The organism is Emticicia fluvialis (genome assembly GCF_024793945.1).
In the GTDB taxonomy this organism is placed as follows: Bacteria; Bacteroidota; Bacteroidia; order Cytophagales; family Spirosomataceae; genus Emticicia; species Emticicia fluvialis.
In genome coordinates this window covers 1-50,989 of the sequence record NZ_JANUSD010000024.1, presented here as the reverse complement: position 1 = coordinate 50,989, position 50,989 = coordinate 1, and the positions used below count along the sequence as shown (strand labels likewise).

Annotated in this window: 40 protein-coding genes; 11 read left to right on the top strand and 29 right to left on the bottom strand. The window is 41.5% G+C overall.

The genetic code is table 11. The features are described 5' to 3' along the window. Positions 1-46: 46 nt before the first annotated feature. From NZ848_RS20770 to NZ848_RS20760, 3 genes are all read right to left on the bottom strand, one after another. Positions 47-706, bottom strand: a complete 660-nt coding sequence (locus NZ848_RS20770) for an oxidoreductase (protein WP_259017113.1) — start codon at positions 704-706, stop codon at positions 47-49. Positions 707-786: 80 nt separating this feature from the next. Further along, positions 787-2,067: a type IX secretion system plug protein gene (locus tag NZ848_RS20765; protein WP_259017112.1), complete on the bottom strand. Its 1,281-nt coding sequence runs from the start codon at positions 2,065-2,067 to the stop codon at positions 787-789. A 231-nt stretch (positions 2,068-2,298) separates the two neighbouring features. Then, a complete protein-coding gene (locus NZ848_RS20760; RefSeq protein WP_259017111.1) occupies positions 2,299-2,964 on the bottom strand; it encodes an ABC transporter ATP-binding protein in 666 nt (221 codons plus the stop codon). 181 nt (positions 2,965-3,145) lie between these two features. Between NZ848_RS20760 and sucC the strand changes: the two genes are divergently transcribed. Further along, positions 3,146-4,366 (top strand): ADP-forming succinate--CoA ligase subunit beta, encoded by a 1,221-nt coding sequence (sucC, locus tag NZ848_RS20755; protein WP_253534859.1) that lies wholly within the window; start codon positions 3,146-3,148, stop codon positions 4,364-4,366. 222 nt (positions 4,367-4,588) lie between these two features. Here sucC and NZ848_RS20750 read toward each other — a convergent pair whose 3' ends face one another. From NZ848_RS20750 to NZ848_RS20700, 11 genes are all read right to left on the bottom strand, one after another. Continuing rightward, the gene (locus NZ848_RS20750; protein WP_259017110.1) at positions 4,589-4,939 is read right to left on the bottom strand and encodes a heavy-metal-associated domain-containing protein; all 351 of its coding nucleotides are present in this window, start codon (positions 4,937-4,939) and stop codon (positions 4,589-4,591) included. A gap of 32 nt (positions 4,940-4,971) precedes the next feature. Continuing rightward, positions 4,972-6,009 (bottom strand): YncE family protein, encoded by a 1,038-nt coding sequence (locus tag NZ848_RS20745; RefSeq protein WP_259017109.1) that lies wholly within the window; start codon positions 6,007-6,009, stop codon positions 4,972-4,974. Positions 6,010-6,072: 63 nt separating this feature from the next. Beyond that, positions 6,073-8,328: a TonB-dependent receptor gene (locus tag NZ848_RS20740; RefSeq protein WP_259017108.1), complete on the bottom strand. Its 2,256-nt coding sequence runs from the start codon at positions 8,326-8,328 to the stop codon at positions 6,073-6,075. Between the two features lie 45 nt (positions 8,329-8,373). Further along, the gene (locus NZ848_RS20735) at positions 8,374-9,126 is read right to left on the bottom strand and encodes a heavy-metal-associated domain-containing protein (protein ID WP_259017107.1); all 753 of its coding nucleotides are present in this window, start codon (positions 9,124-9,126) and stop codon (positions 8,374-8,376) included. A gap of 60 nt (positions 9,127-9,186) precedes the next feature. Continuing rightward, positions 9,187-9,774 carry a helix-turn-helix domain-containing protein gene (locus tag NZ848_RS20730; protein ID WP_259017106.1) on the bottom strand — a complete coding sequence of 196 codons (588 nt, stop codon included), beginning with the start codon at positions 9,772-9,774 and terminating at the stop codon, positions 9,187-9,189. Between the two features lie 108 nt (positions 9,775-9,882). Further along, entirely contained in the window at positions 9,883-10,326 is a 444-nt protein-coding gene (locus tag NZ848_RS20725) for an HYC_CC_PP family protein (protein WP_259017105.1), read from the bottom strand. 68 nt (positions 10,327-10,394) lie between these two features. Then, positions 10,395-10,739 carry a tRNA-binding protein gene (locus NZ848_RS20720; protein ID WP_259017104.1) on the bottom strand — a complete coding sequence of 115 codons (345 nt, stop codon included), beginning with the start codon at positions 10,737-10,739 and terminating at the stop codon, positions 10,395-10,397. A 1-nt stretch (position 10,740) separates the two neighbouring features. Beyond that, positions 10,741-11,343, bottom strand: coding sequence for a M949_RS01915 family surface polysaccharide biosynthesis protein (locus NZ848_RS20715; RefSeq protein WP_259017103.1), 603 nt, complete (start codon positions 11,341-11,343; stop codon positions 10,741-10,743). A 13-nt stretch (positions 11,344-11,356) separates the two neighbouring features. Then, complete coding sequence (locus NZ848_RS20710; protein ID WP_253534876.1) at positions 11,357-12,202, bottom strand: HAD-IIA family hydrolase; 846 nt, start codon at positions 12,200-12,202, stop codon at positions 11,357-11,359. Between the two features lie 14 nt (positions 12,203-12,216). Then, complete coding sequence (locus tag NZ848_RS20705; RefSeq protein WP_259017102.1) at positions 12,217-13,260, bottom strand: hypothetical protein; 1,044 nt, start codon at positions 13,258-13,260, stop codon at positions 12,217-12,219. Beyond that, the gene (locus tag NZ848_RS20700) at positions 13,257-13,628 is read right to left on the bottom strand and encodes an MmcQ/YjbR family DNA-binding protein (protein ID WP_259017101.1); all 372 of its coding nucleotides are present in this window, start codon (positions 13,626-13,628) and stop codon (positions 13,257-13,259) included. The genes NZ848_RS20705 and NZ848_RS20700 overlap by 4 nt, the downstream gene beginning before the upstream one ends. A gap of 136 nt (positions 13,629-13,764) precedes the next feature. Between NZ848_RS20700 and NZ848_RS20695 the strand changes: the two genes are divergently transcribed. Together NZ848_RS20695 and NZ848_RS20690 are read left to right on the top strand one after the other, a co-directional pair. Beyond that, the gene (locus NZ848_RS20695; RefSeq protein ID WP_259017100.1) at positions 13,765-16,506 is read left to right on the top strand and encodes a DUF1553 domain-containing protein; all 2,742 of its coding nucleotides are present in this window, start codon (positions 13,765-13,767) and stop codon (positions 16,504-16,506) included. Continuing rightward, complete coding sequence (locus tag NZ848_RS20690; protein ID WP_259017099.1) at positions 16,503-17,987, top strand: DUF1501 domain-containing protein; 1,485 nt, start codon at positions 16,503-16,505, stop codon at positions 17,985-17,987. Before NZ848_RS20695 ends, NZ848_RS20690 begins: the two co-directional genes overlap by 4 nt. Positions 17,988-18,090: 103 nt before the next feature. Here the strand turns inward: NZ848_RS20690 and fumC are convergent, their stop codons facing one another. Both fumC and apaG read right to left on the bottom strand, forming a co-directional pair. Then, positions 18,091-19,491, bottom strand: coding sequence for a class II fumarate hydratase (fumC, locus tag NZ848_RS20685; protein ID WP_253534887.1), 1,401 nt, complete (start codon positions 19,489-19,491; stop codon positions 18,091-18,093). Between the two features lie 199 nt (positions 19,492-19,690). Next, positions 19,691-20,083: a Co2+/Mg2+ efflux protein ApaG gene (gene apaG, locus NZ848_RS20680; RefSeq protein ID WP_253534888.1), complete on the bottom strand. Its 393-nt coding sequence runs from the start codon at positions 20,081-20,083 to the stop codon at positions 19,691-19,693. A 193-nt stretch (positions 20,084-20,276) separates the two neighbouring features. Here apaG and ung point away from each other — a divergent pair, with 193 nt between their 5' ends. Both ung and guaA read left to right on the top strand, forming a co-directional pair. Next, positions 20,277-20,942 carry a uracil-DNA glycosylase gene (gene ung / locus NZ848_RS20675; RefSeq protein ID WP_259017098.1) on the top strand — a complete coding sequence of 222 codons (666 nt, stop codon included), beginning with the start codon at positions 20,277-20,279 and terminating at the stop codon, positions 20,940-20,942. 219 nt (positions 20,943-21,161) lie between these two features. Further along, a complete protein-coding gene (gene guaA, locus NZ848_RS20670) occupies positions 21,162-22,691 on the top strand; it encodes a glutamine-hydrolyzing GMP synthase (RefSeq protein WP_259017097.1) in 1,530 nt (509 codons plus the stop codon). A gap of 210 nt (positions 22,692-22,901) precedes the next feature. Here guaA and NZ848_RS20665 read toward each other — a convergent pair whose 3' ends face one another. The 3 genes from NZ848_RS20665 to NZ848_RS20655 all read right to left on the bottom strand — a co-directional run bounded on the left by NZ848_RS20665 (position 22,902) and on the right by NZ848_RS20655 (position 26,077). Continuing rightward, positions 22,902-24,134 (bottom strand): glycosyltransferase family 4 protein, encoded by a 1,233-nt coding sequence (locus NZ848_RS20665; protein ID WP_253534896.1) that lies wholly within the window; start codon positions 24,132-24,134, stop codon positions 22,902-22,904. A gap of 105 nt (positions 24,135-24,239) precedes the next feature. After that, positions 24,240-24,806: a WcaF family extracellular polysaccharide biosynthesis acetyltransferase gene (locus tag NZ848_RS20660; protein WP_259017096.1), complete on the bottom strand. Its 567-nt coding sequence runs from the start codon at positions 24,804-24,806 to the stop codon at positions 24,240-24,242. 14 nt (positions 24,807-24,820) lie between these two features. Next, positions 24,821-26,077 (bottom strand): prephenate dehydrogenase, encoded by a 1,257-nt coding sequence (locus NZ848_RS20655; RefSeq protein ID WP_253534900.1) that lies wholly within the window; start codon positions 26,075-26,077, stop codon positions 24,821-24,823. Positions 26,078-26,287: 210 nt separating this feature from the next. Between NZ848_RS20655 and NZ848_RS20650 the strand changes: the two genes are divergently transcribed. After that, positions 26,288-26,614 carry a DMT family protein gene (locus tag NZ848_RS20650; RefSeq protein WP_259017095.1) on the top strand — a complete coding sequence of 109 codons (327 nt, stop codon included), beginning with the start codon at positions 26,288-26,290 and terminating at the stop codon, positions 26,612-26,614. A gap of 70 nt (positions 26,615-26,684) precedes the next feature. On the opposite strand, the gene NZ848_RS20645 is transcribed toward NZ848_RS20650, so the two are convergent. The 3 genes from NZ848_RS20645 to NZ848_RS20635 form a co-directional block, all read right to left on the bottom strand. Further along, positions 26,685-27,995, bottom strand: a complete 1,311-nt coding sequence (locus tag NZ848_RS20645; RefSeq protein ID WP_259017094.1) for a hypothetical protein — start codon at positions 27,993-27,995, stop codon at positions 26,685-26,687. Positions 27,996-28,120: 125 nt separating this feature from the next. Further along, positions 28,121-29,425, bottom strand: a complete 1,305-nt coding sequence (locus tag NZ848_RS20640; RefSeq protein ID WP_259017093.1) for an amidohydrolase family protein — start codon at positions 29,423-29,425, stop codon at positions 28,121-28,123. Positions 29,426-29,466: 41 nt separating this feature from the next. Beyond that, on the bottom strand, positions 29,467-32,538 hold the full coding sequence (locus NZ848_RS20635; protein WP_259017092.1) for an amidohydrolase family protein: 3,072 nt from the start codon (positions 32,536-32,538) through the stop codon (positions 29,467-29,469). A gap of 120 nt (positions 32,539-32,658) precedes the next feature. Here NZ848_RS20635 and NZ848_RS20630 point away from each other — a divergent pair, with 120 nt between their 5' ends. Further along, complete coding sequence (locus tag NZ848_RS20630; protein WP_259017091.1) at positions 32,659-33,711, top strand: aminodeoxychorismate synthase component I; 1,053 nt, start codon at positions 32,659-32,661, stop codon at positions 33,709-33,711. Beyond that, positions 33,647-34,273 (top strand): aminotransferase class IV, encoded by a 627-nt coding sequence (locus NZ848_RS20625; RefSeq protein ID WP_259017090.1) that lies wholly within the window; start codon positions 33,647-33,649, stop codon positions 34,271-34,273. Before NZ848_RS20630 ends, NZ848_RS20625 begins: the two co-directional genes overlap by 65 nt. A 43-nt stretch (positions 34,274-34,316) precedes the next feature. On the opposite strand, the gene NZ848_RS20620 is transcribed toward NZ848_RS20625, so the two are convergent. The 7 genes from NZ848_RS20620 to NZ848_RS20590 form a co-directional block, all read right to left on the bottom strand. Next, positions 34,317-36,440, bottom strand: coding sequence for an outer membrane protein assembly factor BamB family protein (locus tag NZ848_RS20620; protein WP_259017089.1), 2,124 nt, complete (start codon positions 36,438-36,440; stop codon positions 34,317-34,319). Positions 36,441-36,477: 37 nt separating this feature from the next. Then, positions 36,478-39,774, bottom strand: coding sequence for a hypothetical protein (locus NZ848_RS20615; RefSeq protein ID WP_259017088.1), 3,297 nt, complete (start codon positions 39,772-39,774; stop codon positions 36,478-36,480). 78 nt (positions 39,775-39,852) lie between these two features. Continuing rightward, complete coding sequence (locus NZ848_RS20610; RefSeq protein WP_259017087.1) at positions 39,853-41,022, bottom strand: Gfo/Idh/MocA family protein; 1,170 nt, start codon at positions 41,020-41,022, stop codon at positions 39,853-39,855. Positions 41,023-41,189: 167 nt separating this feature from the next. Beyond that, a complete protein-coding gene (locus tag NZ848_RS20605) occupies positions 41,190-43,304 on the bottom strand; it encodes a heavy metal translocating P-type ATPase (RefSeq protein WP_259017086.1) in 2,115 nt (704 codons plus the stop codon). 35 nt (positions 43,305-43,339) lie between these two features. Beyond that, positions 43,340-45,502: a TonB-dependent receptor gene (locus tag NZ848_RS20600; protein ID WP_259017085.1), complete on the bottom strand. Its 2,163-nt coding sequence runs from the start codon at positions 45,500-45,502 to the stop codon at positions 43,340-43,342. An 88-nt stretch (positions 45,503-45,590) separates the two neighbouring features. Then, entirely contained in the window at positions 45,591-45,914 is a 324-nt protein-coding gene (locus tag NZ848_RS20595; RefSeq protein WP_259017084.1) for a DUF6660 family protein, read from the bottom strand. 168 nt (positions 45,915-46,082) lie between these two features. Then, positions 46,083-47,939, bottom strand: coding sequence for a CocE/NonD family hydrolase (locus NZ848_RS20590; RefSeq protein WP_259017083.1), 1,857 nt, complete (start codon positions 47,937-47,939; stop codon positions 46,083-46,085). 441 nt (positions 47,940-48,380) lie between these two features. Here NZ848_RS20590 and hisG point away from each other — a divergent pair, with 441 nt between their 5' ends. The 3 genes from hisG to hisD are packed head-to-tail and all read left to right on the top strand — an operon-like array spanning position 48,381 to position 50,847. Beyond that, positions 48,381-49,250 (top strand): ATP phosphoribosyltransferase, encoded by an 870-nt coding sequence (gene hisG / locus NZ848_RS20585; RefSeq protein ID WP_253534930.1) that lies wholly within the window; start codon positions 48,381-48,383, stop codon positions 49,248-49,250. Positions 49,251-49,272: 22 nt separating this feature from the next. Beyond that, positions 49,273-49,578, top strand: a complete 306-nt coding sequence (locus NZ848_RS20580) for a phosphoribosylpyrophosphate synthetase (protein WP_259017082.1) — start codon at positions 49,273-49,275, stop codon at positions 49,576-49,578. Further along, positions 49,579-50,847, top strand: a complete 1,269-nt coding sequence (gene hisD / locus NZ848_RS20575) for a histidinol dehydrogenase (RefSeq protein WP_259017081.1) — start codon at positions 49,579-49,581, stop codon at positions 50,845-50,847. The last annotated feature ends 142 nt before the right edge of the window (positions 50,848-50,989 follow it).

Below are 50,989 nucleotides of genomic sequence, written 5' to 3'. Positions count from 1 at the left end.
GTTTTATGGCAAGAATTATTGATTTGGTTGGAGCAACATCAAGATGTTATAAGGTGATTGGAGTAATTGAGGCAAAAGATTGCATTTCGGCTGATGTTACAATTTTTTTGCCTTTATGGCCTCTTTGCGCAATGGTAATCATGGCATTGGCAACGGTTTCACCTTTAATGGCCTTATATTTGGCCGGAATCAGGAAGTCAAGGCCTTTCATAATAACAGAAGCCATGCCCTCACCGGCTCTTGATTCTTTTCGCTCTCCTAAAAGTAAAGAAGGCTGAAAAACCACAAGGGTAGGGAAATGCAAATCGGTAAGAGACCTTTCAATTTCGCCTTTTACACGGTTATAGTAAAACATTGAGTTGGCGTTGGCACCCATTGCGGTTACAATAAAGTATTGTCTGGCGCCATTTTTAAGTGCAGCTTTTGCAATTTCAAAAGGGTAAACAAAGTCTACCTTATAAAAGGCTTCTTTTGAGCCCGCCTGCTTCATAGTTGTTCCCAGGCAGCAGAAAATATCATCGGCCACTACTAAAGACGTATCTAAATGGTCAAAGTCAACTATTATCTGCTCTAATTTGGGGTGCTGAAAACTCAAAGGTTTTCTGACCAGCGCTTTTACTTTCGAATAGGCCGGGTGATTAATCAACTTTTGGGTGAGATGACCACCAATTAAACCCGTTGAACCAATTATTAAAGCGGTTTTCATAAATTTAAGAAACTGATATACTTCTTTAACAGCAAAAATCTGTGTTTGTTCGCAGCCACAAAAAATTTAATCAGGTTTTATTATCTGCGCTTGTTAAAGTCTATGAGTTTATAGCCCACAATTCTTTCAGAGCGGGCAGTAACAGGTTTATGATAGACAAAAATCTCATAGGTATTCTCGGTTTCTGCAAAGTTTCCTTCAAATGCGGTTTCGTCCGGCTTGCCGTCTTTTACTACAACAAAATCATAGTTATAAACGCCCTGCTTTAACTGGATAGTAGCCGTATAGCCTCCGAAATTATTGTCATAGGCCATTTCATTTAGTTTATCCAGCCGCCAGTCATTGAAACTGCCGTTTACATATATTTTTTCATTGGCGGCTAGTTCCTGGCTTTTCAGGCCAAATGTCATAAAAATATAATCAGCATCGGTTTCGGCACGGTTACCTTCTCGATTGTCAATTATATACATACCGTTGAAATCGTTCTGTTCAATATAAACTGCTTCGCTTCTGTCTCTCTGCGGTGCAACCCACATATCATCTTCTTTCCCCCTTTGTATTTTTTCTATGAACAAACCCCTGTTATAAGTGCTTCGCGAGTCAAAGAAACGAAACTCGTTTCCGGCGGCAAAAGTGTTTTCATCATCAAAAAAGCGGTAATCCAACGCACTGCTTGAATTATTAACACTGAAAGGTTTCAGATTTCTGATGGTTTTATCCCATCGGTAATTCTGACGGATAATCACCTTAAATTCATCGCGAGGCGACATAACATTATATCCTGCATAATTTAACTGAAAATCAATTTGCTGGTGCGTTTTAAATTTTGATGGATTCTGAGCCTGTCTGATGGTGCCTCCGGCGCCTACGGCATTTTCATAAACCATAAAACGGCGGGTCAGAATTATATCATCCCGTTTTCTGTCTCGCCAAACCACCACCAGATAATTGCCCGACAACAACATGCCTGGCAGTGCAATTTTATAATGGTAAAAAGGTACTTTGGTATTCTGAGATACCTGGTAGTCGTTGATAATGAGGTCGTTATATTCTGGCATATATTCTATTTCAGAAAGCGCCGATTGTTTCCAGTCTATACCGCAATGTAGAATTTTAACATGATATTGCTGGTATCCTGCGTTCAACTCGTCAAATTCAAGCCAAAGATTATGATTGTCTTTTAAAGCTATCACAGGCGGATTGAGACTTTTGGCAGGGTCGTCTGCATTTCCAACCAGTGGATATAACTGCACCGACCTGATGTTGGGTTCATAGGTATAGTCTTCAAATCGCAATTGCTTATTTTGAGCTGCCAGCCATTGAGTCGGGAAAAGAAGCAATACAACAAACAGGTTTTTCATAAACGGAGTGGAAATATTCTTGAATTTTACGGGATTGACATACCATTTTAAGTGATTAAATGATAACACCGTTATAATATTGTGCATGAAAGACAAATAAATGATTTTATTCTAAAAAAGACTTATTTACTGTTAAGTGAGAATTAATATTTATGTAGCACAGCGTAATCAGGTTAATCAAACAAGTCAGCCGCGGTGGCACACTGTTCAATTACAAATCAATAAAGTATATCAAAGCATCTGCCCGTCTTGCATAACCAGTTTACGGTCTGACATCTCAGCCAGGTTTTCATTGTGCGTAATGATTACAAATGTCTGATTGAGCTTTTTACGGAGTTCAAAAAATAAATGGTGTAATTCTTCGGCATTTTTAGAGTCCAGATTACCACTCGGTTCATCAGCAAAAACTACTGACGGCGAATTTATGAGCGCTCTTGCCACAGCCACTCTTTGTTGTTCACCCCCGGACAGTTCAGATGGAAAGTGCTTGATACGCTCACCTAGTCCGAGCAGTGTAAGCAATTCTGTTCCTTTTTTTTCTATATCAGTATTTGTGCCGGCTTTACCTCTGCTTTGTTGTATCCAGGCAGGTATGCACACGTTTTCAAGCGCGGTAAACTCGGGCATCAGGTTATGAAACTGGAAAATGAAACTTATTTTTTCGTTTCTGAAACGAGCCATCTCTTTGTCTTTCAGTGACTGATAATTGATGCCGTCCAGGATTACTTCTCCCGAATCAGCTTTATCAAGGGTGCCAAGTATATGCAACAGCGTAGTTTTACCCGCACCGGACGCACCGACGATAGAAACAATTTCGCCCTGATTGATAGAAAGGTCAATGCCTCTTAATACTTGTAGATTGCCGTAACTTTTTTTTATGTTTTTTGCTTGAAGCATAGTTGATGCGCCGGAGTGATTTCTGTGGATACAGTACCCGTTTTTTCTTGATTACCTGGCTCATGTTACGATTTCTTTAAATCGTAAAAAATGATTAGGCAAAGTAAACGATATTTGATTGATAATTAATAATTGTTCACTAATTTAGCGAAAATTTTATAACCTCTAAAATCTACTTTACATGAACGTTCATGAGTATCAAGGTAAAGAAATACTAAGCCGTTATGGTGTAAGAATCCAACGTGGGATAGTTGCCGAAACTCCGGAGCAGGCTGTAGAAGCTTACAAGCAGATAGCTGAAATGACAAATTCTAAGTTTGCGGTAGTAAAATCACAAATACATGCGGGTGGACGTGGGAAAGGTAATATCGTCGGTACCGAACAGCGTGGTGTACAGTTAGCAAAGTCTGCCGAAGATGTGGAGCGTATTTCTACCAACCTTCTGGGGAATGTCCTGGTTACACTACAGACAGGTGCCGAAGGTAAAACAGTTAACAAAGTTTTAGTTGCTGAAGATGCATATTATCCGGGCGACAGTGAGCCTAAAGAATACTATATGGGTATTTTGTTAGACCGGGCCAAAGGTTGTAATGTTATTATGGCCTCAACTGAAGGTGGTATGGACATTGAAGAAGTAGCTGAACATACGCCTGAGAAAATTTTTAAAGAGTGGATTGACCCTCGTGTTGGTTTGCAGGCTTTTCAGGCCCGTAAAATAGCCGACAAACTGGGTTTGACAGGTGAAGCCAACAAAGAGATGGTTAAATTTGTAGGTTCACTTTACAAAGCCTATGTGGAGTCTGACTCGGCCATGTTTGAAATCAACCCTGTTTTGAAAACATCTGATAACAAAATATTGGCTGTTGATGCAAAAGTAAATCTGGACGATAACGCTTTGTATCGTCATAAAGATTTAGCTGAAATGCGTGATAAAGCAGAAGAAGACCCATTAGAAGTTGAAGCTGCCGACAACGACCTTAACTACGTAAAACTAGATGGTAACGTGGGTTGTATGGTAAATGGTGCCGGTCTGGCTATGGCCACTATGGACATCATCAAATTATCTGGTGGTGAGCCTGCTAACTTCCTTGACGTAGGTGGTGGAGCCAATGCCAAAACGGTTGAGGCCGGTTTCAGAATCATTCTGAAAGACCCGAACGTGAAGGCGATTCTGATTAATATTTTTGGTGGTATTGTTCGTTGCGACCGTGTAGCTACTGGTGTTGTTGAGGCCTACAAAGCTATCGGCAAAATTCCAGTACCTATTATTGTTCGTTTGCAAGGAACCAACGCTGCTGAAGGCGCTGCCATTATCAATGAGTCAGGGCTGGAAGTTTACTCAGCTATCTTGTTAAAAGAAGCTGCAGAATTAGTTGAGAAAGTACTGAAAGAAAATGCTTAATTGAAGTTTTCTGGATACATATAACGAAAAGGAGGTGATATCACCTCCTTTTTTATTGGCATTTGATATGTTACTCTTCCTATGAGAAATCCGTGAATAAAGTTGTGTACCACCCCGGTCACCGGATAACAAAACAAAGGGACGTTTTGTTTAATGAATCCGACTAAAGTCGGGATAAATAGCTTGGTAACTCGCTGCACAAAGCCCAATGCCCTCTGCCACTTAATCTTTATGCGCAGCCGCTGTTTTTTGACAGCAAGATGGCAGTGCATCATGCGACTTCTGGTCTGCAACTACTTCATCTGCATCATAACCAATTTTAGAAATAGCTCCTTTAATTTTCTCAGGGCTGGTTTTCTTGGGGTTATAAGTAACAGTTACTACTTTATTATCCAGATTAAGGTTCGAGCCTACAATTCCTTTGGTAAGGCCCAGGTCCCGTTCAATGCGTTTTTTGCACATACTGCATATAGCAGAAGTTTTAATTTTTACTTCAGCGGTTTTAGGTGGGTCTAACTTGGCAAAACCGTTAAAAACAACGCCAAAGAAGACAATGAACAATAAATTTTTCATGTTGGTAAATTAATCGTTTGGTTATAAAACTATTATTCTCTTAAAACAATTCCGTTTGGGTTCAACCCGACAGGTATATCCATTATTTTTTCGTGTGTGGCAGTATTAATGACAGACACCGTATTGCCGCGCTGATTGGCCACATAGGCAATCTTTTCATCTTTAGAAAACTTAACAGCATGGGCATCATCACCCGTAACAATAGTTGATTTTAGCACCCACTTGTTATTCTTTCTTTCAAAATAGGCTATTTTGTTCTGGCCTGCCTGGCAAACCCATAATTCGTTTAATCCTTTATGATAAGCCACCTGCCCGGGTTTAAAATCTAAATCTATTGATTCGGTGGCATTCATGGTGGCGGGGTCTACTACATTAATAGTCAGCAGGTTTTTGTTTTCAACATAAATATATCCGTCATCTGCCAGCCAAACATTCGTTGGAAACTGGTCTACCTTAATGTATTTCTCTACTTTTTTCAGCTTTACATTCACTGCCAGAATAAAACTACTTTCGCCTAGCGCCACAAACGCGTAACGGCCATCTTTCGAAAAAACCACTTCTGTTGGGTCGGCTCCCAGAAAAATCTCGTCTTTAAGTACACCAGTGGCTGCGTCAAACACGTGCATTTCTCCGGCATGATTGGTAGAGGCCGTCCATATCTCTGTATTATCGTGCGTAAAAACAGCATTGAAATTTACGCGGTCAAGCTGCATTTTTAACAGACTTTTTCCATTATTGGCATCAATAATAGCTATGCCACCTTTTAAATTGGTTGCATTGTGCAACTGATCATGGCTTAATGTAAAATCAAATTCCGGTAGGGCAACTGACAGCTTTTTGCCGTCGGGCGATAACTCAATATGGTGCGGAAAACGCCCCAGGTCTGTTAGCTGAATTAATTTCTTTACTTTACGTTGGTTCAGGTCAATTATTGAAATGGTATTACTACCTCCGTTTACCACATACGCAGCAGGAAAATCAATACTTTCGGTAGGTACTTCTTCTTTATCTTTACACGAAACCAGAAATACTGAAAACGAGAATAAAAATACCTTATAAATTTTGTTCATAAGTCTATTGTTCTTTTCATTTAAACGTTCAATTGCCTGTCGAACGTATACAAACCCATTTACTTAAATCCGGCCCCCTAATTTATATCTGGTGCCAAAATAGATCATTCTTCCAACTACCGGCCCCCAGGCGCTTCCGGCATCAAATCTTGAACCAAATGGGGTATCCGGGGTTACAATTGGGTCTTTTTGTGTAAAGTTATTCAGGTTTTCACCACCCAAATAGATGTCCCATCTACGAAACGACCTGCTTACCTGAGCATTGATGTTAATAAACGCAGGGGCATATTGAATAGGCATGGTTTCATAACTGGTATGCTGATAGTTTGGCGAAAGGTTCGGTACACGCCTTGTACCGTTGTATTGCAGGGTAAAGTCCCATTTCCATTTATCATAGGGTAGGGCATAACCTACATTGAACAAAACTCTATCGCGCGGTATAAACATTTTTCTCACCGTAACTGCCTGGTTATTAGGCTTACCCAGGGTTTGATAAACATCGGTGTACCTATACGCTATTTTAAATTCAAGTCTACTAATGGGAACCAGATTTAATTCAATCTGTGCCGAGTTGGCATAGTTCTGTTTGCTGTTTATGCTGCCATCTGAGTTGTAAAAATACAAAAATTGCGGATGTTCAGTATCAGCAATCAGCTGGTTTACAAAATTGGTATGATACAAATCAAGAATGAAGCTTGATTTTCCGAAATGTCGGGTATAGCTCAATCCGTAATTCCAGCTGATTTCAGGTTTAATTTTATCTATGAACTTTACCGTTCTTGAACTTACCAGATTGCCGAAGTATTCTGCCAGAGGGTTAGGTGTACGGAATCCTTTACCGGCCGACAGCCTGATGGCATTGTCAGGATTAACATTATACAAAACATGCAGGCGAGGTGTGAAAATTGTGCCATACAAATTGTGGAAATCGGCCCTTGCCCCAGCCACTGCCGTAATTTTGTCGAGATATTTATAGGTGTACTCAAAAAATGCCCCCGGTGCTACTTCCGTACGGGCCAGCAGGGTATCAGCAAATGTTTCATGGTAATTGTCGTAAATGATACTAACGCCCGTTTTGTAGGTGTGGTTGGTATTGCCTATGATGTCCTGATAAATCAGATTCCCATACATTGAATTCTGCCTGCCGTTGTAAGGCCTGAAACCAAACTCAGACCTTGAGTCATGAATAACGCCATTCAGAATTAACCCCAGACCCCGGTAAGGCTTATTCTGGTATAATTTGGCTGTTTTTGAAAATAATTCAACCCGGTTGGTGGTATTGGTAAATTTGTAAATGGTGTTGTCAAGCGCCAATGGGTTTTTGGTTATCTGCCCACCCAGACGGTCTTCGTGTAGAAACTTTACACCAAATTGCGCCATCATTTTATCTGACTCGTATTTCCATCGGTTTATAAAGTTCAGCTGCGTATATTTGGGCAAATCATAAAAGTTGTCGTGGTTGTTATCAATGCTCGTCTGTAAAGTAGAGCCATGCGTTAACAAGCCTACAGACCATTTTGGTTTGCCTGTTTTGGGTTTCAGAATTTTAGCAAGATTCAGGTTTACCTCGCCGCGTCCGAGGCTGTTTACATAGGTATTCAGATATACTTTCTCTGCTAAATCCGGTTTTTGAAGCTCAACATTTATCTGGCCCGTCATAGACTCATAGCCGCTTACTACAGACCCTGCGCCTTTGCCTACATCAATAGACTGCACCCATGTGCCGGGTATATAATTCAGGCCAAAAGTAGTTGCCAATCCCCTTATAGCAGGTATGTTTTCTGCGTTGGTTTGCACGTAAGTACCGGCTAGTCCTAATAACTGAATCTGCTTTGAACCTGTAACGGCATCGGTATAGCTTACCGAAACCGATGCATTGGTTTCAAAACTCTCAGACAGATTGCAGCAGGCTGCTTTTGCCAGGGCTTTAGAAGTAATGATTTCAGTCTGTATCGGCGACATTCTGTCTATGGCAGTTGAACCGCTTTTTACTACTACTTCCTGTAGCTGATTCTCAGATTTCAGATAAACTTTCAGCTCGGTTTCATTGGTTATGGTAAGGGTATCTGACTTGTAGCCAACAAAACTGATAATCAACCTGCCAGACTTGGTGCGCGGAATTGTGAATTTTCCTTCAATATCGGTTTGGGTAGCCACTTTGGTACCCAGCCAGTACACCGTGGCGCCAATGATGGCTTCTTCTTTGGCATTTGAATTGTCCAGCACTGTGCCGGTAACATTCTGGCTAAAGGCAGTACCTAAAGACCCGGCCATTAAAAAGAACACACGAATTAATCTATTAATTTTAAAGCTGTTCATGTGGTTTAAGTTTTACAAAGCGCGGTGCTTTATAAATGATTAAATTTAATATGCCAACAACATGGCCACTGCCATACCTACCATCAGCAAGTCTTCAATTATTGTAACCGTACTCATAGGTAGGTTAAAAACAGCTCCCAGGCAGGCGCATCGAATTTTTTTCTTATTTAATACGCTCAAAATAACTCCTATTGAACTAAAACCCATAACTATAATGGTTGCAATATTGGTTAGTTGAGGTTGATAATTTATCAGATAAGCCAAACCTAAAGCTAACTCAATAAAAGGATACACATATCCATAAGCCGGAGCTTTCATGGCCAGTAAATCATACATGGCATAGCTTTCTGCAAATCCTTTCAGGTCTAAAAACTTAAAGAAAGAGAAAACAACAAAAAAGCCGGCCATAAAATGATTCATGAAATGCATCGGGCTGAAATGCGCTGGCTCAAAAATGTTGGCATGAAAAGCCGTGATAGCAGATATGCCAGTAATGAATCCGAAAATTAGCAACAATGGTTTGTAAGTGGCCAGCCAGCTTCCTGGATTGGCTTCTTCAAAAGCCTTTGCCTGTGATACTGCGAAGGCAACTTTGTCATTAATGTTGTATTTGGGATACGGTTTCAATGCGTCCTGAAATAGGGCTAATGGAATATTTTTTTCCATTTCAATAATAGCCGTATTATTGGTTTTGTCTGGCTTAACTGATTTTACCCCATCAACTTTGCCTAATACATGTTGTATTTTATATTCACATGCCTCGCAGGTCATGCCTGTAACTTCATAAGTTTGTGTCATTGGTTTATATTTTAATGATACAAAAGTAGTGGATAGCCTGCACTACCGCATTACAGAATTTTATGCCAGACTTACATGTTTTTTGACAGCATCAATAGGTATAAGCGTATTCTCTTTCCTGGACTTAAAAACACTGGGGCTCACACCCACCACCTGCTTAAACTGATTGGAAAGGTGCGCTACGCTGCTGTAATCTAGCTGCCAGGCAATTTCAGACAGGCTTACATCTCCGTTCATAAGCAAGGCTTTGGTGCGCTCAATCTTTTGGGCAATAATGTATTTTTCTATTGTAGTTTTTTCAGTAGAAGAGAAAAGACTGCTCAGATAGGAGTACTCATACCCGGTTTTCTTCACCAGAAAATCTGAAAAATTTTGAGAGACGTTTTTTTCGCCTTTATGATGGTGGATTTCATTAATTATGAAATGCTTGATACGTTCCACAATTGTGGTTTTGTGGTCTTCTATCAGTTCAAAACCTTCTTTTTGCAAGGTTTGCCGAATAAGCATGTACTGAAAAAACTCGTCGGTGTGGTTTATAGTTACCATGCCCAGTTCAACTTTTAAAACACTTAAGCCTATTGCCTCAAGCTCTTCACGCACAACACGCACACAGCGGTTGCAAACCATATTTTTAATGAGTAATTGCATAAGTATGATAAAATTAATAATTAATTATTGGATATTATCCTAAAACAAGGATAAACGTAAAAGCCACAAATCGTGAAAGACTTGCGGAAAATTAATTACTTAATTGTATCAGATTATAAAAGATTGATGGGCAATAACTATATCACGCCCGACGAGCGGATTGGGGGAGGAACTCTGAGCCAGAGATGATTCCTGGCTTTCAAAGATAGTTTCGATAATGGTTTTGAAAAGCTCAGTAAATGTAGCTTTTAGCCAATCGATACTACTTTGTGTAAACTTGGCTACAAGTTGAGAAACAGACGAAGAATACTCAACATTTTCGTATTTTTCTTCTTCAGTACAACAGGCTGATTTTTTAACAATTGCACCTTTGTTGGCAGGCAAGGCAGTTTTGGCATTCTTGGCAGCACAACAAAATTCTCCATTTTTATGAAGTGAAACAGACTTACCCTTTACTATACAGCTATGTTCAACAAAGCCAAACCCTGTGCTGCTTAGCAACACAACCACGGCCATGATAACACTGAAAAGTCTGGATAATGCTTGTTTCATTCGTATAATTAGAATTATATACAAATGTACGTATAATAACTGATACTTCCAAGACAATTTAATAATATTTATGCCAGCCTGCTACCATTCGGTACTTGCCTTTCCGCTTCGGCCAATACGACCGAGACGTCGCCCAGAATAAAGCCCGTAGTGAGAACCTCCGACATAAAATCGGCAATTTGCCTGGGCGGGAAATTGGTAACACAAAGCACCTGTTTGCCTATAAGCTCTTCTTTTGTATAAAAAGTAGTTATCTGAGCAGACGAGCGTTTGATGCCCGTTTCAGGCCCCAGATCAATCAATAATTTATAGGCCGGTTTCCGGGCTTTCGGAAAATCATCAACTTGAATGATGGTACCGGCACGTAGTTCAACTTTTTCAAAATCTTCCCAACTGATGTGTCCTTTTGGCATTTTATTCATATTCAGTTTTAAATCTGTTCCATAAATTATCAGCGTGCTGCCTTATTACCTGTGGCAATGCCAGAAAAGCAGCATCCTGCTGTTTTTCATCAGTATTTTTAAAGCCTTTAATTAGCGATTTACCTCTGATGGCAGCCTTTTTACCATTTTGCAGCACAATGAGTTTTAATCCTGACGGACTTAAATCGCCCTTGCAGCCGGTTTTATACATAAACATAATTTCTGCATAGCCGTTTTTATCCAGGTCGGTTACTTCAAATGCTTCATCAATTAAGGCAAGCTGGTTATCAACCGGGCAGTCTTTTTCAAAATCTACTACCTCTTTCAATAACTTAAGCGTTTTGGTTGTGCCTTTAACATAATGCTCAATCCACAAAGTTCTGGAGTTATAATCATCTTTGGCTGCTTCTTCCATGGCAGCTATTACGTAGTTAAGGCCGTTTTTATCTTTAAATTCAATTTTTTTTAAAAGCAAAGTGCCAGAGGTCTTGAACTGCTTCAGGGTTTCGTCTGAAATCGGCCTGGTCTCTATTCTTTGTGCAAAGCCATTCTGGTAAACAAACACTAATAAGGCAAACAGGTATAAACGGCTCATTTCTTTTCTGATTTTACTCTACTATTGCCGCTTCACATATATAAGTAGGAATAATTCCGGTGCTCTGAATATTCACTTCTACATCTTCAGCCTGCGTGTTGCCACTTAATACCAGCACGGTATCAAGGCCAAACTTATTACCTCCCAGAATATCAGTATGCAGGGTGTCGCCTACCATCAGAATATCTTTTTTTTCTATGTTTTTACTTTTGATGTGTTCATAGGCAAAAATAAACATCTGGGAGTCCGGCTTTCCGAAACCTACAAACTGCTTGCCAACAATGGCTTCAATCATTCTTGACAGGCCGCCCATAGCTATGGCAATTTCCTTTTTTGATACCGGATAAGTGCCATCTGTATTGGCCACAATTACCGGAATGTTTTTCCGGCGCAGCAGGTTGATGGTCTTGTTCAGGTCATCTTTCCAATCAAAGCCCTCATCGTCAAGAAATGCCAGCGCCTGAATATCATTCAGGTTGTTTAGGTCCAGTTCACTAATGGGAACGGCCTCTAAGCCCAGGGTTTCTATGTAATAAGCCGAATCATCAGTGCCTAAAAAAACAACTTTACCACCTTTTACCTTTTGTTTCAGGTAGTCCATAGCCAACATACCCGACGATATAATATTATTAATAAATACGTCTTTAATGCCTAATGAATGATAAGAGTCTGCCAGTTGCTGGGGTTTTCTTGAGGCGTCGTTTGTTAAAATATAAAACTCTTTCTGCGTTTCTTTCAGATACCTGAACGTATTTTCAACGCCGGGTATTAATCCTTTATAATTTTTTAAAACTCCGTAGGCATCAAAAAATACTACTTTATAATTATCTATTACTGTCTTGAAATCGTGTATCTGCATAAAAGTTTCGGGGTTTAAATATTGAGTGCTTTCAGAATCTTACCGGCATCAAATTCTTTATCTATAGATGGTAAATAAATCTCGTAGGCTTCTCGCTGCAATTTAGTGGCATAAGTACGGTGAAAGAAATATCGGCCATATTTTATTACATAATTAAGAATAAAGAAACGATAGGCTTCTTTCATAAAAAGCACGGCGTTTTCGGTAAGCGGATACACCTTATGGTATTCTTTAAGGAATAAAATAAAGCGGTCTTCCATTAAAGGCCCTATTAAATAGCTGAAAGCCGTTCGGTCGCCTACGTCTGATGTTACCCTGCTGAAGAAGTAAAAATCCATTACCCGGTAACTGATTCTGAACCAGTCGTAGTCCCATCTTGAATATAATTCAAGATTTTTGGTAACAGAAAAGTTACCGATGTTCCAGTCCATAAAAACAGGCATGGTTTCCACAACACCTGCTACCAGGTTCTGGCGGTTTTCCAGAAATATCTCACATTGCTCACGAAGATACCCAATGTGCATGCGGTGTTCAAATTGGCCTACCTCGGTATCAAGTATGTTCAGCAGGTCTTGTATATCAGAGCGAAGCGTTTTTGATGCCTGCGGTAAAACTGTACTTACTCTGGCACAAGCCTTATGAAATTTGGCAATCTCGCTTCCCAGTTTTTTTATATGACCTTCATCCAGTCGGCGAGGCAAACGATGAAGACTCCGGATAGGATTATAAAACACCACCCAGGCATCGGTTATGCCATCCTGATAACGATAGGTGTACACTTCATTGTCTTTCACCAGCGACTTCGCCAATACGTTCTCAAACGGATACAGCAGGTTATTCTGCAAGGTGTGAATAATCTGGTGGTCTTCTTTAAAATGCTCATAAGTGCCAAAATAAGAAAGTTTGGCAATGATGATGTCGTCGTTATCAAACCTTACCCTGAAAACATGGTTGGTTGAAACCTTGGCGCTGATGTCTTCAATGGTATCTATGGTCTTTGAATCATCAAAGTTTTGCCAGGCAAGTTTAATAATGGCCGGATAATCAATTAATCTCATGGCATGGTGGGTTTAGTTTTTATTTTTTTCCTGGTTACTTCATTATAGGCGGTTTCAAGTGCATCCAGCATCAATTCTTGCTCCAGTTTTTCAATTTCAAAGAGTGTCCAACCCTGTTTACCCCATTTATTCGGTACAGGATAGATGCCTCCTGACTGGTGTGCGCTGAATACCGACTGGTCAATTTCAGACAGTTTCAGGCAGGCGCGTTTATCTGTTGCCGAATACGTAGCAAAGATTTTCTTTTTTATTCTGAACGATGTTTTTTCAAAATGTGGCTGTTCTTCTGAACCTGTAAAAGAAAGCGCCATCTCTCTGAGAGTTACTTCATCAACCATAATCTTAACTGAAATTAGTACCAAACTCAAATATAATCAAGACTATTTAATTTGGAACTCATTTATAATGGTAGTTTTTGGCTCCACTACAGTATATTCATAAAAAAACTTGTATCCATACTATTTTTTAAGGATATTAGAGAGGTTTTTTATGCCCCAATTAATAATGAATTTTCAGAAATTAACCTGGATAAGTCTTGCCGGGGCTGCAATTATTGCAGCTGCCTCAGTTTTTTATTCCACCCGCGGGCATATCAGTTATAATGAAGATATCCGTCCGGTTTTTAACAAGAAATGTATAGTTTGTCATGGCGGCGTAAAAAAAAGCGGGGGTTTTAGTCTGCTTTTCAGAGACGAGGCACTTGCAAAGGCCAAGTCGGGCAGGTTTGGTATTATTCCGTTTGATGCCGAAAACTCAGAACTTGTAAAAAGACTTAAAACGCATGACAAAGAAGCGCGCATGCCTTTAGATGCCGAGCCACTCAGCGATGAAGAAATAAGTAAAATAGAAAGGTGGATAAATGAAGGCGCAAAATGGGAAGAACACTGGGCTTATATAAAACCGGATAAATCTATTGCGCCACCAGATATTAACGACCCATGGATTGTAAATGGAATAGATAACTTTATTATAAACAAGCTGAAAACGGAGGGTTTAACGCATTCGCCGGAGGCAGATAAAACGGCATTATTGCGCAGATTAAGCCTTGATTTAATTGGTTTACCGCCCACCATGCAAGAAACCCAGGCCTTTATTAATGATATAAGTGCCAATGCCTACGAAAAGCAGGTAAACCGACTGTTGATGTCGCCCCAGTTTGGTGAGCGATGGGCAACCATGTGGCTGGACCTGGCTCGTTATGCAGATTCAAAAGGTTATGAGAAAGATTTAGACCGGAGCATCTGGCAGTACCGCGACTGGGTAATCAGGGCATTTAATGCTGATATGCCTTTCAATCAGTTTACGATTCATCAGCTGGCCGGTGATTTATTGCCGCAGTCAGCTGACATCAGCGCCGGGGAAATTGAAAACCGGCTGATAGCCACGGCTTTTCATAGAAACACGATGGCTAATGATGAAGGTGGCACCAACGATGAGGAGTTCAGAAATATGGCTCTGCTCGACAGGGTTTCAACTACATGGGAAGTCTGGCAAGGTACTACCATGGCCTGCGTGCAATGCCATAGCCACCCTTATGACCCTTTCAGGCAGAAAGATTTTTATCAGTCGTTTGCTTTTTTTAACAATACACAAGACCGCGACCTTTATAACGACAAACCCCTGCTGAAAACCTACCACCCTGCCAAAGAGAAAGAACTGAAAAAACTGCTTACATGGCTGAAAAGCATTGAGCATAACCCGGAACCCATCTCATCGAAAATTCCACTTGATAGGCAAAAACAGGAATATTTACGCCGGATGGGTTTATATAGAATTGAAGCCGAAGATTTTGACAGCGCCAGCAGACACATTGAGCTATGGAATAACCAGAAAACCATTATGCAAACCACCGAAGGCGCTTATACGGTTTATGAAGATGTAGATCTGACTGGCATTACCCAGGTTACCTACCGATACCAGAGCGGTGCTGAAAACGCTTTTATTGAAATGCGGCTCGGGAGCTCGGAAGGAGAACTGATAAGCAAAGTTGAAACCAGATGCAGTGAAGAAACCGTTAATGACGGGTGGTCGCGCTGGAAAGATTACACCACTACTAGCGGTAAAATAAAGCCAACCAAAGGTGTACATGATGTGTATCTGGTTTACAGAAAGGGCAGGAGTTTCTGGACAGACCTGATACATCTGGACTGGATGGACTTACAACATAGCGCCCCTTTGAAGAATAAATTTGGCAAGGCATTCAGCGATTCTCTTGACAAACTGGTGATGATTGAAAGCATTGCTACCCCTGTTATAATGGAAATGGCTCCGAACAGAAGACGTAAAACCCATGTTTTCGTCAGAGGAAACTGGATGGTGCATGGCGACCAGGTTAAGCCTGATGTACCTGGCTCATTGCCTGATTTGGGGAGGCTTAAAGCAGACCGTCTGGGCTTTGCACAATGGCTGGTAAGCAATGAAAATCCGCTTACGGCGAGAGTGATGGCAAACAGATTCTGGGAGCAACTGTTTGGTAACGGAATTGTGGAATCGCTGGAGGATTTCGGCACTATGGGTGCCAGACCTTCGCATCCTGAACTACTCGACTGGCTGGCTGTGCGTTTCAGAGATGATTATAAATGGAGCGTAAAGAAATTACTGAAACTAATGGTGATGTCGGCAACTTACAGGCAAACAGAAATGGTGAATAAAGATTTGCTTGAAAAAGACCCCCGCAATCTGTTACTGGCTCGCGGGCCACGGGTAAGGTTGTCGTCAGAGCAAATAAGAGACCAGGCGCTGTTTGTAAGTAACTTACTAAACAAGCAAATGTATGGCCCAAGTGTAAAACCACCCAACCCGACTGACGAAAGCTGGCGCCGAGAACCCAAAGACAACCTTTTCAGAAGAGCAGTTTATACCTATTGGCGGCGCACTAATCCATATCCGTCTATGATTACGTTTGACAGCCCTCAACGCAATGTCTGCACCTCGCGCCGGATTCGTACCAATACGCCATTACAGGCCTTAACCACTTTAAACGATACCGTTTTTTATGCGGCAGCACAAAATATTGCCCTGAAAATGCAGGCAGTTAAAAGCCCCAGGGTAGAGGAAAAGCTGAAACAGGGATATCAGTATCTGTTTCAGAAAGCCCCCGGCGATACTAAAACCCGTTTGTTGTATCAATTGTATCAGGACGCGCTCCTTGAATTGAGAAAGAAAAAAGACCGTGAAGCAGAATTGGGAGCCTTAACCCTGACAGCCAACGCCATGATGAACCTAGATGAATTTTTAACCAAATGAAAAGAATATCGCTTACAGAAGAGGCTTTTTTAGAAGAAGCCAAGTTAAATACCCGGCGCCATTTTCTGAAACAATGTACTTCAGGCCTTGGCGGTTTAGCTGTTTCTTCGTTGCTGGGCGGTTGTTTTGGTGGTTCTTCAGATAAGCCACAACTCAACGAAAACCCGCTGGCTGTCAGACCATCGCATTTCAGCCCCAAAGCCAAACGCATTATCTTTATGCACATGGAGGGGGCGCCGTCGCAGCTTGAATTGTTCGATTACAAGCCAGAACTGGCAAGGCTTGACGGACAGCTTTGTCCGCCTTCTCTGCTTGAAGGGAAGCGATTTGCTTTTATTAAAGGGGTACCCAAAATGCTGGGGCCGCAGTCAACCTTTCAGCAATATGGGCAATCGGGTGCCTGGTTTTCAGACTACTTCAACTATTTGCCAAAGCTGGCTGATGATCTCACCTTTCTGAAAGCTATGCATACCGACGAATTTAACCATGCACCTGCGCAGTTGTTTATGCATACGGGTGCTTCAAGAGTCGGCCGGCCGAGTATGGGGTCTTGGATAACCTATGGGCTTGGTTCTGAAAACCAGAATCTTCCGGGTTATGTGGTGTTGGTGTCTGGCTCTGAGCCAAGCGCTGGTAAATATCTGTGGGGCAACGGCTTTTTGCCATCTGTCTATCAGGGTGTACAATGCCGGTCGAAAGGTGATCCGGTTTTATACATTAACAACCCGGGTAATATTGATAGCACACTCAGAAAAAAATCTATTGAAACCATCAATAAAATTAATGAACTGACATACCAGGAAGTAGGCGATCCTGAGATTCTGACACGTATATCTCAATATGAGTTAGCATTCAGAATGCAGGCCGAAGTACCGGGAACAATGGATATCACTGGCGAACCGGCATATATACATGAAATGTACGGCACTGAACCCGGCAAGGCCAGCTTTGCCAATAACTGCCTGCTGGCCAGAAAACTATTGGAGAAAGGCGTAAGGGTAGTGCAGCTGTTTGACCGCCGTTGGGATAACCACGGAACGGATGCCGGCAGTGGGGTAGATATTGGTTTAAGAAGAAACGTAGAATATGTTGACAAACCAATATCAGCCTTGATACTTGACTTGAAACAAAGAGGTTTGCTGGAAGATACCCTCATTGTGTGGGGGGGCGAATTTGGCAGAACGCCCATGATGGAAAACAGGGCAGGGGATAACAATACGCCATTTAAAGGCCGCGACCACCACGTGGATGCCTTTACTATGTTTATGGCTGGGGCAGGTTTGAAAAAAGGGTATTCGCACGGAGAAACCGACGAGATAGGATATTACGGTATTAAAGGCCGCACCCATATACATGACTTGCAGGCAACTATTTTGCATCTGATGGGCTTTGACCACGAAAAGCTGGTGTTTCCGTTTCAGGGCAGAAATTTCAGATTAACCGATGTAGCAGGCAAAGTGGTGAACGAGGTACTGGCTTAATAATACTTTGTGTAATACATGTTTGACTCAGCGGTATGCCATGGTAAAATTAAACCCTGCTTCCAAACTGGTTGAAAGCAGGGTTTTTATTAAGGTTGGAGTACTATTTTAAACTACCCACCATATCTTCAGGTTTTACCCATTCGTCAAATTCTTCAGCTGTCAGGTATCCAAGTCTGATAGCCGTTTCTTTCAAAGTGCTTCCTGTTTTATGTGCAGTCTGCGCAATTTCAGCTGCCTTATAATAACCAATTTTGGTGTTAAGGGCAGTAACCAACATCAACGAATTATCAACATGCTTTTTGATATTTTCTTTCAATGGCTCAATACCCACGGCACATTTATCATTGAAAGAAACGCAACCATCGCCAAGCAAACGTGCCGAATGCAGGAAGTTGTATATCATTACCGGTTTAAAAACGTTCAGTTCAAAATGACCCATTGAACCACCCACGTTAATGGCCACGTCGTTACCCATTACCTGCGCGGCAATCATGGTTAATGCTTCGCATTGCGTTGGATTTACTTTGCCCGGCATTATTGATGAACCTGGTTCGTTGTCTGGTATGAAAATTTCACCAATACCTGAACGCGGGCCAGACGATAACATTCTGATGTCATTAGCAATTTTCATCAGGCTAACTGCTACTGTTTTCAAGGCACCGTGTGCTTCCACAATGGCATCATGCGCTGCCAGGGCCTCAAATTTATTTTCTGCTGTTACAAACGGAATACCCGTAAGGCCGGCAATATGTTTTGCTACCAGTTCTGAGTACCCTTGCGGTGTATTAATACCTGTGCCTACGGCAGTACCACCCAATGCCAGCTCAGAAAGGTGCGCCAATGTGTTTTTGATGGCTTTCAAGCCATGATTCAACTGAGATACATAACCAGAAAACTCTTGTCCGAGTGTCAAAGGCGTGGCATCCATAAAGTGAGTGCGGCCAATTTTAACTACATTTTTAAATGCTTCCGATTTCTCAGCCAGTGTATCACGTAGTTTTTCTATACCCGGAATGGTCGTTTCAACCAGCATTTTATATGCTGCAATGTGCATGGCAGTCGGGAATGTATCGTTTGATGACTGCGATTTGTTTACATCATCATTCGGATGAAGGAATTTGGTTTTATCGCCCAATTCACCACCTTGCAGAACGTGTCCGCGGTAAGCAATTACTTCGTTGCAGTTCATGTTAGATTGCGTGCCAGAACCCGTTTGCCATACTACCAGCGGAAACTGGTCGTCCAGTTTACCATCCAGTATTTCCTGACAAACCGTACCTATCAAATCTGCTTTTTCTTTAGGTAGTACACCTAAATCAAAGTTGGTCAAGGCTGCTCCGTGTTTCAGGTAAGCAAAAGCTTTGATGATTTCTTTCGGCATTTTATTGATATCCTGCGCAATTTTAAAGTTTTCAATAGAGCGTTGCGTTTGTGCACCCCAATATACGTCAGCAGGCACCTGCACCTCGCCCATTGTATCTTTTTCTATTCTGTACTGCATAATTATTTATGAATTAGATATAATAAGTTAAATAGGAATTTTGGTGCAAAAGTAAGTCAGAAAAAAACAGGTAAATAGTTTTTTTCTGTTTTTTTCAATGAAAAATTCATTAAAAAAGCACAGCCTGAGCTGTGCTTTCATATATACTGTTTGATCAGATTTAATCAATGCAAAAGTTTAAAATCAGGTAAGCTTAACCTTAGTTTAGTCTGTAAGGCGTTATCAGATTAAACTCCGGAATCTGGACACTGAATTTGTTGCCGTCAACAAGACGCTCCATAATAAAAGTGCCCACCATCTTACCTATGGATGATTTCAGGCTACAGCCCGAAATGTATTCATGACTTTCGCCCGGTTCCAGAATGGGGGTTTGACCCACCACACCTTCGCCTTCTACTTCTTTTACCGGTGCAACAGAGTCATATATCAGCCACTTTCTTCTTTGTAATTGTATGGTGTTGTTACTGTGATTTTCAATTCTTATTCTGTAACTGAATACAAAATGCGATTGAAATGGGCTTGAATAGTCCGGTTGAAATTCCGTTTTTACACTAACTTCTATGCCCTCTGTAGTTGCCGTAATCGTGTTCATAGTTTCTGACATCTACATCATTTTTGCAAAAATGATGTTTAAAAGTTTTAGCAATTTGAGAATCTAATATGTAAATTAACAAATAAATATTTTTTGAGTGTGTTTTTTTAGAAAAAAGTTGCTAAACGGTAGCATTATCTATTGGCATAACAATTTTTTTTATCTTTGTTCCGCACCTAAAAAAACAAAAAATATGGATGTAAGGATTGCCGAGAGTTGGAAAATCCGGCTGCAGGATGAGTTTGAAAAAGATTATTTTAAAAGTCTCAGTGATTTTGTACGCAACGAATATAAAACAGCGGTTTGTTATCCGCCCGGCAGGTTGGTTTTTAATGCTTTTGATAAATGCAGCTTTGAAGATACCCGGGTTGTTATTCTGGGGCAAGACCCGTATCATGGCCCCGGGCAGGCAAATGGCTTGTGCTTTTCTGTCAATGATGGTATCCCGTCTCCACCATCGCTCATCAATATTTTTAAAGAGATTCATGACGATTTAGGCAAGCCTATTCCCAAAAGTGGAAACCTTGAACGCTGGGCAAAACAAGGGGTTTTGCTTCTGAATGCAACACTAACCGTTAGAGCTGCCTCGGCAGGCTCACATCAGGGCAAAGGTTGGGAGGTTTTTACTGATGCGGTTATCAGGCACCTGAATGACGAAAAAGACGGCATTGTTTTTATGCTTTGGGGAAAATACGCACAGGAAAAAGGCAAAATAATTAATGACAAAAAACACTTTGTTCTACGCGCAAAACACCCGTCACCCATGTCGGCCAATTTTGGCGGGTGGTTTGGCACCAGGCATTTCAGCCAGGCCAATAATTATCTGGTAAGCAAAGGCCTGCCAACTATTGAATGGTAAATTGCTACCAGGTATAATTTCAGCACTTTTTAAACTTCCAGTTTATGATTCATTTGGGTGCTTAATTGGCTGATTATTGCATACTGGCAATACTTTTTGTGCGCAATTACAAATAATTTAACTGATACAGCACTTTTGCAGTATCAAATTAATACTTTTTTATAAACTTAATTGCACAGGCATACTAAATCTGCTAATTTTGCATTTTAGAAACCTATCATGACAGAACAAATTCTTATTCTTGATTTCGGCTCGCAATTTACCCAGCTTATTGCCCGAAGAGTTAGAGAACTTAATGTGTATTGTGAGATACACCCTTTCAATAAAATTCCAGCCATTACTTCTGATATTAAGGGAATTATCCTTTCCGGAAGCCCCTGTTCAGTGCGTGAAGAAGATGCACCCATTGTTAACTGGCAGGATTTCCCCGCTCATGTACCAGTACTGGGTATTTGTTACGGTGCGCAGATGATGGCACAGACAGGTGGAGGTGAAGTACTTCCGTCTTCCATCAGAGAATATGGCCGAACCATCCTTAATAATCTGGATAACCGCTATGCTTTGTTTAAGGATGTGGCAGATAACACACAGGTATGGATGTCACACAGCGATACCATTGCCGCACCTCCTGCCGGGGCAGATATTATTGCCTCAACAGATACCGTAAAGGTAGCTGCTTTCAAAATGCATGACCAGCCTCGCTACGGTATACAGTTTCACCCCGAGGTTACCCATACCCTTCAGGGTAAAACCATACTTAAGAATTTTGTTGTAGATATCTGCCAGTGTTCTCAAAGTTGGACACCCGATTCTTTCGCCGAAGCTGCAATCAGAGAATTAAAAGAAAAGTTGGGTGATGACAAAGTCATTATGGGTCTTTCGGGTGGTGTTGACTCATCGGTTGCAGCCACGCTGATACATCATGCCATTGGCAAAAATCTTTACTGTATTTTTGTTGATAACGGCCTGCTTCGTAAAAACGAGTTTGAAGAAGTACTAGAATCCTATAAAGGTCTTGGCCTAAACGTAATAGGGGTTGATGCCAGAGAGCAGTTTTACAAAGCACTGGAAGGTTTAACAGACCCGGAAGCAAAACGAAAAGCCATTGGTAAAACCTTTATAGATGTGTTTGATGCCGAGTCTCATAAAATTGAAGGAGCTAAATGGCTTGGACAGGGAACCATCTACCCCGATGTTATTGAGTCTGTATCGGTAAAAGGGCCTTCTGTTACCATCAAGTCGCATCATAATGTTGGTGGATTGCCCGACTTCATGAAGCTGCAAGTGGTAGAACCGCTTCGGCTTTTGTTTAAAGATGGCGTGCGCGAAGTAGGCAAATCTTTAAATGTACCTGATAACATTATTGGTCGCCATCCTTTCCCGGGTCCTGGTTTGGCCATACGTATTCTTGGCGACATCACCCCCGAAAAAGTAGATATTTTACAGGAGGTAGATGCCATTTTTATAAATGCCCTGAAAGACACTGGCCTTTATGATAAAGTTTGGCAGGCCGGAGCCATTTTGTTGCCTATACAAAGTGTAGGTGTTATGGGCGATGAAAGAACATACGAAAAGGTGGTGGCGCTTCGTGCCGTAACCAGTGTTGATGGTATGACAGCCGACTGGGCTCATTTGCCTTATGAGTTTTTGGCAGATGTTTCAAATGAAATTATTAACAGGGTAAAAGGGGTAAACAGAGTGGTGTATGACATCAGCTCTAAACCACCAGCTACTATTGAGTGGGAGTAAAATTTGCGCTCATTTATACCATCAAAAAAAGCTCTTTCACAGGAAGGAGCTTTTTTTGATGGCCACAGAATGACAATGATTATTTGCTTCTTGTGTTTTGGAGGCAATTCAAAAAAAGAACCCCGAAACCATTTCTTATAAAAGTTTCGGGGTTCTGTTATAATGCTGAAATATATGTCGTAAGTTTTTTGAACCAACCTTCAAAATAGATTAGTTTGCGCTGATTTCGCGTAACTCCAGTTTCTCTTTTCCTGCAATTTTTCCACCGGCTGGTTTCGGGTCTGTATCGCTACCGTTAGGTTTCTCAACCAGGTTAGCTTCCACCGTATTTTCTTTTTGTTTTTTGGCTTGTAAAGCTCTTAGTCTTCTAACTTCAAGCCAATTGGCAGTAAAGAAATAGCATACCAACAAAAACATAATAAAGAAACAAAGTTCGGTATTACTAAAATATACCCTTGCCGAGTAGGTAAGCACCGTTAGCACAATTGTAACCGCATAGAGTATAAAAGACGCCTGCATGTGCGAAAGGTTGTTGTCTATCAATAAATGATGCATGTGCATGCGGTCTGCCTTAAAAGGAGATTTGCCTCTTAAAATACGAACCGAGAATACGCGTATGGTATCAAAAATTGGTACCACAAGTATAACTACTGCGATGATGGGCGCACTGACAAAAGCACTGGTGGGGTCCCACTGATGCATGACATTGAAATGAATAAACTTAACCGCCAGTACCGTAATGATATAGCCCACTATCAGCGAGCCGGTATCACCCATGAATATTTTACTGCTTTGCGAGAAGTTGAATCTTAAGAAACCCAACAATGAACCCGAAAGACATAAGGCCAGACAAGCCAGAGAATAATGGTGGTTAATTAAAAACCACAGACCAAAACCTCCACCGGCTATCATTCCAATTCCGCCTGCCAATCCATCAATACCATCAATTAGGTTGAAAGCATTAATCATGGCAACAAAAATGAAAATGGTTAATCCTATGCTTAACAGGTAGGGTATCTGGCCAATGCCAAAAATGCCGAAAAGGTCAGAAATTCGGAGGTCGCATCCCACCACTACTATGGCCGAGGCAATAATCTGAATACCCAGCTTTTTGGTTGGTGACAGTGCGTATAAATCGTCTTTTATTCCAAGAAAGAAAAGAATGGTAATACCGGCAAAAACTTTATGAAGTAAGATACCTTCGTCTCCAAAATTCCAGAGCATGTAACCAATCAGGATACCGGCAAAAATAGCAACTCCACCAAAAGTAGGGGTTGGCGCGCTATGTGAACTCCTTTTTACAGGATTATCCATCAAACCGCGCAAGCCACTGATATTTATAATGACAGGTATTGAACGCAGATTAATGAAAAGTGCGATAAGTGCAGAAATTAAAACTTGAATATTCTTATCAGGTATCAGCGATTCAAATGTTGGAAACATTATATATTTTTTAAGATTAAAAAATACTTCAGAGGCATCTTTAATTACAAAATAAACACTTTTTTTTGGGTAAAAAGAAAAATGTTTATTTCTTTTTCAATAATTTTATTCTGTGGCTGCAGTTCTCTGACGAACAAGAACAGCCGGATTACCCTGGTATATACCATAGGCTTCCAGATTTCGGTTAGCTACAGAATTAACAGCTAAAACCGAATGAGACGCACACCTAACACCCGCGCAAACTACAGCTCTGGCGCCAATCCAGACACCGTCTTCGAGAATGATATCTTTAATAATCAGGTCAAAGGTTTCTTTTTTGTAATTATGATTACCGGAAAGCAGTAATGCGCCTTGCGAAAGGCAGACATTATTTCCGATTTTTACTTTAGCTAAGTTATCAATCCATACATTTTCGCCAATCCATACGTAATCTCCAATTTCCAGGTTCCAGGGTGCTTTAATGTTAACCATTGGTTTAATGGTAATGCCTTTGCCCAGTTTGGCTCCAAAAGCTCTCAGAATCCTTATTTTTATAAAAACAGGTAATGGCAGATAAGAATTAATGAAAATACGGTTACAGATGAACCACAATAATGTGGTCAGGAAACCTCTGGTAAAATCAGAATTTTTATACCAATCGTTGTTATATTTTGATAAATCGGTTTTTACCATTGCAAGGTGTCTTTTTAAATGCTTCGCAGTTTGTTGATAAGTAAACCACTTTTATATCTGCCTTCTTCCAGTCTTGGTGCAAGATACTCTTTTGTGGCTTCAAAGTGTTTTTTGTAACTTTCTTTATCGCCCATTTCCACTATATTGGCCCATTCATGCACGGCTGTATGAAACGCCAGGTCTTCTCCTCTGATGCTCTTATCAAACAAAGCAGTTTTTATGGTTTCTTCCAGTAGATCTTCATTCATAAAGAGGTATTCGGCCATGCCAACCCGCAGCTTGAATGGGGGGGTCTGGCATACCAGATTCTTGTATGGGTTTGTACCCAGTTTATGCCAGGTATCTACCATTGCCAGCAAACTCAGGTGCGAATTCGGTTTGTGGCCGGTATCCTGGCTCAGGCTAAATTCGCTCATGATTTTGTCGTCCAGCATCAGTGTTTCGTCTTTGTCTTTAAAAACATGATCGCGGGCAGCATAAATCCGTTTACGGAATTTCTTCTCGTCTTCCTCAATCATCATTTCAAACAAATCCATTTCGCAACTGGCATATTTGCGCACGTCTTTTTTGGCATAAGGATTCAACATTGCCAGACCCGAATACACATGAAACTTATAGCTGTAAATACGGAGTGTCATCAGAAATTTGACGTTGTCAAGCCCGTTAGGATGCAGCGGGTTCTCCCACGGATACACCCTCCTGTGCATACAGGCAGTGCCTATGCTTTCAAAGCCAACATGGGTAATGGCCTGGATATCGGCCATCATTTTGTCATGTTCATGGTAATCGGCCAGTTCATGAATTATCGATCCAATTTTATTAAAAATATGCAAAGATTCATCAAAAGCCTGTTTACTTGCCCTGTGGTTAATCACTACCAGTGTCTGGTTTTCCGGATTAACACTCGGGCCATATAAGGCATGGCAGGTAACTATCTGGGTATCTTTGGGTAAGTGTTTTTCAAAAGATGCAATTTCAGGTGTTTTTACTGACGTTTGGCCGGCCACAATGGCGCCAAATTTTGTAGCTGCACCGCACTGCGCCACCACTTTTTCGATGTTTTCGGCTTCAACAGAATATAAAATAAAATCACATAATCTTGATACCGCCGTTCCGTCTTTTAGCACCTCAATTCCATCAGGCTCCAGTTCTGCTTTTAGTGCTTCAATGTTTTGTGGGAGGTCGCACCCGTACACCTGAAAACCAGCTTTGGCCCAAATCCGGCCAAACATTTTCCCCATATCTCCCAGACCAATTATCCCTATTTTCATTTATTTTCTGTTTACACTTTTTTAATTAAACGTAAAGCTGGCAAGGCTTTTTGAACGCTCTAAAATTAAAATTTGCCTAATTGCTTTAACTTTTAAAGTTTTGTTGGGTTTTAGCAATATTTTTGCTGCCTTTACCAGATAAAATCTATTGATTTTGCCCACTGCAAAATTAATAATAATTATAAATCACAAACGAACTAAATTTTTATCATGCGTACAATTTTGTTGCTTATCGTATCAAATACCTTTATGACATTTGCCTGGTATGGTCATTTAAAAACACCGAATATGCCCATCTGGAAAGCCATTGCTATTAGCTGGGGCATAGCCTTTTTTGAGTATCTGTTTATGGTGCCAGCCAACAGATTAGGTTATGGGCAGTTTAATGCCTTTCAGTTAAAGACAATTCAGGAGGCCATCACCCTTTGTGTTTTTGTGGTTTTTGTGGTTCTTTATTTAAAAGAACCCTTAAAGTGGAATTATCTGGTTGGTTTCGGTCTTATATTCCTGGCTGTTTGGGTGGTATTTAAGAAATAGCCGGGTATCACGAAGTTCAATATTTAAGCCTATACATAAAGTATCCATTGAAATCTGTGATACCGTCGCATTATTTTTCAAACTCAATCAAATGTTCTGATGCGTAGGAGTCGTCTCCGGGTTTGATGCGTTTTACAAAAAAGCGTGCTTTTTTGCCCAGCTTCAGACAGGTATTACGTGCTTCAATATCCTCAGGTGTATTTAATGGCTGTAATGACGGATACCATAAAATATACCCTGGTTTTTCGAAAACCAGCTGTGGTTTTGTCCATTCCTGTGAATTTAAGGCACTGCCCAAATCTGGATTCTTATTGAATGAAATATACACTTTATCGCCTTTCCATGATTTTTCTTCTGTTTTTGCCATCATCATTACCCAGCAATTAAGGTAGGTATTCCAGCTGACAGATGGCCCCCAATGAAAGCCTGTTGATGGTGCTGACGCCGGCCCCCCGCCCTGAGCCATTGGTATTTGTAAAGCGGCCACCGGTTTGCCAACGCCATTATGTGGGGCGTTAAAGCCTTGCCCATCCCATCTTTTTGCTTTTCCAACCGGGCTATCTAAATCGGCAATTGCAATGCGGGCTACGCTGATACATTGCCCTGCCCATTCAGTTTTTGGGTCGTAGCTGGTTTCGTTGTATACACCCGGGTAGCCGTATTCGCCATAAAATAAATACAGGTAGTCGCCACTGGCAACGGCTGAAGGGTCTCCTACACCACCCGCAAATGTATTTGACCTGTTATGAGGCTTCATAATCATGCGAGGGTTGAGGTCTTCAATAAAAATGCCTTTGTTGTTCCAGCTTTTTCCTCCGTCAACCGACTTCATAATGCCTATCCGGCAAACGGCAGCCGGACTGGTCTCGCCAGTAAGACCCTGAGGCCATTTTTTATCATTTTTGTATCCCTGTCCTGTTTTTTCGTCATAAGGCAAGGTTTGAGGATAGTTTTCGTTATGATACACGGCATACAGCGTCTTACCGCTGGCATCTTTCGGTGATTGATAAACGGTCTCAAACCATACTGCCCCATGCAGGCCTTCTTGCCCGATTGGAGCATTGACAGGCATTATGGGTTGGTGAAAATTATCAGCCTTGCTTTTAAATGCCTCATCGGCATTTTTGCCGTCGGCATATTTCAGGTCACGGGCATCACCCCAAAGCGGGTCTTCACCATATTTGCCAGGGAATATCCTGAAAGTGTCACCCACCCAGGCTTCGGCCATGTTGCAATCTACAAAAGAATTGAAAGTGATTTTTTCTGCAGAAATAAGTTTAAATTTAGGATTAAACGCATTTTGTTTATCACCCGGCGTGCAAGCGTTAAATAACAATAGGCTTACAGCCAAGGCAATTACAGATTTAAATAGAAGTTTCATAGGTTAATAGCAGGATAAAGAAAAATTATAGGTTAAATAGATTGTATCAAAGTTATCATTTACCTGCTGAAAACAAAAAAGGATTGCAAATTTCTTCGCAACCCTTTTCGTAAATTTTACCAGAATTATTTCTCAGAAATACCGTATTTGCCTACGTATTTCTTATATAATCTTTTTTGTTTGTCGTCAAGGTCAATCTTTTTACCTCTTATAAATGCCTGCTCTACTTTGCTGGTGCGCATATCCAGAATATCTCCGGCCGATACCACAATGGTAGCGTGTTTACCAACTTCCAACGAACCGACCTGTTTATCGATTCCCAGAATTTTAGCATTATTAAGTGTTATCATTTTCAGGGCATCTTCCGGCGACATACCATAAGCAGCAGCAGTCCCGGCTGCAAAAGGCAGATTTCTGGTTCGCCAGAATTCTGGTGTATAGTACATACCTACCGTTACGCCGCCCTTCATTAATGTGCCTGGTAATTTATATGGATTCCATACATCCTCATCAACCGTATTAGGTAAGCGGTGAGTACCGTTTACAATTACAGGTATATTGTTTTCTTTCAGAAAATCAATTGCCAATTCCGCCTCTTCTCCGCCAACTATTACAATTTTTCTGATTTTGTATTTCTGAGCCAGTTTTACTGCCTCAACAATTTCTTTTCCGTATTCAACCCGGATAAACAATTGCTTCGAGCCATCGTATAATCCTTTCATGGCTTCAAGCGGCGCATTTTTTGGATTTGGATTACTGATTTCAGAATAAGCCAGGGCTTCAGAGAAAAGTTGCTCCAATTCAGCTTTTTGCTGAATGTATTTGTCGTTTTTCTTGATAGCAAACTTCATTTCTTCAAAGCTGAACTGACGCGTTACCAGGGCGGGGTAGTTTAGCCAGATACCGTCATCCTTTTTCAAGGCTGCATCTTCCCAGTTCCATCCGTCATATTCCATAATGGCCGATGTGCCTGAAACAATGCCACCTTCAGGTGTGCTTTGCCCGATTAAGATACCATTCCCTCTGAAAGTTGGTATTACCTCTGAATCAGTATTATGAGCAATCAAAGCTCTAACGTGTGGGTTTAAATCACCTGTTTCGCGTTGATCAAGTGTGGCTCTTACCGAGGCGATTTCAACAAGACCCGCTAATGCCGACGGAGCGATAATGCCCGGGTAAACGGCTTTGCCGCTTACATTAATTACCTCAGTGGTGTTTTTATTGAAGTTGGTAGAGGCATCACCAATGGCGGTAATAATACCTTTGTCGAACACCACGGTGCCATTCTGGATAATTCTGCCGTCGCCCACGTGAATGGTTCCGCCCACCAGTGCAATCGGCTTGGTTTGTGGTGAAGCAGGCGCCTGATTCTGCGCTTTGCTGCACAACCCAAGCAATGATAAACCAATTACTATTATATATTTTTTCATTTTGAAAATCTTATTTTAATGGAACGCTATTAATTAATGTATCAGTCTTTGTTGTTGAAAAATCTTGCTTCGGCTTCGTGGTCGTGTTCATCGGTACGGTTTTCGGTTACGCCCATTTCCATGATAGTATCGCAATGTACTTCAAGGTTGCGTCTTGGCGCAGGTCTTTGCATGGGTGCACCTGTCGATTTTTCAGCTAACATTTTCAACATTAAACGGTTACGTTCTTTCGCTACTGACTGACGCATTTGCTCATCTTTTTCTACATCAAAATAAACGGCGCCGTCAATGATAGTTTTTTCAGGGCGCGCATATATAGAAAGCGGATTGTTGTTCCAGAGTACTACGTCTGCATCTTTACCCGTTTTTATACTTCCCAAGCGGTTATCAAGGTGTAGCATTTTTGCCGGGTTCAATGTTACCATTTTCCAGGCTTCTTCTTCCGAAATACCACCATACAATACAGTTTTGGCAGCTTCCTGATTCAGTCTGCGGGCCATCTCGGCGTCATCAGAGTTAATGGCGGTTAAAACTCCCATTTTGGTCATAATAGCTGCGTTGTAAGGAATAGCCTCTTTTACTTCCATTTTATAAGCCCACCAGTCAGCAAAAGTTGAAGCCGCCACGCCGTGGGTTTTCATTTTGTCGGCAACTTTGTATCCTTCAAGAATATGAGTGAAGGTATTCATTCTGAAATTGAAATACTCGGCCACTTTCATCATCATGTTAATCTCTGACTGCACATAAGAGTGGCAGGTAATGAAGCGTTTGTTGTTCAGGATTTCTACCAATGCATCAAGCTCAAGGTCTCTTTTAGGAGGGGTTACACCGGTTTTATTGGCCAGCACTGTGTAATTTTTCCAGGCTCTTTCGTATTCCTGCGCTCTCTGGAAAGCATCCATATACACTTGTTCAACACCCATACGTGTAGCCGGGAAACGGCTCGTTGCCTGTGCACTGTTGCCTTGTTTTACGTTTTCGCCCAATGCAAATTTGATAAAACCATCGGCACCCTTAATTAAAAGATTATCAGGGTTTTCGCCCCATTTCAATTTAATCAATGCCGATTGACCACCGATACAGTCGGCCGAACCATGCAGTAATTGAGATGACGTAACGCCACCTGCCAGTTGGCGGTAAATGTTTACGTCTTCAGAGTTTAATGCGTCTTCCTGACGTACCTCTGCCGATACCGTTTGTACCTCATTGATTGAGAACAAGGCAATGTGCGAGTGCTCGTCAAAGATTCCGTTGGTAAGGTGCTTGCCTGTACCGTCTATAGTTTTGGCACCTGCCGGGGCTGATAAGTTTTTACCTATCTTGGCAATTTTGCCATTTTGTAGCAATACATCTGTATTTTGTACAATTCCTTCTTTTTCATTGGTCCAAACCGTTGCATTTTTTATCAGCATGGTTTCTTGCTGAGGCTTGGTTTCACTGCCATAAGCCGTGAACGGAAACAACACTTTACCCAAAACAGGTGTCTTGGCTTTTGTGCTGTCTTTCTTTGTAGTTTCTTTGCTGGTTTCTTTAAACAAGGCAGCCCATTTTACTTGTTTGCCATCTGGCAGCACGGCATCGCCTTTCAGGTTTTTGCCATCATAATAGCCACTTAAGCGGGTATCGCCGGCATCTTTTTTGTCCAGCTTGGTTGTAATAGTAAAGAGGTCAGAGAAGCGCGTAACTTTAGTAGCCAGCTTAATGCTGTCGCTTACTATAATCTGATATTCAGGTTTATCTATTTTACCGGTAATGTTTAGTTTCAGGCCTGTTTTATCACCTACGGATAAATCATAAGTACCTCTTACATCGGTCACATCTGCTTCAGTGATAATATATCTTTTACCCTGAATCCAGTTTTCATAAATTACGTTGTCTTTACTGAACAGGTTGTCTGAGGTTATAATGAAGTTGGCCATCATGCCTTTTTTAAGACTACCCAGCTGATTATCAACTTTCAGTAATTTTGCAGGGGTAGTGGTAAGGGCCTCAAGAGCTTTGCTCTCTGGCAAGCCATTTTCAATGGCTTTTCTCAGATTAGCCCAGAACTCGGCTTTGCTTCTTAAAGCATTTGTAGTAAATGCGAAACTGATACCCGCGTTAGCTACTGCGGCAGGGTTGGCAGGGGCCATTTCCCAGTGTTTCATTTCTGTTAACGACACCTGAGCCGCATCAAATGGGTCTTCAACGTCAAATGCAGACGGGAAATTCAAAGGCAATATTAATGAACTGTTGGTAGCCTTGATTTCATCAATGCGTTGATATTCATCTCCGTTACCCTTAAAAATGTATTGAATATTAAATTCTTTACCTATTTTATTACCTCTCAGAATACCCAGTTTATCATTGGCTTCATAAATTTGAGGCAGGTCTTGCTGCGCATTAAATGCTTCAAGAGAAAGATTTCTTTCTTCTTTAACCCCGCCTTTTTTATACCAGTCGGCATCGTAGTAAGTCTGGCGAAGTAAAGCTACCGAACCCATCATTGATACGGGGTAGGTCTGGGTAGAAGTACCCTTGTTTAATGAATAATGTGCTGAGGTTTTTTCTTTTATCAGCAAATCATTTTCTTTACCATTACCCAAAGACACCAAAGCGCCAGTTCCTCTCACAATACCGTCGGCAATATGTACACCTGCCACACTAAAACCTATTTTTCTCAGTTCTTCGGCTTTTGCAGTGTTGGCTTTAAATTCTTTTGCCGCGTCAATTTCAGGCTTTACGGCCTGGTTCCAATCATAAGCGCCTTTTTTGTTGCTTTCCATCTGAGACGGGCCGCCAAATCCCCGGCCACCTTGCGGGCGGGTAATTTCAGGCATGCCGTAGTCTGAGTAAATGTCAATCAGACCCGGGTAAATTCTTTTACCTTTCAGGTCATAAACTACTGTTCCGCTTGGTATTTTTAAATCTTTGCCAACCGACTCGATAATGCCGTTTTTGATGTAAATCATGGCGTTGTCAAGTACGGTTTGTGCATCTACAACAATGGTTGCATTTTTAAAAGCATACTGAGCCGGACGCTCATCATACACTCCGTTGCGAGGAAAAGTTACCTGAGAAAACGCTTGAATGTTGATGAATAAAATGAAAAAACTGAGAAGAATTTTTTTCATGGATAGGTTTTTGATGTTTGGTTAATGATATTGCGAAATTGACAATTTTGCATTAATAAACAAAACTATCTGTACTTTTGTACTGATTATCGTCTAAATGTATAAAAAACGCTTTTAAAAGTGGAAATCAATAGACAGAGCGCAATCTCGAAAATTAATTTTTTTTCATCTGAAAACATCCCTTTTTTATTCCTGATAGATTTTACAGGTAATAATTGGGTGGTAGAACCGCTAGACAATATTGATAGTAATGAAATAAAATTCTGGATTAACGGGAAGACAAACGACCACAGCATTAGTACAGAAGGGCCAGACATTGTGCTTGAAAAATATCCGATGGATTTTACTCAATACAAGGCCGGATTCGACTATGTAAGGCAGCAGATTATCCACGGTAACAGTTTTTTGGTAAATCTGACGGCAGAAACGCCAATTGCCCTGAATATTAGCCTGGAAGAGGTTTTTAAAAGAAGCGAAGCAAAATATAAACTTTGGTGGAAAGACCATTTTGTGTGCTTTTCGCCAGAAATATTTGTAAAGATTGACGAAAGCGGGTTGATGGCTTCTTTCCCGATGAAAGGGACCATCGACGCAGGCTTATTAAATGCGGGAGAGATTTTGTTAAGCGACCGAAAGGAATTGTATGAACACACCACAATTGTTGATTTGATAAGGAATGATTTGAGCCGGGTAGCCGAAAAAGTGTGGGTTGAGCAATTCAGATACATTGATAAGATAGAAACCCATAACCGGAGTGAGTTACTTCAGGTAAGTTCTCAGATATGCGCAAAGCTAAACACCCAATGGCATGAGCAACCCGGTGAAATTCTGGCTGCCTTGTTGCCTGCGGGGTCAATAACAGGCGCGCCAAAAACTAAAACAGTTGAAATTATTCGCGCAGCCGAAAAACTTACTTACCAGGAAAGTAGCCAAAGGGGCTACTACACAGGGGTTTTTGGTATTTTTGATGGAAAGTCAGTGGATTCAGGGGTGATGATTCGTTACATTGAACAAAAAAAAGACGGAAGCCTGACTTTTAAAAGCGGAGGTGGAATAACTGCCAATAGTATTGCAGAGAAGGAATATGAAGAAATGATTCAGAAAATATATGTCCCTATTGTTCGAAACCATTCAATTACAAAACCGGAAACTCCACAACCTTGCCTACCATAACCAACGGATGCATAAAAGCCGTACAGAGCTTTTGGGAATTGATAAAGAGGTGAGTTTAGCAGAGTTTATAAACATACCTGATTGGGTAGGTGAGGGGCTATATCGTTGCAGAGTAAGCTACGAGCATGATATTGAAAAGGTTGAGTTTTTCTCTTATAAGCCAGTTCATCCGGGCAGAATTGACTTGATAGAAAACCGCCAGCTTGAATACCCTTACAAGTTTGAAGACCGGAGCGGGTTTAGGCAAATGCTGAATCAAAATCCTGAGGCTGATGATTTGATTATCCTACATAATGGAATGCTGACTGATGCTACTTTTGCCAATGTTGCGTTTTATGATGGCAGCCAATGGCTAACACCCGACACACCTTTGCTGAAAGGTACAAAAAGGCAGTTTTTGTTAGATTCCGGAGTTTTAAAAGAAGCATCTATTAAAGCCGAAGACCTGAAGTATTTCAGTCAGCTAGCCTTAATAAATGCCATGCGCGACCTGGATATTATTTATAAATACCGCTTTAATGATAATTACCTGCTTATTCAGAGCAATAACTTAAACACTTAACAGCTATCAATAAAGGCTTCTCTCCCTCGTTTTTTTGAGTCAGTCAGGGTAATGCGAAAGCCACATACTGGTTGCCTTTTTTTGCCCCCAGTTTGGTGCCGCCGCAAGCGATAACAATATACTGCTTTCCGTTAAGCATATAGGTAGAAGGCGTGGCGAATCCGGCTGCTGGTAATTTGGTTTCCCAAACAAGCTCCCCTGTTTTTTTGTTAAAAACCCTGAACTTCTCGTCTTTCGTGGCTGCAATAAAAATTAAGCCATTAGCTGTTACCAATGGGCCACCATAATTTTCGGAGCCGGTTGTGGGTATTCCCTTCTGCCTCAGCGATTCAAATTCTCCCAATGGTATTTTCCATAAGTATTCCCCAGTGTTCATATCAATTGCATTCAGTGTTCCCCAGGGTGGTGTAATGGCGGGCAGGCCTTTGCTGTCAAGAAACTTATTGTAACCTGTACTTACAAACGGTAAATAAGGGTTTTTAAAGCCCTTGTTGTCTGCAATGTTTACTTCTTTCTTTTCTTCGCCAAATAAAAATGCTACTAATGCCTGCTTTTCAGCCTGGCTTAAAGATGTAAAACCCGGCATCATACCTTTGCCGTTGCTGATGATTCTGGTTACGTAATCTTTTTCTTTTCGCTTGTCTATATCAATCAGCGACGGATAACCACTTTTGGCATTACCTTTTCTGTCGGCTCCATGGCAGCTAATGCAGGTGGTGGCATAAATTCTTTCGCCGGTACTTAACCCAGCCAAAGCATCTTGTCTGGGGGTGGGTTTCATGGTGAGTATCCAGGCCATTTCGTTGGTGTTTACATAGAGTATCCCGTCATGTGGGTCAGCAGCAGCGCCGCCCCATTCTGCGCCTCCATCAAAACCTGGCAAAATAACCGTGCCTTCTTTGCTTGGAGCTGCAAATCTGTTCCGCTTAAAGGTTCTGAATCTGGCTAGTAATGAATCGCGGTCTTCAGAATAAGCACTAATGTCTTTTTCGGTTAAGGTATGCGCCTGCCGGGCAAATGGCGCTGGTTTAGTAGGTATAGGTTGCGTTGGCCAGGTTTCCTCACCGGGCAGGTCAGATTTTGGTGCAGGTATTTCCTGAATCGGGAAAAGTGGTTTCCCGGTTACCCTGTCAAACAAATATACATACCCCTGCTTGCTTACCTGAGCCACTGCATCAACTTTCCTGCCTTTATGCTTTACGGTAATCAGGTTAGGCGGCGCGGGTAAGTCTCTGTCCCAAACGTCATGGTGAGTAGTCTGGAAATACCACAGCAATTTACCGGTTTTGGCGTGCAGGGCTAATAAACAGTTGGCATACAGGTTTTTGCCTTTTCTTTTGCCGCCATAAAAGTCATAGCCCGCCGAACCGGTGGGTACATAAATAATACCTCGCTTGCGGTCTATGGCCATACCAGCCCAATTATTGGCTGCGCCTACTTCCAGGTTTTTGTAGGCACTCTTTGGCCAGGTGTTATAGCCCGGCTCACCAGGGTAGGGGATGGTGTGGAAACTCCAGGCCAGTTTACCTGTCTTTACATTAAATGCCCTGATGTCGCCCGGCGCAGCATCTGCCCCTTCAGATAGTCGCACGGGCATCACAATTAAATCTTCATAAATAGTACCGGGGGTATTAGAAATAATAAATTTAGAGCGGGCAATTTCTGGCAGGCCAGTATGTAAATCTACCCGCCCGTTATTACCAAAAGAGGTTATTGATTTGCCGGTTCTGGCATCAATAGCATATAGATATGCACCAATGGTATGTAAAATACGCTTATCATTTCCTTCGCTCCAGTAAGCCACTCCCCGACTGGTACTTGCATAATTGTTCAGCTTATCGCCAAAACGCCAAAGCTCTTTTCCTGTGGCTGCGTTAAGCGCAAAAGCCTGTACAGATGGAGTAACACCATACAAAATACCCTCTACAATAATAGGATTAACCTGCATTTGCCCCGAGTCTGGTGTTGCATAAGACCAAGCCACTTTCAGATTTTTTACATTTTCAGGATTTATCTGATTCAGTCTTGAATAGTGGTTACGGTCCGGGCCTCCCAGATATTCACCCCATTGTGTATACTCATCGTTTTCCGGTTGATTCTGCTTTTGAATTGCAGCAATCAATAGAAAACATCCGGCCAGAATCAGGGCAACAATATTTTTTTTCATAGGTTATAAAGGGGTATGGCTTACTTCATTTATAAAACTAGTTTTTATTTTTGTCGTCTATTTTGTCTGAATCGTATAATCGGGTATCTTCCTGATTTGCAAAAATATCAGGGTATTTTGTTTTTATCCATCTGTACTGACTGCCCGATAAAAAGATATACTGTGGACCGGGTTGCTCGTCTTCTTCGTTAAGTAATTCATAGAACAAATACTCAGAGTTTTTGTCCGTAAGCGCTTTGTTTACAAACTCTAAAAATTTAACAGTATCAAAGTCAAAGTACTCATAGTCAGACTTTTCTGTTTTGCCTTTAGGTTTGGGCGTTGCTTTTACAAACTGGCTTTCTGTATACTTTTTGCCATTCAGTTCAAAGCCATACTTAAAGGTTCTGTTGGCGTATTCGCCTTTTTTGAGCATCTGTTGAAAATTGTCTTCAAGCCGTACCGGATTAAATTGCCCGCGGGAAATGGTTTTTAGGGAATCTATCATTGACCTGAAAAGATCTTTGAAGTTGTCCAGCTCCCAGATATTGGATGTAATTACTACTTTGGGCAGATTTTCAAGCATACTTTTACCCGTGGTATAGTTGCGTCTCAATTTTAAAATAAACGCTTCTCTTTGCGCTTCATTCATCGGGTTGAATAACCCTAAACGCCCTAGCTCAAACAAGGTATTGTGCAGGCTGTCGCGGCTGAAATCCCGACTGTACAAATTAAAATCTACGTAATTATTAGGCAGAGATTCCTGCACAAGTGAGGCCTGGGTACTGTCGAAGAGAACAAACGATAGAAAAGGGCTGCGGTAGTCGCAGACAATTACCAGACGATACGGATTGCCGGAGTCAGTCAGGAAATCGTTTATAATTTTGAACTGATGCTCTCCTATGCCAGGGAAATATTGTGAATTGGGGCTTTTGAGTGAATCTATGGCATTTTTAACTACCTTGGGTAACGGTACATACAATATTTGCTCGTAAGGTTTGCCGTTGATTACCATTGAAACAAGATGTTGGCTAATGCCGCTTGAATCATCTTCTGAATTTAGATTTTTTACGCTTATATTACTGAAACCAGCATCTGGCAATAGCTTTTCATTGATTTTACCGATAACATACGTAAACAAGTCTGCATCATTTTTACCGGTGAGTTCATTCATGTTTATAAGCAAAGCCTGTTTACTGGCTTTTAGAATGTCAGATGGTTCTTTGGTTTTGGTCAGGTCTAAAGATTTAAATGCCTCTTCGGTTAGCATATTTTCTCTTTTCAACGCTTCTGCAAAAGCATCTGTTCTGAATGACGCAATCTGCGATTGGTAAGACTCATACATTTTCTGCTCAACAGGCTCATTGAAAACTTCTGAATGATTGGCTTCAAGGTATTCATATTGTTTATGTGTCAGAAATATATAATGACTCGCTTCACCAATACTGAATAAGTTAAATCCGGTGCTTATTTTATAAAATGCCCCGTCTATTTTGCTTTCTTCAAGCGACGAATTTATTAACTCAATAAGCTCGTATTCATTCAGGCTTACCGTACCGATATTGAAAATATTATCTTTTAGGGGCCCTGCCTCTTTTTCCGGCTCCTCTTCAGTCTTGGGGATGTCTTGCCGGTACTCATACTTTTTGTCATTGAGTTTGTAACTCATTAACAGGCTTCTGTCTTTTGAGCCGGGTTTAAGGAGCTCTACATCTAAATTGTCAGTAACTTTTTGCGGACTGAACCTGCCTTGCGTAACACGAGCCAGCTCTGCCATTGCTGATTTAAATGTATCTGCATTTCTGGCATCTCTACCCAGGTTGAAATTGACGCCGGCTACCAGAGAAGGGTAACTTAATAACAGGCTTCTTTTCAGGTATTCGGGTTTGCGTGATTCAAATCTGAAATCTGAAATGGCTTTATCTGCGCCCACGGTGTCGTTGGCAGGTAAAATGCCGTTTTCCTGAAAATCTTTTATTATTTGCAGGAGTTTATCTTTGCTGTATTTATCAGAAAAATCAACTTTAGATTTATTGGGGAAAATCGGTAAATCAATTAAATTTTGCCAGTCATTTTTAAATAGACCTGCCTGAGAGCTATCAAGCAACATCAGGGCTTTTCGTCCGTCTTTAAGCGGAAGCAAGGGGTTCATTTCATTGGCAACCACCATTAGCCGTTTGGCCGACCCAATGTCTGTCAGGTAATCGTTGACAGCCTGAAAATCTTTGGTGCCAATGCCTGTAAGCGGAGATAAAAAGGTGGCATAGGATTTAATAACTATGGTATCCAGATTGATATCCGGCGGCAGGCTCTTCGATATGGTTTTAACCCACCAGAAGTCGGTATCTGCCTTTTGCGCATAACTAAAGCCATTTGCTTTAAACACCAGCTTGAATGTCTTTTTGTCTTTAGAAGTGCCAAAATCTAATACTGAACCAAACATACCGGAGGGCGAATTGGGATTATTTTTTTTGATTTCTGAAATACTGAAATCAGCGTAGGTAAAATCGGGTATTAGTTTGGCAGTTATCTGTTTGTATAGATTTTCATATATCTCTTGTCTGGTGAAATTTCCTTGTTCTTCCGGTATCAGCAGGGTGTTGGTGCAATAAGACAGCAGCTCAACCCTGCTTTTTAGCTCGAAAGGCTGGTAAGATTTTCTTAGGTTTTCTGCACTTTGTGGTGTGAGCATCCTGTTCGATACCAAGGAGTCAATAAACTTAAACTGTTTTGCTTTTAGCGACCCGTAGTTGTCATAAAACCAGGTTTGCCGGGCGGCATAGATAAAGAAACCAAAGTCTTTAATGAGTTTAATGTGGTCTTTTTCGAGCCATTTTATCAGCTCCTGGTAAACTTTTTCATCGACCAGACCGATGCGCCTTAATTTTTCGGCTACCTGAAGATATTGTGTTTTTGAGTTTTTCAGGTTTTGCTCAAGCCCAAGAAACGAAAACGGATTTTTAGGGTTGGGGTCTCCTTCTATTTCCGGCTTGAAATACATGCTTTCGCCCAGTATTTTTTCAGACATCTCTCTGAATCGCACCAACTCATCAGCTGCCGAACCTACATTACGGATGAGTTCATACACTCCTACAAAACCAAGAATAGCGCCTCTTGACATGAATACTGAGTCGGGGAAATTACCCAAGGCGCCAATGGGCATGGTTGAAAGGCGTTGTTTGATGGCAGAATTCTCTTTGTCGAAGGCTTTAAGATAACCGTCTTTACCAAATTCAGAAATTATTTCTTCTTTTTGTAGTGCATCCAGGTATTGCCTTACCTGTTGTTCAGATAAGGTCTGGGCATAAGAATTGATTGCAAAAATTGTAAGAGCAAATAAAAGTATGTGTTTCATGTAAGGAAAAATTAAATCAAAAGATGTTGTTTTAGTTAAGCAAAAAGGTGGTTTATGTAAATGTGAATGATTCTGAATTTAAAGTAATGGCCATTTGAAGTTACTGGTAAGTTTAATTTTCATACCGGTTGCTGATGATTTCCGGGCTGCTTCTATAATTTCTAAAATGTGCAGGGCATGTTCTACATTAATAATTGGCTCAATACCTTTTACGATACTTTCGCCTACTACTCGCGCACCTTCCTGCCATTCGTATCCGCCCTTTTCTGTACTGGTCAGTACTGGTGGGTCTGTCCACGATGTATCCAGTACAACGCCGTTTGTTTCCCAGTCATACCCTATTAACCGCATATTACCGCGGTCGCCGTAAATCTGAATCGAATGTAAAGATTGATTGGTGGCCTCATGCCCATGAGGGTCGAAATAGTTAAACCCACACATAATATGAGAAATCACGCCTTTGTTATGTTCAAGTAACACATGGGCATTGTCTTCGGCTTCTACTTTTACTTTACCTTTGTCGTCAACGGTTCTTTCAGGATTTACAATGCTGGTCATGGCCATTACGCTTCTGGCAGGGCCAAGCAGGCCGGTCAGGGTTGCCATATTATACACACCCAGGTCTGGCATGCTGCCGCCTCCTTTCTCGTAGAAAAAGGCGCTCCAGGTTGGCCCGGTATGCCCATACTGCCCATGCGCAGCCGCCAGTCTGCCCAATTTGCCTTCCTGAATAGTTTTGTTCATCAGTGCAAACTGAGGGCTGTTTACCACGGCTGGGGCTCCCCATATTCTTAGTTTTTTGTTCTTTGCCAGTTCAAGCAAGGCTTTACCTTCTGCATAAGTGTTGGCCATTGGCTTTTCGCTCCAGACGTGTTTCCCGGCAAGCAGGGCTTTTTTATTTAATTCTCCGTGTGCCTGCATATCGGTGAGGGTAACCATCATGTCAAATGGTTCTCCGGCCAGCATCTGGTCTATATTTGCATAAGTTCTGGCATTTACCTTGTATTGCTTGTTTTGCTCAACCGCTCGTTCAGGCTTAATATCACAAAGGCTAACCACCTGAATTAAAGGTGATGAAATTAACTGAGGCAGGTATCTGTTGCTCACGCTTCCGCAGCCAATAACGGCAACCCGCAGTTTTTTTTCGGTGGTTTCCAGGGCAAAACCCTCAAGTGAAGAAAGAAGCAACGCTGCACCAGCAGACGCGGTGTATTGTAGAAACTTCTGTCTGGAAAGCGTTTCGTTCATTGAAATAACATTTATGTTGAATAGAGGCTGAATAAATATACAAGTATAGCTAAAAAAATGATATTGCCGTATCTGAACCTTGTCAAATTGTGGGCAATGGGCTTGAAGCGTTACAGGTATTGGGGCAGCATTGGTTTAAAGCAACCCCATTTGTAATTGTAATTTACTCAGAATTGCATTTTCTGTATTCTTACGGCATTTAAAATGGCCAGCAGTGCTACACCAACATCGGCAAATACGGCTTCCCACATAGTGGCCAGCCCTCCGGCGCCGAGAATCAGAACCAATATTTTTACGGCAAAAGCCAATGCAATATTCTGAAACACAATGCTTCTGGTGGCTTTACCAATTTTAATGGCCGTTGCAATTTTAGAAGGCTGATCAGTCTGAATAACCACATCGGCGGTTTCAATGGCTGCATCGCTGCCCATAGCGCCCATAGCAATGCCTACATCACTCAATGCCAGCACAGGGGCGTCGTTAATGCCGTCTCCAACAAATACAGTTACCCTTGTCGGGTCTTTACGCAGTTCTTCAACTTTCTGTACTTTTTGTTCAGGCAGCAAATCGCCGAATGCCGTGTCAATACCAATAGATTGTGCAACTTTTTGAGTAATAGAATTTTTGTCGCCACTTAGCATAACAATTTGCTTAATGCCATTGGCGTGCATTTGGCTGATAGCCTCTGCAGCATCTTCTTTTACTTCATCAGCAATAATAATATACCCTGCAAATTTACCGTCAATGGCCACTGCCACAACACTTTCAACAATGTTATGCAGTGTTCTGTCATAATCAATATTAAACTTTTGCAACAGTTTAATATTTCCTGCCAATACTTCTTTCCCGTTAATGATGCCTTTCAGGCCATGCCCGGCTATTTCTTCAATGCTCCCGATTACGAGTGCTTTGTCTTTATTGGCGTGTTCGGCAATAGCTTTGGCGATTGGGTGGGTTGATTTACTCTCAAGCGCTGCCACTAACTGCATAAATTCATCTTTATCTATGCCTGCTGTTACTACTTCCTGAACCTTGAAAACGCCTTTGGTGAGTGTTCCTGTTTTGTCTAAAACTACTGTATTTACCTTGGTCATCAAATCCAGATAATTGGAGCCTTTGAACAGAATGCCATTTCTGGAGGCTGCGCCGATTCCACCGAAATAACCCAGCGGAATTGAGATAACCAATGCACAGGGGCACGAAATAACCAGGAATATCAAGCCCCGGTAAAGCCACTCGCTGAATACATAATTTTGTACGAACAATGCAGGTAATAATACAACAGCCAGCGCCAGAAAGAACACAATAGGGGTGTAAATACGGGCAAACTTACGAATGAGTAACTCTGTTTTTGCCTTACGGGTAGTGGCATTCTGTACCATATCAAGAATACGCGCCAACGAGCTGTCCTGAAAGGCTCTGCTTACTTTCAGTTCAATCACTTTGTCCAGATTCAGCATGCCGGCCAGTACAGTTTCGCCTTTATAAATACTGCCAGGTTTGCTTTCACCGGTTAAAGCCGAAGTATTGAAACTACTGCCTGCACTTAACATTTCACCGTCAAGCGGTACTTTTTCTCCGGCTTTAATCTGTATGATATCTCCTATGTTTACTTCTTCCGGTTTCAGGTTTATAAAATGATTGTTTCTGAGAACACTGGCTGATGACGGCCGAATATCAAGTAAGGCTTTGATATTGCTTTTGGCTCTTCGCACTGCGGCACTCTGAAATAATTCGCCAACTGCATAAAAAAGCATTACTGCCACGCCTTCGGGATACTCGCCAATGGCAAATGCGCCAATTGTAGCCAGAACCATAAGGGTAAATTCTGTAAAGAATTCTCTTGCTTTAATACCTGCCCAGGCTTCTTTTATTACCGGAAACCCAACCGGAAGATACGCTGCCGCATACCAGATAAGCCTGATATAGCTATGGAAGAACGAGCCTGAAAAATTGGAGTCTAGCACAATGCCCGATATCAGCAGTAAAAAACTGATAATGGCAGGGCGGTATTGAACCCACCCGCTGGTATTACCGTGGCTGTGGTCGTGGTCGTGGTCATGGCTCTCCTGATTCACGTGAGTATGACTGCTACAGCAACTATCATGGTTTAAAGACTCTGTAATTTCATTTTTTGATGCAAGCAGTTCTTCGGCATTGGCTTGCGTGTAAATTCTCTCCTCCAGCGAGCAACAGGTCATTCTGCCTTCGGCATCATAAGTGTGCACATGGTTAGGGTCTGTATTAAGCCCCTTTGGTGTATGGTTATGCCCGTGTTTCATATATGCAACGTTTTACCAATTGGTCAATTAATAAATTAAATTTTAATCTTAATGCCACCATTAAACGACCGCCCCTCGGTATGGGTATATACCTCATTGAAACGCGGCGTGTTATGAGCATCAGTAACTACTTTTTCAAATCTGTTCTGCCGGGTGTCTGTAAAGTTTTCGGCATTGGCAAAAACACTTAGTTTGCCGAAGGTCTTTTCTAAGAACAATCCAAATTCCCAGAAAGGTTTGGTTAATCGGCCGTCGCTCAGTACCTGTCTGTCAGAATAATAAGCCTCGAGCCCAATTTTGAAGTTCCTGTGTTTTTCTGCCAGCAAAGCCATGTTAATTTTGTTTTTAGGTAACAAAGGCACCGTCTGATTCCCGATCTTATAAGTTGCTTTGGCATCTGTAAAGGTGTATCCTGCAAAGAGCTTAATCCAGTCGGCAAAGGTGATTCGTACATTAGTTTCGAAACCTTTTGAAATGACGGGTTTCATGGCATTTTCAAAATAGAACGCATTGTCTGCGTTATTGGTCAGTACCAGTGGTCTATTGATTTGTGTTACAAAGAACAACTGGTTAACTGTAAAACTCAGATTTTCTCCTACACTGTTCTGGTAATTGAAATCTATGGTACTACCATAAGATTTCTCTGCTTTGGCTTTATTATCTATTGCCAGCACATGCCTGAACGCCAGCGTTTCAGTTGCCTCTGTAAACATAGTGGGTAGTTTGTAACCCAGGCCACCCCCTAAACGGCTGCTCCAATTTTCTGAAATTTTATAGAGTGCCGATACTCTGGGTAAGGCAAAAAGGCCATAACGGTTTGCATAATCAAGCCTGAAACCACCTTCAAACAGAAGTTTTTCTGTTAAATCCCAATTGTCCTGCACATAAGCTCCGGTAATCAAGTTATTTTCTTTTCTCGGAGTATCACTTTCTTTTTCTCTGAAATTATCAAAAATCAGATTTGCACCCGTTACGATTGTATGTTTATTGAGCTGGGTTATGTATGAGAAATCGGTATAAGTATGGTTTTGCAAGCCTCTGAAACTATAGCCCGGAATTCTGATTTGTCTGTCAAAAACACTCAGGCTTTGTTTTAGTACCCATTGAGTGTTTCCGGAAATCTGCCTGCTTAACTGTGCTGTGGTAATGTTCCTTACTGATTCGTTTTTTTCATAATAAGCGTGATGGTCATCCCCCTTTCCTTTAATTACATACATGTCGCCGCCAAAACGATACTGAAAAGTGGTGGAGTTGCCCAATACTAACCTGGTTTTATCATTGAAATAGACAAACAACCGGGGGTTGATGTTCAGATCCCGGCTTTTGGGAATCTCCGTAAAATCGTCTTTATCTACATCATAAGGTTTCTGAATAGTACCCGATACCAGAAAGGAATAACCCACTTTTGCATTTCTTTTAGCCGAAAAGGCGCTAAAATTTGTTCCACCTCCTGTTGATGTCTGGTTGATAATGGCTGAAAACTCCGGTTTTTCACGAGGCTCTTTTGATATAAAATTGACAACTCCGGCTATTGCTCCACCGCCATAGAGTGTTGATGCAGAGCCTTTAATGATTTCAACCTGCCTTAAGTCAAGCGGCGGAATATCAAGAATGCTTAATCCGCTCGAAAAGCCTCCGAACGCAGGGAAACCGTCTTTGAGAATCTGGGTATACCGGCCATCGAGTCCCTGTATTCTGATACTCTGGTTGGCAGATGTATAACTGGTTTGTTGTACCTGTATGCCCGTGCTTTCGTGCAGCAGCATTGATACATTATTGGGTCTCATATTGGCTTTTTCATCTATTTCTTCCATTGAAATAGCCTCTATGCGTGTGGGAATACTCTCAATGTTGCGGCTGATGCGCGTGGTAGAAACCACTACTTCTTCCAGTTCTTCATCATTGCTTTCCAGCAGAATTATGATATCTGCCATCAGCGGGAATGATATTTTCTGATTGCTGGTTTTATAACCTATAAATGAAAATACAACCGTTTGTTCACCATCAGCTACGCCTTTAAGGTTTATTCTGCCTTCTGCATCAGTCGTGCCTCCGTTTGTAGTACCTTTAATACTTACTGTTGCACCTGTTAAACTCTCTTTGGTTTTGCTGTCTTTTACAATAAAACCGGGTATGCTTTGGGCAAAACTGTAGTGTGCTACAACGAAAAATATATATAATAATCTTAATTTTTTCATGATTCCAATTAGTTAATACAATACTTGTTGAGGCTTACTGCTGAGTAAGCACTGGGTTTTCGCAGAGCGAAATTTTATCTAAGTCGTATTAAACTAATTGTGGCGGTTGCCAGAGCAAGGAAATAAAACCTGCGGTATCTTTGGTTTCGGTAAGATACATCGTTCTGGCTGAAACAACGTTGCGCTCAACGGCCTGTTCGGTGTAAGGTGAAATCATTAGATTACCACAGCAGGCACAACTGCAAAGAGGCGAACAGAGGTCAGACTCCTCACCATGCCCCGCCTGTGAATCGGTGTCGCTGCGTACAACAGCCTTAGCCATAGTATCTGCACTGCCGGCGGTATCATGGCAGGGCATACACGCCAGAAAAAGCAGATAAAAGCTAAAGAATATGTTCGAAAACCGACTCATGCTGCAAATGTAGATAAGAAACCCATGCAACAGGAGTGCAAGAAAAATATTTATTTTTTTCTGAAAAAGATGGACTGTAAATCATTATTCTATACAAATACCCAGTATTTAAACAAAAAAAATCGCAGGAGTTGCCTGCGATTTTACATATGCCAGAATTAACTACTGTTACTTCAATACCTGTACTTCAATGCTCGAATCAGAATAAACCTTGTGTGTGGCTTTAATAAAATCAGCCTCATCAGCTTTGTAAATATTCGGTACAAATTTCTGCGGGTTGCGGTCAATCAGCGGGAACCACGTGCTTTGTACCTGAATCTGTATCTTGTGGCCTTTTTTAAACGTATGCAGCACATCCTGCAGTTGAATATTAACGTCAGTCACTTTGCTTGGTACAAATGCTTCCGGTTTTTCAAAACTGTTTCTGAAACGCCCTCTCATTACCTCACTACGTACCATCTGGTGATAATTAGCCAACATTACATTTTTATTTGGCATATAGGGGTGGTTCACCTCGTTGCCCGGGTACACATCAATCAGTTTTACAACCCAGTCGGCATCGCTGCCGGTTGTGCTTACTTTCAGTTTTGCAAAAATCTCTCCTCCCAGAGTTATGTCTTCGGTTAATACATCTGTCTCAAATACCAGTACATCCGGGCGTTTGGCGGCAAATCGCTGGTCTTCCGACATATAATTGAAAGGAGTAAAGCCTGTCATAGACTGTAGGTCTTCGCTGTAAGGCACTGGTTTTTTAGGATCGCTTACATATTCGCTGGCGCCAGCCCTGGCCGCTTTGGCCTTGTCAAGTTTTCCGTTTGTATTCAGGTAAAATGTTAGCTTTTGCGCATTATCCGCAGGCCATTTTTCAAATTGTTTCCATTCTTTGGTGCCTGTGTCAAACAGATAAGCGTCTGGCAGGCCTGTTTTGCCGTCACCTGCCTCTTTCAGAAAGTGGCGAAAGAATTTAGCTTCGATATTTCTCTGATAAAAAGTGGCTATACTGTCTCCAAAATATACATTACTGTGCAGGGTATGACCAGTCTCTGCCGACCACCGACCATGCCCGAAAGGCCCCATAACCAAAGTGTTATAAGTACCCGGGTTATTTTTTTCTATTTTTTTGTAAACATTCAACGGGCCATATAAGTCTTCGGCATCAAACCAGCCACCCACGGTCATAACTGCATGTTTGATGTTTTTCAGATGCGGAATAATGCTTCTTTTTTGCCAGAAATCGTCATAATTAGGGTGGTTTATGGTTTCCTGCCAATAGAAATTGTCTTTGTAGTATTTCTGAGCATTTTTGAGCGGGCCTAAATCAAGCTGAAACTGGTAGCCGTCTTTCATCTGGCTGGTGTTAATCATCTGGCTGTTATACCAAGCCTGAGAAGTAGGGCCGGGTGTTTGAACACCAAACACAGGAAAGGTGAAAAGATAAGCCTGAATGAATGCGCCGTTGTGGTGGAAGTCGTCAAAGAAAAAGTCGCTCACAGGGGCTTGCGGCGATGACGCCTTTAATGCCGGGTGGGCATCAACGGCTCCGGCCACAGTATAGAACCCGGGGTAAGAGATTCCCCATTGGCCAACGCGGCCGTTATTTGAAGAGATATTTTTTAATAGCCATTCAATGGTATCGTAAGTATCAGAGCTTTCATCAGGCGCTGTGTTGGCACCATTACCCGGGTTATTGGGTGTCATGTTGGTCCAGGTACCTTCAGACATCCAACGGCCTCGTACATCCTGATAAACAAAAATAAATTTGTCTTTCATTAACGTTTGTGACGGCCCCAGTCGGTACGGATATTTGTCTTCACCATAAGGCGCAACACTATAGCAGGTTCTCTGCATCAATATCGGGTACTTGTTAGACTCCGAAGCATCGTTCGGTACATAAACTGCTGTGTGCAGCTTGGTGCCGTCGCGCATGGGTATTTTGTATTCGTGTTTGGTATAATTTTGTTTTACAAAATCATTTTGCGCTAAAGCTACAAACGAGCATAGCACAAAAAAGATAATCTTTTTCATGAAGAGGTAGTTTGAAATAAAGTATGAGTAAAAAACCTGACGCTAATTTAGAAGGAATGCCAGAGCATTTCATCAAAAGCGAACAGAATTTTTAAAGAGAATTTCTGAATGGGCTAAAGAACTTGAATCAGAAAAAAATGGCAAGCAGACAAATCAAAACGACAATAATAGCCGAGACGATTTTTTTTACTTTATTTAGTTTCATATCACGAGTAGCCCGGTAACTGAGATGCACCGAATGTCTCATAAATTCTAGGGTGTTTTAGGAGTGGTATTAAAATTTTGCAACGCGTTTAACGTGATACAAATATAGTTGATTTCAAGCGTTTTACAAGTTAAGCTAATGTTAATATTCAACTAAATTGCTTTAAACAATATATTCCTTTGTGAAAAGCGTTCCAAACTGTATTTTTGCAGACTTTTCAATGAAATCAAAAATAAATGGCGAATAAAGATTCTATTTTACGCATTGCCCTGCAGAAATCTGGCAGGCTGAGTGAAGACTCCTTTGGACTTTTCAAAGAATGCGGTATAAAGTTTGAAAGTGGCACAGGCAAGCTTAAAACTTCGTCGTCTAACTTTAATGCAGAGTTCCTTTTTCTTCGGGATGACGATATTCCGGGCTATGTGGAAGACGGCGTGGCTGATATAGGTATTGTTGGCGAAAACGTATTTGTTGAGTCAAACCGTGAAGCCGAACTGGTTTACCGGCTGGGTTTTTCGAAATGCAGGTTATCAATAGCCGTGCCTCGTGGCGTTGAGTATAATGGTATTGAAGATTTCAATGGTAAAAGCATAGCTACTTCATACCCGCGTATTCTGGGCGGTTATCTGAAAAGCAAGGGTGTGACGGCCGAAATACATGAGATCAGTGGTTCGGTTGAGATTGCCCCCAGCATTGGTCTGGCCGAAGGTGTTTGCGACATCGTCAGCTCAGGTAGCACCTTGCTCAGTAATGGTTTGAAAGAAGTAGAAGCCATTTTTAAGTCTGAAGCTATTCTGGTTGCCAGCAAAAATTTGTCTGACGAAAAGCGGGAAACCCTTAATAAATTGTTGTTCAGAATAAGGGCAGTACAAACCGCACAGAATTACAAGTATATTCTGCTGAATGCACCTAATGATAAGCTGGATGAAATTATTAGCTTGTTACCGGGCATGAAGAGCCCCACTATTGTGCCTCTGGCCATGTCTGGCTGGTGCTCGATTCATTCTGTACTGGAAGAAAACCAGTTCTGGGAAAACATTGAGGCTATTCGCGCCGCAGGTGCAGAGGGCATTCTGGTGATTCCGATAGAAAAAATGATATATTAAAAACTACATTTTCTTAATAGCCATGACCACCTACGATACCTCTGCCGATGCTATAAATGCTTTAACAGCGAATGGCTATGTGCATAATTTTAACCTGAAAAACGAAGCACTGTATTGTCATACCCACGACACGCACCTGCCACCGGATGATTTTCAGATAGATGAGGTACATCGTTTTGAGGGCGAAACTGACCTTGAAGATGAGTTGGTGGTGTATGCCATTTCTTCGCCATCTACGGGTTTAAAAGGAGTTTTAGTGAATGCTTATGGCGTATATGCTGAGGGAATCTCGGCAGAATTGGTAGAAAAACTGAAAATTATCAGATAAATGAAAATAGTTTCTTTTCCTCCACGAGCTGAGTGGAAACAGTTGCTGGCACGCCCCGTGCAGGAAATGGCAGATATTGAGCAAAAAGTACAACCAATTTTAGCCAAAGTAAAAAAAGAAGGCGATAATGCCTTGCGTGAATTTGCTTTGAAATTCGATAAGATTGAATTAGGTGCCATACAAGTACCACAATCGGAAATTGATGCTGCCGGCGAGCATCTTTCAGAAGAGCTGAAGGCGGCTATTCATCAGGCATATCAGAATATTTATACTTTTCATGCTGCACAAAAGCAAGAACCACAGGTAATTGAAACCATGCCGGGTATAAAGTGCTGGAGAAAAAACGTGGGTATACAAAAAGTCGGGTTTTATATTCCGGGGGGTACTGCCCCACTTTTTTCAACAGTATTGATGTTGGGTGTACCGGCACAAATTGCCGGTTGTCAGGAGGTAATTCTCTGTTCGCCAAGTAACCATCCGGCTATTTACTATGCAGCTAAACTGGTAGGTGTAACAAAGGTTTTCAGGGTAGGAGGGGCACAGGCCATTGCGGCTATGGCCTATGGTACTGAAACTATTCCGCAGGTATTTAAGATTTTCGGCCCGGGTAACCAGTATGTAACGGCTGCTAAACAATTATTGAGCAAAGAGGGCGTAGCCATCGATATGCCCGCAGGACCATCAGAAGTGGCTGTTTTTGCCGATGATTCAGCTATTCCGTCTTTCGTGGCTTCTGACCTGCTTTCGCAGGCTGAACATGGAGCCGATAGCCAGGTATTACTGGTAACAACCAGTAAGAAACTGGTTTCGGCTGTTAATCTGGCTGTATCTGGTCAGTTAAACCGCCTGCCCAGAAAAGAACTGGCTGCACAGGCTATCGAGAACTCAAAGATAATTCTGCTTGAAAACGAAGCTGATTGTATTGAGTTACTGAATGATTATGCACCCGAACACCTGATATTATCGGTTGAGAATTATTCTGATGTGGCAGAGCAGATAGTCAATGCAGGCTCGGTATTTTTAGGTAATTATACCCCCGAATCTTGTGGTGATTACGCATCAGGTACTAACCATACCCTGCCAACCAATGGTTATGCACGTGCTTACAGCGGCGTATCTTTAGATAGTTTTGTAAAGAAAATTACTTTTCAGGAAATATCAGAAACCGGCATCAGAAACATCAGCAAAACTGTAGAACTAATGGCAGAGGCTGAGTCGCTGGAAGCCCATAAACGAGCCGTTAGCCTGAGAGTAGAAAGTCTGGGCTGATTGTAAAGCGCTTTTATATTGACTAGTCCTAAAATAGCGATACAGGATTAATAATAGTAAAAATACATTTTTTAGACAGAAGTAGCCTTCGTGTTGCTTCTGTTTTTTGTTTTATAGGTTTTCATTTTGATACTGTTTTGCA

Bases quoted from the DNA above. Each gene is read 5' to 3' on its own strand.
- NZ848_RS20770 (WP_259017113.1), bottom strand. From the start codon at position 706: ATGAAAACCGCTTTAATAATTGGTTCAACGGGTTTAATTGGTGGTCAT.
- NZ848_RS20765 (WP_259017112.1), bottom strand. From the start codon at position 2,067: ATGAAAAACCTGTTTGTTGTATTGCTTCTTTTCCCGACTCAATGGCTG.
- NZ848_RS20760 (WP_259017111.1), bottom strand. From the start codon at position 2,964: ATGCTTCAAGCAAAAAACATAAAAAAAAGTTACGGCAATCTACAAGTA.
- sucC (WP_253534859.1), top strand. From the start codon at position 3,146: ATGAACGTTCATGAGTATCAAGGTAAAGAAATACTAAGCCGTTATGGT.
- NZ848_RS20750 (WP_259017110.1), bottom strand. From the start codon at position 4,939: ATGAAAAATTTATTGTTCATTGTCTTCTTTGGCGTTGTTTTTAACGGT.
- NZ848_RS20745 (WP_259017109.1), bottom strand. From the start codon at position 6,009: ATGAACAAAATTTATAAGGTATTTTTATTCTCGTTTTCAGTATTTCTG.
- NZ848_RS20740 (WP_259017108.1), bottom strand. From the start codon at position 8,328: ATGAACAGCTTTAAAATTAATAGATTAATTCGTGTGTTCTTTTTAATG.
- NZ848_RS20735 (WP_259017107.1), bottom strand. From the start codon at position 9,126: ATGACACAAACTTATGAAGTTACAGGCATGACCTGCGAGGCATGTGAA.
- NZ848_RS20730 (WP_259017106.1), bottom strand. From the start codon at position 9,774: ATGCAATTACTCATTAAAAATATGGTTTGCAACCGCTGTGTGCGTGTT.
- NZ848_RS20725 (WP_259017105.1), bottom strand. From the start codon at position 10,326: ATGAAACAAGCATTATCCAGACTTTTCAGTGTTATCATGGCCGTGGTT.
- NZ848_RS20720 (WP_259017104.1), bottom strand. From the start codon at position 10,739: ATGCCAAAAGGACACATCAGTTGGGAAGATTTTGAAAAAGTTGAACTA.
- NZ848_RS20715 (WP_259017103.1), bottom strand. From the start codon at position 11,343: ATGAGCCGTTTATACCTGTTTGCCTTATTAGTGTTTGTTTACCAGAAT.
- NZ848_RS20710 (WP_253534876.1), bottom strand. From the start codon at position 12,202: ATGCAGATACACGATTTCAAGACAGTAATAGATAATTATAAAGTAGTA.
- NZ848_RS20705 (WP_259017102.1), bottom strand. From the start codon at position 13,260: ATGAGATTAATTGATTATCCGGCCATTATTAAACTTGCCTGGCAAAAC.
- NZ848_RS20695 (WP_259017100.1), top strand. From the start codon at position 13,765: ATGAATTTTCAGAAATTAACCTGGATAAGTCTTGCCGGGGCTGCAATT.
- NZ848_RS20690 (WP_259017099.1), top strand. From the start codon at position 16,503: ATGAAAAGAATATCGCTTACAGAAGAGGCTTTTTTAGAAGAAGCCAAG.
- fumC (WP_253534887.1), bottom strand. From the start codon at position 19,491: ATGCAGTACAGAATAGAAAAAGATACAATGGGCGAGGTGCAGGTGCCT.
- apaG (WP_253534888.1), bottom strand. From the start codon at position 20,083: ATGAACACGATTACGGCAACTACAGAGGGCATAGAAGTTAGTGTAAAA.
- ung (WP_259017098.1), top strand. From the start codon at position 20,277: ATGGATGTAAGGATTGCCGAGAGTTGGAAAATCCGGCTGCAGGATGAG.
- guaA (WP_259017097.1), top strand. From the start codon at position 21,162: ATGACAGAACAAATTCTTATTCTTGATTTCGGCTCGCAATTTACCCAG.
- NZ848_RS20665 (WP_253534896.1), bottom strand. From the start codon at position 24,134: ATGTTTCCAACATTTGAATCGCTGATACCTGATAAGAATATTCAAGTT.
- NZ848_RS20660 (WP_259017096.1), bottom strand. From the start codon at position 24,806: ATGGTAAAAACCGATTTATCAAAATATAACAACGATTGGTATAAAAAT.
- NZ848_RS20655 (WP_253534900.1), bottom strand. From the start codon at position 26,077: ATGAAAATAGGGATAATTGGTCTGGGAGATATGGGGAAAATGTTTGGC.
- NZ848_RS20650 (WP_259017095.1), top strand. From the start codon at position 26,288: ATGCGTACAATTTTGTTGCTTATCGTATCAAATACCTTTATGACATTT.
- NZ848_RS20645 (WP_259017094.1), bottom strand. From the start codon at position 27,995: ATGAAACTTCTATTTAAATCTGTAATTGCCTTGGCTGTAAGCCTATTG.
- NZ848_RS20640 (WP_259017093.1), bottom strand. From the start codon at position 29,425: ATGAAAAAATATATAATAGTAATTGGTTTATCATTGCTTGGGTTGTGC.
- NZ848_RS20635 (WP_259017092.1), bottom strand. From the start codon at position 32,538: ATGAAAAAAATTCTTCTCAGTTTTTTCATTTTATTCATCAACATTCAA.
- NZ848_RS20625 (WP_259017090.1), top strand. From the start codon at position 33,647: ATGTCCCTATTGTTCGAAACCATTCAATTACAAAACCGGAAACTCCAC.
- NZ848_RS20620 (WP_259017089.1), bottom strand. From the start codon at position 36,440: ATGAAAAAAAATATTGTTGCCCTGATTCTGGCCGGATGTTTTCTATTG.
- NZ848_RS20615 (WP_259017088.1), bottom strand. From the start codon at position 39,774: ATGAAACACATACTTTTATTTGCTCTTACAATTTTTGCAATCAATTCT.
- NZ848_RS20610 (WP_259017087.1), bottom strand. From the start codon at position 41,022: ATGAACGAAACGCTTTCCAGACAGAAGTTTCTACAATACACCGCGTCT.
- NZ848_RS20605 (WP_259017086.1), bottom strand. From the start codon at position 43,304: ATGAAACACGGGCATAACCATACACCAAAGGGGCTTAATACAGACCCT.
- NZ848_RS20600 (WP_259017085.1), bottom strand. From the start codon at position 45,502: ATGAAAAAATTAAGATTATTATATATATTTTTCGTTGTAGCACACTAC.
- NZ848_RS20595 (WP_259017084.1), bottom strand. From the start codon at position 45,914: ATGAGTCGGTTTTCGAACATATTCTTTAGCTTTTATCTGCTTTTTCTG.
- NZ848_RS20590 (WP_259017083.1), bottom strand. From the start codon at position 47,939: ATGAAAAAGATTATCTTTTTTGTGCTATGCTCGTTTGTAGCTTTAGCG.
- hisG (WP_253534930.1), top strand. From the start codon at position 48,381: ATGGCGAATAAAGATTCTATTTTACGCATTGCCCTGCAGAAATCTGGC.
- NZ848_RS20580 (WP_259017082.1), top strand. From the start codon at position 49,273: ATGACCACCTACGATACCTCTGCCGATGCTATAAATGCTTTAACAGCG.
- hisD (WP_259017081.1), top strand. From the start codon at position 49,579: ATGAAAATAGTTTCTTTTCCTCCACGAGCTGAGTGGAAACAGTTGCTG.